This window comes from Mesorhizobium dulcispinae, from assembly GCF_033977345.1.
Lineage (GTDB): Bacteria > Pseudomonadota > Alphaproteobacteria > Rhizobiales > Rhizobiaceae > Mesorhizobium > Mesorhizobium dulcispinae.
Genome location: NZ_JAVIIY010000003.1, coordinates 487,250 through 542,645 on the forward strand (window position 1 = coordinate 487,250; position 55,396 = coordinate 542,645).

56 protein-coding genes (2 of these 56 cut by a window edge) are annotated in these 55,396 nt (G+C 64.2%); 28 read left to right on the top strand and 28 right to left on the bottom strand.

Annotated features, from left to right (window positions below; all coding sequences use genetic code 11):
* The 5 genes from RFN30_RS10285 to RFN30_RS10305 form a co-directional block, all read right to left on the bottom strand.
* Window positions 1-655: the 5' portion of a GntR family transcriptional regulator gene (locus RFN30_RS10285; RefSeq protein ID WP_320261964.1), read on the bottom strand. Its footprint begins 5 nt before the window's first position; only the first 655 of its 660 coding nucleotides appear in the window; the start codon lies at window positions 653-655; the stop codon falls past the left edge of the window.
* Between the two features lie 22 nt (window positions 656-677).
* The gene (locus tag RFN30_RS10290; protein WP_320261965.1) at window positions 678-1,562 is read right to left on the bottom strand and encodes a dihydrodipicolinate synthase family protein; all 885 of its coding nucleotides are present in this window, start codon (window positions 1,560-1,562) and stop codon (window positions 678-680) included.
* Window positions 1,563-1,665: 103 nt separating this feature from the next.
* The gene (gene chrA / locus RFN30_RS10295) at window positions 1,666-3,054 is read right to left on the bottom strand and encodes a chromate efflux transporter (RefSeq protein WP_320261966.1); all 1,389 of its coding nucleotides are present in this window, start codon (window positions 3,052-3,054) and stop codon (window positions 1,666-1,668) included.
* Window positions 3,051-3,869, bottom strand: a complete 819-nt coding sequence (locus RFN30_RS10300) for a chromate resistance protein ChrB domain-containing protein (RefSeq protein ID WP_320261967.1) — start codon at window positions 3,867-3,869, stop codon at window positions 3,051-3,053. The genes chrA and RFN30_RS10300 overlap by 4 nt, the downstream gene beginning before the upstream one ends.
* 175 nt (window positions 3,870-4,044) lie before the next feature.
* Window positions 4,045-4,833, bottom strand: coding sequence for a 3-hydroxybutyrate dehydrogenase (locus RFN30_RS10305; RefSeq protein WP_320261968.1), 789 nt, complete (start codon window positions 4,831-4,833; stop codon window positions 4,045-4,047).
* Window positions 4,834-5,056: 223 nt separating this feature from the next.
* Between RFN30_RS10305 and RFN30_RS10310 the strand changes: the two genes are divergently transcribed.
* The 3 genes from RFN30_RS10310 to RFN30_RS10320 all read left to right on the top strand — a co-directional run bounded on the left by RFN30_RS10310 (window position 5,057) and on the right by RFN30_RS10320 (window position 8,054).
* Window positions 5,057-5,839: an acetoacetate decarboxylase gene (locus tag RFN30_RS10310; protein WP_320261969.1), complete on the top strand. Its 783-nt coding sequence runs from the start codon at window positions 5,057-5,059 to the stop codon at window positions 5,837-5,839.
* Window positions 5,832-6,992 carry a patatin-like phospholipase family protein gene (locus RFN30_RS10315; RefSeq protein WP_320261970.1) on the top strand — a complete coding sequence of 387 codons (1,161 nt, stop codon included), beginning with the start codon at window positions 5,832-5,834 and terminating at the stop codon, window positions 6,990-6,992. The genes RFN30_RS10310 and RFN30_RS10315 overlap by 8 nt, the downstream gene beginning before the upstream one ends.
* A 216-nt stretch (window positions 6,993-7,208) precedes the next feature.
* A complete protein-coding gene (locus tag RFN30_RS10320) occupies window positions 7,209-8,054 on the top strand; it encodes a DUF8737 domain-containing protein (protein WP_320261971.1) in 846 nt (281 codons plus the stop codon).
* An 81-nt stretch (window positions 8,055-8,135) separates the two neighbouring features.
* Here the strand turns inward: RFN30_RS10320 and RFN30_RS10325 are convergent, their stop codons facing one another.
* A complete protein-coding gene (locus tag RFN30_RS10325; protein WP_320261972.1) occupies window positions 8,136-9,737 on the bottom strand; it encodes an inorganic phosphate transporter in 1,602 nt (533 codons plus the stop codon).
* Between the two features lie 80 nt (window positions 9,738-9,817).
* Complete coding sequence (locus tag RFN30_RS10330) at window positions 9,818-10,351, bottom strand: TetR/AcrR family transcriptional regulator (protein ID WP_320261973.1); 534 nt, start codon at window positions 10,349-10,351, stop codon at window positions 9,818-9,820.
* 149 nt (window positions 10,352-10,500) lie between these two features.
* Between RFN30_RS10330 and RFN30_RS10335 the strand changes: the two genes are divergently transcribed.
* Window positions 10,501-11,802 carry an efflux RND transporter periplasmic adaptor subunit gene (locus tag RFN30_RS10335; RefSeq protein ID WP_320261974.1) on the top strand — a complete coding sequence of 434 codons (1,302 nt, stop codon included), beginning with the start codon at window positions 10,501-10,503 and terminating at the stop codon, window positions 11,800-11,802.
* Window positions 11,799-14,882, top strand: coding sequence for an efflux RND transporter permease subunit (locus RFN30_RS10340; protein WP_320261975.1), 3,084 nt, complete (start codon window positions 11,799-11,801; stop codon window positions 14,880-14,882). The genes RFN30_RS10335 and RFN30_RS10340 overlap by 4 nt, the downstream gene beginning before the upstream one ends.
* A 159-nt stretch (window positions 14,883-15,041) precedes the next feature.
* Here RFN30_RS10340 and RFN30_RS10345 read toward each other — a convergent pair whose 3' ends face one another.
* Window positions 15,042-15,494: a L,D-transpeptidase gene (locus RFN30_RS10345; RefSeq protein WP_320261976.1), complete on the bottom strand. Its 453-nt coding sequence runs from the start codon at window positions 15,492-15,494 to the stop codon at window positions 15,042-15,044.
* Between the two features lie 338 nt (window positions 15,495-15,832).
* On the opposite strand from RFN30_RS10345, the gene RFN30_RS10350 reads away from it, so the two are divergent.
* Window positions 15,833-16,165: a hypothetical protein gene (locus RFN30_RS10350; RefSeq protein WP_320261977.1), complete on the top strand. Its 333-nt coding sequence runs from the start codon at window positions 15,833-15,835 to the stop codon at window positions 16,163-16,165.
* A gap of 35 nt (window positions 16,166-16,200) precedes the next feature.
* On the top strand, window positions 16,201-16,365 hold the full coding sequence (locus tag RFN30_RS10355; protein WP_320261978.1) for a hypothetical protein: 165 nt from the start codon (window positions 16,201-16,203) through the stop codon (window positions 16,363-16,365).
* Between the two features lie 139 nt (window positions 16,366-16,504).
* Here RFN30_RS10355 and RFN30_RS10360 read toward each other — a convergent pair whose 3' ends face one another.
* Window positions 16,505-17,185, bottom strand: coding sequence for a winged helix-turn-helix domain-containing protein (locus RFN30_RS10360; RefSeq protein ID WP_320261979.1), 681 nt, complete (start codon window positions 17,183-17,185; stop codon window positions 16,505-16,507).
* 93 nt (window positions 17,186-17,278) lie between these two features.
* Here RFN30_RS10360 and RFN30_RS10365 point away from each other — a divergent pair, with 93 nt between their 5' ends.
* Window positions 17,279-18,007 carry a response regulator gene (locus tag RFN30_RS10365; protein WP_320261980.1) on the top strand — a complete coding sequence of 243 codons (729 nt, stop codon included), beginning with the start codon at window positions 17,279-17,281 and terminating at the stop codon, window positions 18,005-18,007.
* A gap of 143 nt (window positions 18,008-18,150) precedes the next feature.
* The gene (locus tag RFN30_RS10370) at window positions 18,151-20,238 is read left to right on the top strand and encodes an ATP-binding protein (RefSeq protein WP_320261981.1); all 2,088 of its coding nucleotides are present in this window, start codon (window positions 18,151-18,153) and stop codon (window positions 20,236-20,238) included.
* A gap of 140 nt (window positions 20,239-20,378) precedes the next feature.
* Here RFN30_RS10370 and RFN30_RS10375 read toward each other — a convergent pair whose 3' ends face one another.
* Complete coding sequence (locus RFN30_RS10375; RefSeq protein WP_320261982.1) at window positions 20,379-20,789, bottom strand: hypothetical protein; 411 nt, start codon at window positions 20,787-20,789, stop codon at window positions 20,379-20,381.
* A gap of 67 nt (window positions 20,790-20,856) precedes the next feature.
* Here RFN30_RS10375 and RFN30_RS10380 point away from each other — a divergent pair, with 67 nt between their 5' ends.
* Complete coding sequence (locus tag RFN30_RS10380) at window positions 20,857-21,285, top strand: hypothetical protein (RefSeq protein WP_320261983.1); 429 nt, start codon at window positions 20,857-20,859, stop codon at window positions 21,283-21,285.
* Window positions 21,266-22,468: an aromatic ring-hydroxylating oxygenase subunit alpha gene (locus tag RFN30_RS10385; RefSeq protein WP_320261984.1), complete on the top strand. Its 1,203-nt coding sequence runs from the start codon at window positions 21,266-21,268 to the stop codon at window positions 22,466-22,468. Before RFN30_RS10380 ends, RFN30_RS10385 begins: the two co-directional genes overlap by 20 nt.
* Window positions 22,469-22,675: 207 nt before the next feature.
* On the opposite strand, the gene RFN30_RS10390 is transcribed toward RFN30_RS10385, so the two are convergent.
* A complete protein-coding gene (locus RFN30_RS10390) occupies window positions 22,676-24,094 on the bottom strand; it encodes an aminotransferase (protein WP_320261985.1) in 1,419 nt (472 codons plus the stop codon).
* A 290-nt stretch (window positions 24,095-24,384) separates the two neighbouring features.
* Here RFN30_RS10390 and RFN30_RS10395 point away from each other — a divergent pair, with 290 nt between their 5' ends.
* From RFN30_RS10395 to RFN30_RS10405, 3 genes are read left to right on the top strand one after another with little or no spacing between them, the layout of a single operon-like run.
* The gene (locus RFN30_RS10395) at window positions 24,385-25,302 is read left to right on the top strand and encodes an ABC transporter permease (RefSeq protein WP_320261986.1); all 918 of its coding nucleotides are present in this window, start codon (window positions 24,385-24,387) and stop codon (window positions 25,300-25,302) included.
* Window positions 25,299-26,120 (top strand): ABC transporter permease, encoded by an 822-nt coding sequence (locus tag RFN30_RS10400; protein WP_320261987.1) that lies wholly within the window; start codon window positions 25,299-25,301, stop codon window positions 26,118-26,120. The genes RFN30_RS10395 and RFN30_RS10400 overlap by 4 nt, the downstream gene beginning before the upstream one ends.
* 37 nt (window positions 26,121-26,157) lie before the next feature.
* Complete coding sequence (locus tag RFN30_RS10405; protein WP_320262084.1) at window positions 26,158-27,231, top strand: ABC transporter ATP-binding protein; 1,074 nt, start codon at window positions 26,158-26,160, stop codon at window positions 27,229-27,231.
* Here the strand turns inward: RFN30_RS10405 and RFN30_RS10410 are convergent.
* From RFN30_RS10410 to RFN30_RS10430, 5 genes are all read right to left on the bottom strand, one after another.
* Window positions 27,195-28,493: a flavin monoamine oxidase family protein gene (locus tag RFN30_RS10410; RefSeq protein ID WP_320261988.1), complete on the bottom strand. Its 1,299-nt coding sequence runs from the start codon at window positions 28,491-28,493 to the stop codon at window positions 27,195-27,197. The genes RFN30_RS10405 and RFN30_RS10410 overlap by 37 nt on opposite strands.
* A complete protein-coding gene (locus tag RFN30_RS10415; RefSeq protein WP_320261989.1) occupies window positions 28,490-29,563 on the bottom strand; it encodes an extracellular solute-binding protein in 1,074 nt (357 codons plus the stop codon). The genes RFN30_RS10410 and RFN30_RS10415 overlap by 4 nt, the downstream gene beginning before the upstream one ends.
* Window positions 29,564-29,677: 114 nt before the next feature.
* Window positions 29,678-30,760 (bottom strand): ABC transporter substrate-binding protein, encoded by a 1,083-nt coding sequence (locus RFN30_RS10420; protein ID WP_320261990.1) that lies wholly within the window; start codon window positions 30,758-30,760, stop codon window positions 29,678-29,680.
* Window positions 30,761-30,791: 31 nt separating this feature from the next.
* Entirely contained in the window at window positions 30,792-31,496 is a 705-nt protein-coding gene (gene betI / locus RFN30_RS10425; protein ID WP_320261991.1) for a transcriptional regulator BetI, read from the bottom strand.
* Between the two features lie 6 nt (window positions 31,497-31,502).
* On the bottom strand, window positions 31,503-32,297 hold the full coding sequence (locus RFN30_RS10430; RefSeq protein WP_320261992.1) for a class I SAM-dependent methyltransferase: 795 nt from the start codon (window positions 32,295-32,297) through the stop codon (window positions 31,503-31,505).
* A gap of 214 nt (window positions 32,298-32,511) precedes the next feature.
* Here RFN30_RS10430 and RFN30_RS10435 point away from each other — a divergent pair, with 214 nt between their 5' ends.
* The 4 genes from RFN30_RS10435 (at window position 32,512) to RFN30_RS10450 (ending at window position 37,407) form a co-directional block, all read left to right on the top strand.
* Window positions 32,512-34,131: a phytoene desaturase family protein gene (locus RFN30_RS10435; protein WP_320261993.1), complete on the top strand. Its 1,620-nt coding sequence runs from the start codon at window positions 32,512-32,514 to the stop codon at window positions 34,129-34,131.
* Complete coding sequence (locus RFN30_RS10440; RefSeq protein ID WP_320261994.1) at window positions 34,118-35,692, top strand: phytoene desaturase family protein; 1,575 nt, start codon at window positions 34,118-34,120, stop codon at window positions 35,690-35,692. The genes RFN30_RS10435 and RFN30_RS10440 overlap by 14 nt, the downstream gene beginning before the upstream one ends.
* A gap of 211 nt (window positions 35,693-35,903) precedes the next feature.
* Entirely contained in the window at window positions 35,904-37,142 is a 1,239-nt protein-coding gene (locus RFN30_RS10445) for an aminomethyl transferase family protein (protein WP_320261995.1), read from the top strand.
* Between the two features lies 1 nt (window position 37,143).
* Window positions 37,144-37,407: a hypothetical protein gene (locus RFN30_RS10450; RefSeq protein ID WP_320261996.1), complete on the top strand. Its 264-nt coding sequence runs from the start codon at window positions 37,144-37,146 to the stop codon at window positions 37,405-37,407.
* 7 nt (window positions 37,408-37,414) lie between these two features.
* Here RFN30_RS10450 and RFN30_RS10455 read toward each other — a convergent pair whose 3' ends face one another.
* The 4 genes from RFN30_RS10455 to RFN30_RS10470 all read right to left on the bottom strand — a co-directional run bounded on the left by RFN30_RS10455 (window position 37,415) and on the right by RFN30_RS10470 (window position 40,633).
* Window positions 37,415-38,473: a dipeptidase gene (locus RFN30_RS10455; protein WP_320261997.1), complete on the bottom strand. Its 1,059-nt coding sequence runs from the start codon at window positions 38,471-38,473 to the stop codon at window positions 37,415-37,417.
* Window positions 38,474-38,766: 293 nt separating this feature from the next.
* Window positions 38,767-39,066, bottom strand: a complete 300-nt coding sequence (locus RFN30_RS10460; RefSeq protein WP_320261998.1) for a GNAT family N-acetyltransferase — start codon at window positions 39,064-39,066, stop codon at window positions 38,767-38,769.
* Window positions 39,059-39,697 (bottom strand): alpha/beta hydrolase, encoded by a 639-nt coding sequence (locus tag RFN30_RS10465; RefSeq protein ID WP_320261999.1) that lies wholly within the window; start codon window positions 39,695-39,697, stop codon window positions 39,059-39,061. The genes RFN30_RS10460 and RFN30_RS10465 overlap by 8 nt, the downstream gene beginning before the upstream one ends.
* A 3-nt stretch (window positions 39,698-39,700) precedes the next feature.
* Entirely contained in the window at window positions 39,701-40,633 is a 933-nt protein-coding gene (locus RFN30_RS10470) for a VOC family protein (protein ID WP_320262000.1), read from the bottom strand.
* Between the two features lie 216 nt (window positions 40,634-40,849).
* Here RFN30_RS10470 and RFN30_RS10475 point away from each other — a divergent pair, with 216 nt between their 5' ends.
* Window positions 40,850-42,424 (top strand): alkaline phosphatase family protein, encoded by a 1,575-nt coding sequence (locus RFN30_RS10475; protein ID WP_320262001.1) that lies wholly within the window; start codon window positions 40,850-40,852, stop codon window positions 42,422-42,424.
* Window positions 42,425-42,491: 67 nt separating this feature from the next.
* On the opposite strand, the gene RFN30_RS10480 is transcribed toward RFN30_RS10475, so the two are convergent.
* Window positions 42,492-43,865: a PRC-barrel domain-containing protein gene (locus RFN30_RS10480; protein ID WP_320262002.1), complete on the bottom strand. Its 1,374-nt coding sequence runs from the start codon at window positions 43,863-43,865 to the stop codon at window positions 42,492-42,494.
* Window positions 43,866-44,107: 242 nt separating this feature from the next.
* Between RFN30_RS10480 and RFN30_RS10485 the strand changes: the two genes are divergently transcribed.
* Window positions 44,108-45,028, top strand: coding sequence for a diacylglycerol/lipid kinase family protein (locus tag RFN30_RS10485; protein ID WP_320262003.1), 921 nt, complete (start codon window positions 44,108-44,110; stop codon window positions 45,026-45,028).
* Between the two features lie 11 nt (window positions 45,029-45,039).
* On the opposite strand, the gene RFN30_RS10490 is transcribed toward RFN30_RS10485, so the two are convergent.
* Window positions 45,040-45,243, bottom strand: coding sequence for a hypothetical protein (locus RFN30_RS10490; protein ID WP_320262004.1), 204 nt, complete (start codon window positions 45,241-45,243; stop codon window positions 45,040-45,042).
* A 142-nt stretch (window positions 45,244-45,385) separates the two neighbouring features.
* Here RFN30_RS10490 and RFN30_RS10495 point away from each other — a divergent pair, with 142 nt between their 5' ends.
* Complete coding sequence (locus tag RFN30_RS10495) at window positions 45,386-46,909, top strand: sensor histidine kinase (protein ID WP_320262005.1); 1,524 nt, start codon at window positions 45,386-45,388, stop codon at window positions 46,907-46,909.
* A 105-nt stretch (window positions 46,910-47,014) separates the two neighbouring features.
* Here RFN30_RS10495 and RFN30_RS10500 read toward each other — a convergent pair whose 3' ends face one another.
* From RFN30_RS10500 to RFN30_RS10510, 3 genes are all read right to left on the bottom strand, one after another.
* Window positions 47,015-47,479, bottom strand: a complete 465-nt coding sequence (locus tag RFN30_RS10500) for a phage holin family protein (protein ID WP_320262006.1) — start codon at window positions 47,477-47,479, stop codon at window positions 47,015-47,017.
* Window positions 47,480-47,486: 7 nt separating this feature from the next.
* Entirely contained in the window at window positions 47,487-47,813 is a 327-nt protein-coding gene (locus RFN30_RS10505; protein ID WP_320262007.1) for an ElaB/YgaM/YqjD family protein, read from the bottom strand.
* Window positions 47,814-47,889: 76 nt separating this feature from the next.
* Window positions 47,890-48,645 (bottom strand): Crp/Fnr family transcriptional regulator, encoded by a 756-nt coding sequence (locus RFN30_RS10510; RefSeq protein WP_320262008.1) that lies wholly within the window; start codon window positions 48,643-48,645, stop codon window positions 47,890-47,892.
* A gap of 163 nt (window positions 48,646-48,808) precedes the next feature.
* On the opposite strand from RFN30_RS10510, the gene RFN30_RS10515 reads away from it, so the two are divergent.
* The gene (locus tag RFN30_RS10515; RefSeq protein WP_320262009.1) at window positions 48,809-49,189 is read left to right on the top strand and encodes a response regulator; all 381 of its coding nucleotides are present in this window, start codon (window positions 48,809-48,811) and stop codon (window positions 49,187-49,189) included.
* 43 nt (window positions 49,190-49,232) lie between these two features.
* On the opposite strand, the gene RFN30_RS10520 is transcribed toward RFN30_RS10515, so the two are convergent.
* Complete coding sequence (locus RFN30_RS10520) at window positions 49,233-49,784, bottom strand: RNA polymerase sigma factor (protein ID WP_040973662.1); 552 nt, start codon at window positions 49,782-49,784, stop codon at window positions 49,233-49,235.
* Between the two features lie 3 nt (window positions 49,785-49,787).
* A complete protein-coding gene (locus tag RFN30_RS10525; RefSeq protein ID WP_320262010.1) occupies window positions 49,788-49,991 on the bottom strand; it encodes a NepR family anti-sigma factor in 204 nt (67 codons plus the stop codon).
* A gap of 221 nt (window positions 49,992-50,212) precedes the next feature.
* Here RFN30_RS10525 and RFN30_RS10530 point away from each other — a divergent pair, with 221 nt between their 5' ends.
* The 6 genes from RFN30_RS10530 to RFN30_RS10555 all read left to right on the top strand — a co-directional run bounded on the left by RFN30_RS10530 (window position 50,213) and on the right by RFN30_RS10555 (window position 53,674).
* The gene (locus tag RFN30_RS10530; RefSeq protein ID WP_320262011.1) at window positions 50,213-51,007 is read left to right on the top strand and encodes a response regulator; all 795 of its coding nucleotides are present in this window, start codon (window positions 50,213-50,215) and stop codon (window positions 51,005-51,007) included.
* 162 nt (window positions 51,008-51,169) lie between these two features.
* Complete coding sequence (locus RFN30_RS10535) at window positions 51,170-51,334, top strand: DUF1328 domain-containing protein (protein WP_108606680.1); 165 nt, start codon at window positions 51,170-51,172, stop codon at window positions 51,332-51,334.
* Between the two features lie 180 nt (window positions 51,335-51,514).
* Entirely contained in the window at window positions 51,515-52,552 is a 1,038-nt protein-coding gene (locus RFN30_RS10540) for a sensor histidine kinase (RefSeq protein WP_320262012.1), read from the top strand.
* Between the two features lie 194 nt (window positions 52,553-52,746).
* Window positions 52,747-52,917 carry a hypothetical protein gene (locus RFN30_RS10545; RefSeq protein WP_320262013.1) on the top strand — a complete coding sequence of 57 codons (171 nt, stop codon included), beginning with the start codon at window positions 52,747-52,749 and terminating at the stop codon, window positions 52,915-52,917.
* Window positions 52,918-53,018: 101 nt separating this feature from the next.
* Window positions 53,019-53,345, top strand: a complete 327-nt coding sequence (locus tag RFN30_RS10550) for a hypothetical protein (protein ID WP_320262014.1) — start codon at window positions 53,019-53,021, stop codon at window positions 53,343-53,345.
* A gap of 83 nt (window positions 53,346-53,428) precedes the next feature.
* The gene (locus RFN30_RS10555) at window positions 53,429-53,674 is read left to right on the top strand and encodes a YMGG-like glycine zipper-containing protein (protein ID WP_027166589.1); all 246 of its coding nucleotides are present in this window, start codon (window positions 53,429-53,431) and stop codon (window positions 53,672-53,674) included.
* A gap of 85 nt (window positions 53,675-53,759) precedes the next feature.
* On the opposite strand, the gene RFN30_RS10560 is transcribed toward RFN30_RS10555, so the two are convergent.
* Window positions 53,760-55,396: the 3' portion of a CHASE domain-containing protein gene (locus RFN30_RS10560; protein ID WP_320262015.1), read on the bottom strand. 7 nt of this gene lie beyond the right edge of the window; 1,637 of the gene's 1,644 nt are visible here — the last part of the coding sequence; its start codon lies beyond the right edge, outside the window; the stop codon is at window positions 53,760-53,762.

Consider the following 55,396-nt stretch of genomic DNA (forward strand, 5'->3'; position numbering starts at 1 on the left):
TCTGGAGCGCCAGCCGGCGCGCATTGTCGATGTGCTGGCTGATAGCCTCGACCGCCTTCTGCGGATCGCGTTTCTCCAGCGCGTCGATCACCGCCAGATGCTCGCGCATGACCGGCACGACGCGACCGTCGATGCGAAACCGCTCCTGGTGGATCAGCCTGATCTTCACCGAATTGACCAGATAGGCCTTGGCGATGATCTCGTTGCCCAGCGCGCTGATGAATGTGTCATGCATGGCCCAATCGATGCTCTGCGCCTTGGCTTCCATTTCCGGCGTCGGGGTCTGCGCCAGCGCCTGCGCGAGCATGTCCTCGTGTTCGCGCCGCAGCCGGGCAATCTCGGCGTCGGAAGCGTTGACGGCAAACAGCGCGACCGCCTCGCGCTCCATGAACAGGCGGAACTGGAAGGCCTCGCGGATCAGGCTGATGTCGATATGCGCGATCTGCATGCCGCGCTGCGGTATAGTGGTCAGCAGCCCCTCCGCCTCGAGCCGCGGTACGATCTCGCGGATGGCGCCGAGCGGCAGGCCGGTGAAGGCGACCAGCTCGCGCTGCGACACGAACTGGCCGGGCCTCAGGTCACGGGCCAGCAGATGCCGCGTGAAGCTGGCATAGGCCTTTTCCCTCAGGGTTGCCGGTTCGCTCGTGTCTTCCATGCCGATCAGCGTCCTCCGCCGCTCATGCCGCTTGTGTCGCGAACAACCGGTTGTAAGCGGCGCCAAGCTGCTGCCGCTCCGGCAGCGCGACCGGCTCGAGCGGCGGCCGAACCGTCAGCCAGCGCTCGTCGCCGGTCTGGCGCGCCACCATCGCCTTCACCGCCGGAATGACCGGGTGCCTGAGCAGTTCGAGAACGAAGCACTCCACGCGGGAATCGTCGCGTCCGCTCTCCACAATGGCGCGAAGTTCGCCGGCGGCGAAATTCGCCATGCCGGAAATCGCGCCCTGGCCGCCGATCCGCACCGCCGGCGCCAGATGCCGTTCATCGCCGATCAGAATGATCAGGTCGCCATGCGCCTTGAGCAGCGCTTCGCTATAGGCCCAGTCGCCGCCCGAATCCTTCACCCCGGCGACCACGCCCGGATACGCCTTGCGCAGCCGGCCGATCAGGTCGAGCGACAGCCGCACTGTCGTGACCGAAGGGATATTGTAGAGCAGCACGCCGCGGGCGAGCGGACCGAGCGCGGCGAACACGGCCGCAAACCAGCCGAACAGCCCGTCGTCGCCGACATTCTTGAAGTAGCTCGGCGGCGCCAGCAGGATGTTGCGGGCGCCGCGCTGCAAGGCCTGCCGGCTCTGCTCCGCGGCGTCTTCCGCCGCATCGACAAGCACGCCGGCGACAAGCTGATCGGCAGCTATGCCCGCCGCAAGCATGGCGCCGATGACCGCCGGCCGCTCCGCCGTGCCGACGGAGGCGCCTTCGCCGGTCGTGCCGAACAGCGTCACGCTGCTGCAGCCGGCATCGAGGCAGGCCCGAGCATGCGCGGTCATCAGCGGGACAGCAATCCGCCCGGATGCATCAAAGGGCGTTGTGAGCGCAACCGACAGACCAAAGCGCGAAGCCACCTGCAAAGTCTCCAATTCATCAATCTGCAGGCAGCAATATCATGCTAACATGTTAGTTGTAAACAGAGTCCCTCGATCACGCTTGGCTGCGGCCTGAAACAGTTCACAGTGCTTGCAAGGCCAGTCCCGCCAGCGCCGATGCCGCGAGCGTCGGCAGCATGCCGGCTTTCAGCCTGAGCATGGCGACCATCGCCGCCGCCGACAGCAGCGCCGCGCGCCAGTCGAGCGACGAGAAGACCGGGGCCTCCACGCCCCAGCCGATACTCGCGACCTTGCCGAAGACGACATGCAGCGCGAACCACAGCGCAAGGTTCATCACCACGCCGACGACCGCCGCCGTGATCGCGCTGAGAGCCGCCGACAATGCCTTGTTCTGCCGCAGCTGCTCGATGTAGGGCGCGCCGAGGAATATCCAGAAGAAGCAAGGCACGAAGGTAGCCCAGAGCGTCAGCGCCGCTCCCAGCGATCCTGCAAGCAACGGGCTGATCGCGCCGGCATGACGGTAGGCGGCGGCGAAGCCGACGAATTGCAGCACCAGGATCAGCGGCCCGGGCGTCGTTTCGGCAAGCCCTAGCCCGTCGACCATTTCGCCGGGCGCCAGCCAGCCGAACGAGGTCACTGCCGCCTGCGCGACATAGGCCAGAACCGCATAGGCGCCGCCGAAGGTGACGACCGCCATCAGGCTGAAGAAGCCGCCTATCTGCGTCCACACGCTTGCCGGGCCTGCCAGCACGGCAATCAGCGCCACCGGCCCCAGCCAGAGCGGCAGCCAGATGGCTGCGGTGCGGGCCGCATGCCATCTGGTCGGAACGGTGTGGCCGAGCTCGCCGCGCTCGAACATCAGATCGACCACGCCGCTCCTGTCAGCGGCGGCGCTGCCCTTGCCGTGCGCCGTGCCCGAAAACAGGCTCGGCGCGAAGCGACTGCCGATCCAGCCGATCAGGCCCGCCGCAAGCACGATCAGCGGGAATGGCAGCTTGACGACATAGATGGCGAGGAAGGCCGCCACCGCGATCGCCACCATGACCCGGTTCTTCAGCGCTCGCCTGCCGATGCGGATCACCGCCTCGACGACGACCGCCAGCACTGCGGCCTTGATGCCGAAGAACAGCGCTTCGATGACCGGCGCGTCGTTGTAAAGCATGTAGAAGCTGCTCAGGGCGAGCATGACAAACGCGCCGGGCAGCACGAACAGGGTGCCGGCGACGAGGCCGCCGGCCGTCCGGTGCAGCAGCCAGCCGACATAGACCGCAAGCTGCTGCGCCTCGGGACCCGGCAGGAGCATGCAGTAGTTGAGCGCGTGCAGGAACCGCTCCTCGCCGATCCAGCGGCGCTCCTCGACCAGTTCCTTGTGCATCAGAGCGATCTGCCCGGCCGGCCCGCCGAAGGAGAGCAGGCCGATCTTTGCCCACAGCCGCGTCGCTTCGCTGAAGGTCGGCATGGCAGGCACGTCGGCCGGCCGCTCAGTGCCGTCCTTGGCAAGGACGGTCATTGCGCCTTGCCTCCGACCGGCCAGTTATGCGTCTCGTCAGTGGCGTCCCGGCACCAGCGGAAGAAGGCGTCGTAGAGGAGCATTCCGGCTTCGAGCTGCTCGAGGTCGTCGCGGAACATGCGCGACAGGCCGAGCGAGGCGGCGAGGAACCCGGCCGCCTGCGGCACGAGGTCGAGCCGCGCCGTGTCCGCTCCGCGCACGATCAGCGCCAGACGATCGAGCGCTTCGATGCGCAGGCCGAATTCCTCGATCATCGTGTCGAAGGTGCAGCGATCGCCGCGATGACTCCAGAACACGCCTTCGATGTCGAAGGGGACTGCGGCGAAGCGCTCGGCCACCAGAGGCACTTCGGCCGGGTCGACGAACAGGAACACAGCCTTGGGATCGACGAAGCGCCGGATCAGCCAGGGGCAGGCGATGCGATCGACCTTCGGCCGGGAACGGGTGACCCACACAGTGCGGCCCCTCTCGTCGCGGGGCGGGACCGCGCTGGCTTTGACCACCGGCGCCTTGGCCTCGGCCCAGGCCTCGAAGCCGCCTTCAAGCGATTCGGCCGCAATGCCTTCATGGCGCAGCCATGCCGCCACGCCCTGCGAGAGCTTCTGCCCTCTCTGGCAGATGACGACGACCTTGGACCCGGAGAATTCGGCCGCCCAGCTCGAAACGGCTTTGAAATCGCGCCGGTACGAAGCCGGCAACAGCCGCGGATCGGCTTGATAGTCGTCATCGATGCGTACGTCGACAAGAACCGGTGCGTCGGGCAGGCCGACGAGGCGAGAGAGTTGAGGAACCGTGATTGCTGTTGTTGACGGCATGGCGTCCACCTCCAGAACGAAGAGAGTTTGGACGCGATCATTGGGCTGACGCCTCACGGGGTCGTCGCGGGGAACCCCTTGTTGGGGATGCTGGATCGCTCCCCCGCGATTGTCAAGAATCGAATTGCCAGAAACACGGGGCCGTGTCCGCCTTCCTATGCGAAGGCAGTTGTGCTTACTGCGCCGTCCAGCCGCCATCCATCGGCAGGGTCGTGCCGGTCATCTGCTTGGCGGCGTCCGAGCACAGGAAAAGGGTCAGTGCCGCGAGCTCCTCGACGGTGACGAATTCCTTGGTCGGCTGCGCGGCTAAAAGCACGTCGTGCTTGACCTGCTCCTCGGTCATGCCGCGCGCCTTCATCGTGTCGGGGATCTGCTTCTCGACCAGCGGCGTCCAGACATAGCCGGGGGCGATCGCGTTGACGGTGATGCCGTCCTGCGCCACCTCCAGCGCCACCGTCTTGGTCAGGCCGGCAATGCCGTGCTTGGCCGAGACATAGGCCGACTTGAACGGCGAGGCGACCAGCGCATGCGCCGAGGCCGTGTTGATGATGCGGCCCCATTTGCGGCTCTTCATGCCGGGCACCGCCGCCTTGATGGCATAGAAGGCGGCAAGCAGGTTGATGCGAATGATGGCTTCCCACTTGTCGTCGGGAAACTCGTCGATCGGCGCGACATGCTGGATGCCGGCATTGTTGACCAGGATGTCGAGGCTGCCGAACGCCTCTTCGGCCTCGTGGATCATGGCGGTCACCGCCGCGCCGTCCATCATGTTGGCGCCCGAGTAGCGGCACTTGACGCCGAAATCCGTCTCGATGCCGGCACGCTCCCTTTCGATCGCCGCGGCGTCGCCCAGGCCGTTGATGGTGACGTTGGCGCCCTCCGCGGCAAAGGCGCGGGCGATTGCCAGGCCGATGCCGCTGGTCGAGCCGGTGACGAGCGCATTCTTCGAAGACAGGGAACCCATGAAAAATCTCGCAAGAGGTGGAGGGGACCTAAGGCACATAGTTTGTGCGCCGCAGCATGACAATGCCACGGCCATATGTCGTTGCGATTACAATGTTGTGATGCTGTCCGAGAGCCATGAAACTGGCGCCCGAGGACAATGACATGGCACTGTCATGGTGCCGTGCAACATACTTCCCCTGCGCGTTTCGCGTGTGTCATTCCTGACCCGATGGGTGAATAGCTTGGATATCGCCGATGTCGTGAAGCGCGCCTATGCGATGCCGCTCACCAATCCTTCGTTCCCGCCCGGTCCCTACCGTTTCTTCGACCGCGAGTACATCATCATCACCTACCGCACGACGCGCGAAGCGCTTGAAGCCGTCGTGCCGAAGCCGCTCGAGATCGACGAGCCGCTGGTCAAATACGAATTCATCCGCATGCCGGATTCGACCGGCTTCGGCGACTATACCGAGACCGGCCAGGTCATCCCCGTGCGCTTCGGCGGCCAGCATGGCGGCTATGTCCATTCCATGTATCTCGACGATGACGCGCCGATCGCCGGCGGCCGCGAGCTCTGGGGCTTCCCGAAGAAGCTCGCCAGCCCCAAGATCGTGCATGAGGGCGAAGTGGTGGTCGGCACACTGCACTATGGCAGCGTTCTGTGCGCCACCGGCACGATGGGCTACAAGCACCGCGAGGCCGACCACGATTCCGTGCTCGCCTCGCTCGCTGCGCCCAACTTCCTGATCAAGATCATCCCGCATGTCGACGGCAGCCCGCGCATTTGCGAGCTGGTGCGCTACTACCTCACCGAGGTGACGCTGAAGGAAGCCTGGACGGCGCCGGCCGCGCTCGACCTTCGGCCGCATGTCATGGCCGATGTGGCGAAACTGCCGGTGCTCGAGGTGGTCTCGGCCGTCCACTTCACCGCCGATCTGACGCTTGGGCTGGGCGAAGTCGTTCATGACTACCTCGCCGAACGGTCGACAGCCAGCGCAACCCTGCCGGAGAAGGCTCGTGCTTGAACGCACCCGAAACAAGGCTATCGCCGCCACCATCCAGGAAATCTCACAGCAATATGACCGTGTCGCCCTGGTGTTCCAGGGTGGCGGCGCGCTGGGCGCCTATCAGGCCGGCGTCTACCAGGCGCTTTCCGATGCCGGCTGTGAGCCGACCTGGCTCTCCGGCGTGTCGATCGGCGCGATCAACGCCTCGATCATCGCCGGCAACGAGCCGAGCCGTCGCCTGCAGCGGCTGGAGCAGTTCTGGCAGACGGTCTCGGGCCGTAAGATCTGGGCCTATACGCCCGAGGGCGACATCTATCGCGACATCCGCAACCGCACCTCGTCGTGGATGACGATGACCATGGGCCAGCCCGGCTTCTTCAAGCCGCGCAATCCCAACCCGTGGTTCCAGCCGCCGGGCGCGGATGGCGCTACCAGCTTCTACGACACCGCCGAGCTGAAGGACACGCTGGAGAGTCTGATCGACTTCGACGTGCTGAACGACGGCAGGAAGCGGCTGAGCGTCGGCGCGGTCAATGTCAGGACCGGCAACTTCGTCTATTTCGACACCGACAAGGTGCGCATCGGGCCGGAGCATATCATGGCGAGCGGCGCGCTGCCGCCGGCCTTCCCCTCGATCCGCATCGAGGGCGAGTATTACTGGGACGGCGGCATCGTCTCCAACACGCCGCTGCAATATCTGCTCGACCAGGAAGAGGACCGCTCCTCGCTGGTCTTCCAGGTCGATCTGTTCAGCGCCCGCGGCGCGCTGCCGCGCGGCATGGCCGACGTGCTGTCGCGCCACAAGGACATCATGTATTCGAGCCGCACGCGCCAGAACACCGACAATTTCCAGCGCATACATGCGCTCAAGATGAAGCTGCTCGACGCGCTCAAGCGCGTTCCGCCGGAGCAGCTGAAGGACGGCGAGAGGGAGCTGATCGCCGACTACTCAGACGCCGGCGTGGTGAACATTGTCCACCTGATCTACCAGCACAAAGGCTATGAGGGTCACGCCAAGGACTATGAATTCTCGGGCACCTCGATGCGCGAGCACTGGGACATGGGCCTCGAGGACACCGAGCGCACGCTGCGCCACAAGCAGTGGCTGATGCTGCCGACCAATATCGAAGGCGTCGCCATCCACGACCTGCATCGCGAAGACCCGACCTGATATTTGCGTCCAGCACAGGCGGAGCAATCTCAGGAAAGGCGGCGAAAATTGCGGTGCAGCGCGCTAGAAACGCCTCCACGCCGTCGAGCAAACTCTGCCTGACTGTGAAGCTCTTCTTCATAGACTGTCAACATTGTCGCGAATAGCCGCTCCCGGAAAGCAGGCGTACATCTGAGCATCAGCGCAAAAGCGCCCAGGCTCGATGGAGTGCCGCCGATGACCGCCGAAGCTGTTCCCTCTGCTGTCGTTCCGTCGCGTGATACCTGGCGGGGCCCGCTCTGGCTTGCGCCGCTCACGGCGCTGTGGCTGCTGCTGATCTATAGTTGGCCGGCGATCCCGGCCAGCGGCGTTCCGACCACGGCCCACCAGCTCGCAGCCCACGGGCTTATCGCGCTGGGATTGTGGCTCGGCCTCGAACACACGAGCCTGACGCCGGGTCAACGCCGCGCGACCTGGCTGGCAATCATGATCCCGGACACGCTGTGGCTCACCGTCGCCTGGAGCGCCGCGATCAACGGCGCCTTCCACCCGGACACCGCGTCTTTTCCGGTGTTGCCATCAGCGATCTTCCTGCCGGTGATCATCGGCGCGCCGCTGTTGCTGTTCTCGAAGCGGATTGGGCAGGTGCTCGATGCGATACCTGCGAGCTGGCTCGTCACACTTCAGCTCTACCGCATATTCGGCAGCTGGGCGATCGCGGCCTGGCTGCATGGTGCGCTGCCCGGCGTATTCGCAGTGCCGGCAGGCATCGGCGATATGCTGACCGGACTGCTCGCGTTGCCGGCGGCGATCGCAGTGGCGACCGGCACAGCCGAGGGCCGGAGGGCGGCAACTTTCTGGAATTTCCTCGGCCTTGCCGACTTCGCAGTCGCGATCACCATGGGCATGATTACCTCGCCCGGCCCCTGGCAGCTGATCGTTCCGGATGTGCAGAGCATCGGTGCTGGCGATTACCCGGGTGTACTGACCCCTGCTTTCGTGGTGCCAAGCTCAATCCTGCTGCATGTATTGTCGCTGCGCCAACTGCGCCGCCGTAGCAGGGCGGACATCGCGAGGCGATAGGCTGGCCACCAAAAAGAAACGGCGCCGTAAGCGGAGCCGGCGCCGTAAGCGGCGCCGTTCCTTTTGAGGGTCTTCCACCACCTAGAACACCTGGCGGAAGATGACGAACAGCACGAACGACAGCGCGATCGAACAGGGCAGGGTGAGCACCCAGGCAAGCAAGAGGTTGCGCACGGTGGCCCACTGCAGTCCGGAGCCGTTCGCCGCCATCGTGCCGGCAACGCCGGACGACAGGACGTGGGTGGTCGATACCGGCAGGCCAAGACGGTCGGCCGCGCCGATCGTGATCATGGCGACCAGCTCGGCGGCGGCGCCCTGGCCATAGGTCAGGTGGCTCTTGCCGATCTTCTCGCCGACAGTGACGACGATACGCTTCCAGCCGACCATCGTGCCTAGCCCAAGCGCCAGCGCCACGGCGATCTTCACCCACAACGGGATGAACTTCGTCGCGTTGTCGACCGCCTTGTGATAGTCGGTCACCGCCTTCAGGTCGGCGTCCTGCATCGGCAGCAGCTTCTTCTTGTCGATCAGCTTCAGCGCTTCACCAATCAGATAGATGTCGTTGCGGGCGTTGCTGACCAGGTCGGTCGGTACCTTGTCGACGGTAGCGTAAGGCTGCAGCTCAGCGGTCGTGTTATGAATGTAGGTCTGCAGCGCCACGGTCGTCTGATCGTTCCACGACTTGCTGCGCACGGCCTCCTGAACCGCGGCCTTGGCGGCGGCGACGGTGACGCCCGGCTTGACGTATTTGCCCAGCGCCTGCTCGACCGACACGGAAGCCGATTTGTAGGCCTCGAGATAGTTGATGTCGGGCGTGCGGTTGAGCGCGTAGGCGGTCGGCACCACGCCGATCAGGATCAGCATGATCAGGCCCATGCCCTTCTGGCCGTCGTTCGAGCCATGCGCGAAGCTGACGCCGGTGCAGGTGAAGATGAGCAAGGCGCGGATCCACCACGGCGGCGGCGTGTTGCCCTTCGGCGCCTCATAGAGCGCCGGATTGCGCACCAGAAACTTCATCGCATAGAGCAGGATAGCGGCGGCGAAGAAGCCGACCAGGGGCGAGACAAGCAGCGACATGCCGACATTGGTCGCCTGCCCCCATTCGACGCCGCTGGTAGCGCTTCCGGCCGGCGCCATGAACTGGTTGGCGAGGCCGACGCCGATGATCGAGCCGACCATGGTGTGCGAGCTGGACGCCGGCAGGCCGAGGAACCAGGTGCCCAGGTTCCACAGGATCGCCGCCACCAGCAGGGCGAACACCATGGCGAAACCGGACGACGAGCCGACCTGCAGGATGAGCTCGACCGGCAGCAGCGACAGGATGCCGAACGCCACCGCGCCGCTTGAGGTGAGCACGCCAAGGAAGTTGAACACGCCAGACCACATGACGGCGAATTCGGCCGGGAGCGATCGGGTGTAGATGACGGTGGCCACGGCGTTGGCGGTGTCGTGGAAGCCGTTGACGAATTCGAAGCCGAGCGCGATCAGCAAGGCGATGCCGAGCAGAATCCAGGGCACCGTCTTGGCGATCGCCAGGTCCTGGCTCAGCGCATAGCCGACATAGATGAGGCCGGCCAGAACCAGCACGCCGAAGGCCGGCAGGAACCATTTGGCACCGTTCGATTGTTCTAATGGGTGATCCGGTCTCGGAATCCCCGCCTCACTGGAAACAACGTCCACCATGTCCCACTCCTTTTGCATTGCAGCAAAGAACCGGGAAGAACGCTATGTCCCGAGGATGAAGCTGGTGTGACGCCTGCAACCTATCCGGCTATCTCGAGGAGCGATGCCACCAGCAGCTTGCGCTCGTCCTCCGAAAGCACGTCGGAATCGAACAGGTTCATGCTGCGCAAGCCTTCGATGGCGAGGAAGCAGACCAGCAGCGAGCCGAGATCGTCCGTTTCCCCTTTCAGCCGCTCGAACAGCTGCCGCTTGAACGCCTTTATCGGCGTCAGGAATTCCGGATCCTCGGCGATCGCCGAAAAGATCCACGACGCCGAGGGCTGCGGCTCCTCGCATTCATCGGCCGAAAGCTGGATATAGGCCGAGAGCGCGCTTTCGTGACCGCCTTCCGCGATACGCGTTTCGAGCGCCTGCTCGAACTCCTTGAGGTAGTTCTCGACCAGCCCCTGCATCAGCCCGGCCTTGGTCGGGAAATTGTAGAGCAGACCGCCCTTGGAGACGCCGGCGCGGCTGGCGACGGCGTCGAGCGACAGGCTTCCCGGACCCGCCTCGCGCGCCACGTCGGCGGCGGCGGCCAATATTCTGTCGCGCGAATTTGCCCTGCGAGCCTTCATCACCCCCACCCCTTACATTAGGTTGTGCGGAATTGACAAGACCGTCCAGACGGTACAGTAAGGCGCCCGAAATTTGAATCGGGGCCCATCGTCGATATGTGTCCCGGCATTTGATCGTCTTGCCGGCTACCGGCTTGGGGGACTTGTCCGTGAAGCGCTTCTTCATCATTACCGGAATTCTGCTGCTGCTCATTTTGGTGTGCGTCGGTATCGTCGGCTTCAACATCCTGCGCGACAACGGCATCAAGCAGTTTTTCGCCACCATGAAGCCGCCGGCCGCGACAGTGTCGACCGTTGTCGCGAAGCCCGCGAACTGGACGCCCGGCGTCGAGGCGATCGGCACCGTCAACGCCGTGCGCGGCGTCGACCTGACCGTCGAGACGGCCGGCATCGTCAAGGACATTCTCTTCCACGCCAACCAGAAGATTGCGGCTGACGCCGTGCTTCTGCAGCTCGACGACGCCGTCGAGAAGGCCGACCTGGTGGCGCAGAAGGCACAGGCCGCGTCCGACCAGGCGGCGCTCACCCGCGCGCTGGAATTGCAGCGGCGCGGCGTCGGCACCGACGCCACGCTTGACGCGGCGCGCGCGGCGGCAACCGCTTCCGCCGCGCAGGTCAACAAGCTGCAGGCCGTGCTCGACCAGAAGCGCCTGGCGGCGCCCTTCACCGGTACGGTCGGCATTCCGAGGATCGACATCGGCCAGTATCTGGCGCCGGGCAACTCGGTGGTGACGCTCCAGGATCTCGAAACGATGCGGGTCGACTTCACGGTGCCGGAGCAGCAGCTGCCGCTGCTGAAGATCGGCCAAACGGTGCGGATCGGCGGCAGCGTGGCCGACATGCCCTTTGCCGGCTCCATCCGCGGCATCGACCCCAAGATCGACCCGGCGAGCCGGCTGGTGTCGATCCGCGGCGAGGTCGCCAATCCGGAGGGCAAGCTGACCCCGGGCCAGTTCGTGCAGATCCGCGTCGAGTTGCCGGAGGAAAGCAACATCATCTCGGTGCCGCAGACGGCGGTGACGTCGAGCCTCTACGGCGACTTCGTTTTTGTGGTCGTGCCGGCCAAGCCCACTGATGCCGGCGCTGCTGTGCCGGCGAAATCGGAAGAGCAAAAAGCCGGCGCGGAAAAGCCGGCCGGTGACGCCGCCAAGCCGCAAGTCGACGCCTCGAAGCCGGCCTCCGACACGGCAAAGCCTGCCGACAACGCCGCAAAGCCGGCTGACAATGCTCAGAAGCCGGCCGAGGCCGGGCAGCAGCCGGCGCTCGTTCTGTCGCAGGTGTTCGTCAAGCTCGGCCGCCGCAACAACGGCATGGTCGAGATCGTCGAGGGCCTGAAGGCCGGCGACGAGGTCGTCACCGCCGGCCAGAATCGCCTCTTCAACGGCATGTCGGTTGCCGTCGACAACACCATCGACCCCAGCAAATCGGCGAATAAGCAGGTTCAGCAATGAGCTTCTCCGATATCTTCATTCGCCGTCCCGTCCTCTCGACGGTGCTGGCCTGCATGATCCTGCTCCTGGGCTTCCAAGCCATCTTCAACCTGTCGATCCGCCAGTATCCGAAAGTGGACGAGACGGCGATCACCATCACCACGGCCTATCCGGGCGCCAGCGCCGACCTGATCCAGGGCTTCATCTCCGCCCCGATCGCGCGCGCCGTCGCCTCGACGGAGAACATCGACTACGTCACCTCTTCGAGCCGTCCGTCATCGAGCACGGTGACGGTGCAGATGAAGCTCGGCTCCAATCCCGACGTCGCGCTCGCCGAAGTGCTGTCCAAGGTCCAGGGCGTGCGCGGCACCTTGCCGGACGCGTCCAAGGACCCGGTGATCGTCAAGGGCACCGGCCAGCAGTTCGCGATGATGTATATCTCGATGCAGAATCCGAACATGACGAAGGAGCAGCTCACCGAGTACATCGAGCGCGTCATTCGGCCCCGCATCTCGACGGTGGAAGGCGTCGCCGATGTTCAAATCTTCGGCGCCGAGGAATATTCCATGCGCGTCTGGATCGATCCGGTCAGGCTTGCCGCCCGCGGCGCCACCGCCGCCGACGTGCTGACCGCGATCAACAATTCCAACTTTCTCTCGGCGCCCGGCAACACCCAGAACGAGTATGTGGTCTCCTCGATCACGGTTCACTCGACCTTGCAGACGCCGGAGGCTTTCTCCCAACTGCCGATCCGCTCGACGGACGGCCAGGTGGTGCGCCTGCGCGACGTGGCGCGCGTCGAGCTTGGCGCCGCCAGCACCGACACCAGGGTGAGCTTCAACGGCAAGCCCGGCACCTTCCTCGCCATCTTCCCGACGCCCGCGGCCAACCCGCTGACGACCGCGGCGGCGGTCACCAAGCTCGTGCCGGTGATTCAGGAGACACTCCCGAAAGGCATGACCATCGAGGTCGTCTACGACGCCACCGGGCAGATCAGCGCCTCGATCGAAGAGGTGTTCAAGACCATCGGCGAGGCGGTTGCCATCGTCATCGTGGTGATCCTGTTGTTCCTTGGCTCGTTCCGCTCGGTCATGATGCCGATCGTGACCATCCCGCTATCGCTGATCGGCGTCTGCTTCATCCTGTTTTCGGTCGGCTACTCGATCAACCTTCTGTCGTTGCTGGCCATGGTGCTGGCGATCGGCCTTGTCGTCGACGACGCCATCGTGGTGGTGGAAAACATCCATCGCCACATGGAGGAAGACCACATGTCGCCGATGCAGGCGGCCTTCAACGGCATGCGTGAGATCTTCTCGGCCATCGTCGCCATGACCATCACGCTGGCCGCCGTGTTCGCGCCGCTTGCCTTCACCGGCGGACTGACCGGCGCTTTGTTCCGCGAATTCGCGGTCACGCTTGCCGGCTCGGTGGTGCTGTCCGGTCTGATCGCGGTGACCATCACGCCGATGATGTCGGCGCGCCTCCTGAAGGCCGGCGCGCACGGCCGCTTCCAGCGCATCGTCGACGGCATTTTCGGCCGCGTCGAGCGTGTCTACGAGCGTGCCGTCACCGCTTCGCTCAGAAACCGGCCGGTGACGCTGATCATCGTCGTTGCGCTGGTGGCACTTACCGGCTTCATGTTCACCAAGACCTCCACCGAGTTGGCCCCGGAAGAGGATCAGGGCTTCCTGCTCTCGATCGTGACCGCGCCGCGTTATGCGACGTCAGATTATACCGAGACCTACGTCAACCAGATGCTCGGCCTGGTGAAGGACATCCCGGAAACCAGGGCGCAGTTCTCGGCCGTCGCCTTCGGCGGCGCGACCAACGGCGCCTTCGTCGGCTTCGCCTTCAAGGACTGGGCGGACCGCAAACGCAACTCCAAGGAGCTTCAGGCAGACATCCAGGGCCGCCTCGCCAAGGTGGCGGGCGTCGAGGCCTTCGTCTTTGCGCCGCCCACACTGCCCGGTTCCGGCGGCGGCCTGCCGATCTCCATGGTGGTTCGCTCCACCGGCGCCCCATCCGAGGTCTTTGACGAAGCCGAGAAGATCAAGAACAAGGCGCAGGCTTCCGGCCGCTTCATCGTCGTTCAGAACTCGATGTCCTATGACGCGCCGCAGGTTACCGTCACCATCGACCGCGAACGCGCGGCGGCGCTGAACCTGCCGATCGCCGATATCGGCAACACGCTGACGCTGCTGGTCGGCGGCGCCGAAGTGGCGCAGTTCGACCGCGACTCCAACAGCTACGACATCATCCCGCAGGTGCCGCAGGAATTCCGCGACAATCCCGAGAAGCTCGGTGAGTATTTCGTGCGCAGCGTCGATGGCAAGATGGTGCCGCTGTCGGCGGTGGTGAAGATCTCCACCAACGCCTCTCCGGCGGCGATCGAGCAGTTCAACCAGCTGAATTCCGCTACGATCACTGCCCTGCCGCTGCCCGGCGTGACCACCGGCGACGGGCTGAAAGTGCTGGAAGACCTCGCCAGGGAGACGCTGCCCGACACATTCTTCATCGACTATTCCGGTCAGTCGCGGCAGGAAAAGGAGCAGGGCAACACCATCCTGATCGCCTTCGCGGCCGCCGTGATCGTCATCTATCTGGTGCTGGCCGCGCAGTTCGAGAGCTTCCGCGATCCGCTGATCATCATGATGGCGGTGCCGCTCTCGATCTTCGGCGCCATCGTGCCGCTCAACATCGGCCTCGGCACGCTCAACATCTACACCCAGGTGGGACTGATCACGCTGATCGGCCTGATCACCAAGCACGGCATCCTTCTTGTGGAATTCGCCAATCAGCAGCGCGAGATCCACGGCATGCGGCGGCGCGATGCGATCATCGCCTCGGCCAAAGTACGCCTGCGGCCGATCCTGATGACCACGGCGGCGATGGCGCTCGGCGTCGTGCCGCTGATCATCTCCAGCGGCGCCGGCGCCGCGGCGCGCTACTCGATGGGCCTCGTCATCTTCACCGGCATCCTGGTCGGCACCATGTTCACGCTGTTCGTCGTGCCGATGTTCTACACCTTCATCGCCAGCAGGGATCTGCCGCAGTTCGCCGAAAAGCCGGATCCGAAGCTGATGCCGGCGCTGCCGACGTAGCAATTCCGATTTTCCGTTTTTCCGTCCGGAATTGCGTAGACAAGAAGGAGCGGCGAACAAGCCCGCTCCAAATGAAAAGAGGCCGGAAAATTCCGGCCTCTTTTTTTGGCGGTCGCCCCACTGCTTCGACATGATCCGCCGAAGGCGGCGACCAGCCTGCTACTTGGCGATGACGATGCTGGTATTGGCCGGGCCGAAGGCCTCGACAAGCTGGTAGAAGTCGGCCGCGGCATCGGGATGCAGGCGCACGCAGCCATGCGAGGCCGGCCGGCCGAGGCGATTGATGACGTAGGTCGCGTGCACGGCGTAGCCGCCGCTGAAGAACACCGAATGCGGCATCGGCGCATTGTCGTACTTCTTCGAATACCACATCTCATGCATGCGGGTCGGCTTGAACGATCCCGTCGGCGTGATGTGCCCCCTGTCGCCCGTCGACACTTTCCAGGTGAAAGTCGGCCGTCCGTCGACCGTGACTTCCATGATCTGCTGCGACAGCGAAACCCGGGCGACGACCTGATTGGCGTGAGCGGCATTGCTGCCGAAGAGCAGTGCCGCGCCGGTGAGCGCGGCGGCGGTGATGTTGATGAGCTTGGCGGAAATGGCGGTATGCATGACGATCCCTCTCCTTGTCCGGTCCGGCCGGCTTCAATTTCGATGGGTCGTCTTATCGTGGGCGCCTGTTTCAAGGCTATTTCGCTTGATGCTCGTATCTGTTTCGAATCTGTTTCTCGAAGTTAACGGCGGCGCCTGACAATTTTGCTCGTGAATCCGGTTATTGGCTACCGATAACTGAGGGGAAACCGCCAAACGAAAGCGCATATGGCCTTGATACGAAAGTAATTTCGCTGATCTCGAAACCGAATTGCAACAAAGCGCGGCTCGCGCGGCATGATGCGGATACAGGCCGGCGGCAATGTCGACGCAACGGGAACAGACATCAGCAAACGAAAATGGGCAGGAAATCGAAACCACGCACCTGGCTTCTCGGGATCAGCATCTCGGCGATGATCCTCGGTGGCGCCGGCTCTGTCGCCGGCAACCCCGTGACGACGCTTGGCGCCATGAATTCCGGCGAGGTTTCGACGCTGCACGCTGCACTGTTCATCGCCACGGTCTGGATCGTTTCCAGCCTGCGCGTCAACCGGCTGAGGGCCCTCTGGCGGGTCGGCCTTCGGCTGATGGGGATGCGCGGCCCCTCCGGCTACTTGCTGCCGAGAGGACCGAAGGCCCGCGCCGCAGCGGGGGGCTCCGTCAGCGGCGCGGGTGCTTCGGGAGTTTCCTGAAGCACCGACGACCATCGAATTTGGGGATCAGTGACATGAAAACGAAATTCGCCGCTTCAGTGCTGTCCGCACTGCTCTACGCCCAGGGGCTGCTTGGCTTTGCCGCACTGGCGACGGTGCTGCTCAAGGAGCGCGCCCATGCCTCGATCGCAGCCGACACCGACATGCCGTCCGGCCCGTCGGTCCTCGTGGTGCGTTAGGCACTGGCATCGGCCCCAAAAGTGTGAAGCGGTTTTGGGATGATCCGATGCCAAGCCAGAAACAACATCGGACCCAAAAGTGCAGACGGATTTGGGTGATCCGATGCAAGATCAAGCAAATGACCTGGTCGTGCCCGCCTCAATCGCTGCGCGGCGGATCGAAGCGGTAGCCGGCGCCCCTGATGGTGGTGATGGTCTCCGTATCGAGCTTGCGGCGCAGCCGCACGATGCGCGAATCGATCGAGCGGTCGAAAGCGTCGGCATTCTCGGCGGGCGCGGCGGCAATGATGTCGTCGCGGGTCAGCACCTTTCGCGGGCTCGCCAGAAACAGCCTGAGCAGCGCCACCTGCCCCGGCGACAGCTGATCCTCGGCGCCGGAGCGATGCATGACCATGGCCGACCGCAAGTCGACGGTGGCGTTCTCCAGCACGATCAGTTCCTGGGTGTTGCGGCCGCGCCGCGTCAGCAGGCCGCCGATACGCGCCGCGAGCTCGCGCACATTGAGGGGGCTTTCCACCACGTCGGCGGCGCCGAGCTCCAGCGCCAGCACCTTGTCGACAAGGTCGCGTGGCCGGCAGATCAGGATGAAGTCGGAACCGCCCTCGCCGCCGTAACGCTTGAGCAGCTCGCGCCCATCCGCCTGGGTCACGTCGTCACCGACGACCACGACGTCGATGCCTCCTGCCGAAAGCAGCGATTCGGCCTCCCAGGGCTGGCGTGCCTGACGCACGTCGTGCCCGCGCCGCTCGAGATGGTCGGCAAGATCGCCGGCCACCACTTCGGCAACGGATACAAGCGCGACGACGGATCGTGCTGCCATTTTCTTCACCCCGCCACAGGCAACTCGAGATAAGCGCTGGACATCATGTTTATACCCAATCTACTTTCCGCTGAAAGCGGGAGCGAGACCATTGTGAAGGCGCGCATCATCGTCGTCGAAGACGAGCCGGATCTGAGGGAAGCGGTTGCCGAGTATCTCGGCGCCAGCGGCTATGACGTCGCCACGGCCGAGAATGCCGCGGCGGCGCGCAGCCTGCTCGAGGCGCAGCCCTTCCACCTCGCCATCCTCGACATCGCCATGCCCGGCGAGGACGGCCTGTCGCTCGGCCGCTGGCTGCGCTCCAAGACGCAGATCGGCATCATCTATGCCACCGCCGCCGGCACCGCGCTCGACCGCATCGTCGGCCTGGAGCTCGGCGCCGACGACTACATCGTCAAGCCCTACGAGTTGCGCGAAGTGCTGGCGAGGGTCCGCAGCGTGCTGCGCCGCGTGCCGCAGCCGGTCGCCCCGCAGGCCGCGAAGGCCGAGGGCGGCACGCGCCGCTTCGTGAATTTCGGCGGCTTCCAGGCCGATTTCGACGGCAGGCTGGTGACCGGCGCCAACGGCGCGGTCATCGAGATGGCCAAGAGCGAGTTCGACGTTCTGGAAGTTTTCCTCACCCGCGCCAACCGGCTTTTGACGCGGGCCGCGATCTCGGAGGCGATCGGTTTCGTGGAAGACCCGGAATCGTCGCGCGCCGTCGACATCCGCATCATGCGTCTGAGGAAAAAGATCGAGGCGGACCCCGCCAATCCGAAATTCCTGCGCACGGTGCGCGGCGAAGGCTATATCTTCTCGCTGCCGACCGGCGACGGCAACTGACTCCGGCGCCGCGCATCCTTCCGGATACGCGATCGACGCTGTAGCATTCCGATCCAGCGCACCCGAAAACCGTGATCGATTTTCGGGACTTGTGTGCTGGATTTCATGGTTTACCGATATGGCCCCGGGGATGACGTTGGACGATGACAGCTGAGGCCGCACGGATGGACATGCACGGCTCCCGCCAGGGCGCCGCGATGGCGGCGGTCCATGTCGTTCGCAGGCTTCGCGAGGCCGGCGACTGGCAGCGCGAGATGGACGGCATACTGGAAACGCTATGCCGCTCGATGGATTGCCAGCGCGGCATTCTCTTCCGTCTGCGCGAATTGCCGGGCCAGGGCTTTGCCCAGTCCGTTTCGGCTTACTGGATCGACCCGGGCTTCGGCGGCGAGCTGGCGTCGCCCACCGTGATCGTGCAATCGATCATCAACTCGGATCCGCTGCTGGAACGGCTGCAGGAAGACGAGCGCCAGGGCAAGGTCTTTGCCGGCCACACACGCAACCTCGACGGTTTCCTGCGCGCTGATTTCGAAAAGCAGAACATAAAGTCCTTCATTTCCGTATCGGTCTTCGCCCACGGCCATCTCTGGGGCACGCTGGCCGTCAACGACTGCATGGCCGAGCGCGAATGGACGGACGAGGAAGAGGCGACGCTCCACATCATCGCTTTGGCCATCGGCGACGCCATCGAACACTCCCCTTCCGAGGCGCATGCCAGCGAGGTCATCCGCCGCACCATGCTGCAGGCTTCGCTCGACGCCATCATCGTCATCGACGAAGCAGGCTCGATCATCGAATTCAATCCCGCGGCCGAGAAGATGTTCGGCTTCCCGCGCAGCGACATTCTCGGCAAGGACCTGCTCGACACCATCGTGCCGATCTACTACCGCAAGGGCTACGCCTCGGGCGCCGAATACATGTCGGGCCGCGGCGCGCCGATGGTCGGCCAGCGGATGGAGACCGTCACCCAGAATGCCGCCGGCGAGGTCTTCCCGATCGAACTGACGGCGACCGAGATGCGTGTCGCCGACCGCCGCCTGATCTTCGGCTCGATCCGCGACCTGCGCGAGAAGCTGCACGCCGAAGAAGAGATCAACCGCCAGCGCGAGAAGCTGCACCAGAACGAAAAGATGGCGGCGATGGGCTCGCTACTGGCCGGCGTCTCCCACGAGCTCAACAACCCGCTGGCGGTGGTGGTCGCGCAATCGACCCTGCTGCATGAATTCGCGGCCGACCCGCAGACCAAGGTGCGCGCCGAAAAGGTGCGCGCGGCCGCCGAACGCTGCGGCCGCATCGTCAAGAGCTTCCTGTCGATGGTGCGCCTGCATCCGACCGAGCAGGCCGAAACCGACCTCAACCAGGTGATGCGCTCGGCGCTCGAGGTGACCGCCTATGGCGCGCGCTCCAGCGGCATCATCATCGACACCGACTTCGCCAATGGCCCGCTGCTCGCCATGGCGGATGCAGACCATGTCACGCAGGTCGCGGCCAATTTCCTCATCAACAGCCAGCATGCGCTGGCTGGAATCACTGGCGAGCGGCACATAAAGGTGCGGACCTTCCATAGCGAACGCGGCAATCCCGGCTTCTCCGTCGAGGACAACGGTCCCGGCATTCCCGAAGCGATCCGCTCACGCATCTTCGAATCCTACTTCACCACCAAGCCGGTCGGCGTCGGTACCGGTATCGGCCTGTCGATCTCGAAATCGATCGTCGAGCGCCACAACGGCAACATCTGGTTCGAGGAGGTTGAGCCGCACGGCGCGCGCTTCGTCGTCCAGTTGCCGGCAATTGCCGGCGATGCGGCAAAAGCCGGCGAAGGCCCGGCGCGATCGAGCGGACTTCGCCATGCGCTGATCATCGACGACGAGCCCGACGTCGCCGCTTCGCTCTCCGATATATTGGAGCTGATGGGCGTGAAATCGCGCGTCGTGCCAAGCTGGACGTCCGCCGGCGAGGTGCTGGGCGGGCAGATGCCGCCCGACATCGTCTTTTCCGACCTGCGCATGCCGGGCACCAGCGGCATATCGATCTATCGCGAGTTGCTCGCCGAACAGCCGGAACTGGCGCAGCGTTTCGTGCTGGTCACCGGCGACCTTATCGGCGCCAAGGCGGAGATCGAGGCGCTGCCGCCGCAGCAGCGGCCGCAGATCCTGGAAAAGCCCTTCTCGACCCTCGACGTCCGCGGCGTCCTCTCCGCCATTGCCGATCAGGCGGCTGTGGAGAGCTGAACCCAGCGCCCTCCCAGGGTCTGTTGAGATTGAGGTCAAGCCGGCCTCACCTGAGTGTCGAAAGACCCGAAAAAAGAGGCTCCCGACCGACTTTGCGGCGGGAGCCTGACTGGAGCGCGGAGGGTGCGCTCAGGGGAGCCTTAAAAAACGTTCGGGGTGTTGGTGAGCGGCGCGGCGTTGGCGATCATGCGCACCGCGCGGGCCCGGTGCTGACCGGATTGCTCGGCGATGGCGCGCAGGCATTCGGCGTCCTCGGCGCCCCAGTTCTGCCCCTTGCAGGCAAACTCGACCTGCGGCTGCGGCAGGCGCGCGGTCTTGAGCGTGGTCGGCGCGCCCTCCACAACATTGGCCGGGGGATTGATCGAAGCGAAAGCGGGGCCTGCGGCCGGCGCAAGCACCATGCTGGCAAAGGCCGTGGCGCCCAGCAGCATGAACATCGCCATCGGATGGTCGCTGGCGCGCTGGCGCAGCGCCAGCTTCGGCCGGCGGTCGTTACGCTCGGGGCCCTGCGTGCGGCGGCTGGCGTCGGCGATCCTGACTTTCGTAAACATCGGCTGTTCCCTTCGTTATCTTTCTTTTTCCTTTGAAACGAACATAAGCGCGCCACGTAACAGCCGAATGATCGATCGCGATTGCCCGTGTAACAGGATTGAAACAGCGATTTGGATCGCCACGCTTCTTTCCCTGCTTGCCGCCAGCGGAGTTCACCCCCCGCTGGTTTTGCGAGACAGATGCGCTTGTCGGACGCCGGGGACTGTAAGCAACCTCACACAGACGCCGAATTGGCATGGCCGCCGCGATCGTCCGATGCGAGAAAACGTGCCCGAATGGACGGGTCGGACGCTCGAATCCGCGCCCGAAACCGCTGTTTTACATCCCTGGTTAAGACCCGGATTTTCCGGGATTTTTCAGGCCCAGGCAGGTCAAAAGCTGCCGCCACGAAATTTCCATATTTCTACAAGCCATTGCATTTCAATGCAAAATATGCTTTTATTGAATGAGTATTCAACAAAAAGAAGAGCCTTTTATGAACCCGCACCTCCGTGACGTGGCGATCCCCAACGATTGGGACCGGCGGGGTTTGCCGGGGTGGAGTTATCACTCCAACGCCCTCCTCGAGCTCGAGAAGGAATACGTCTTCCGCAATCACTGGCAGATTGCCGGCCACGTCTCCGACGTGCCGAATCCCGGCGACTACCTGACGATGGACGTCATCGGCGAGCGGGCGCTGATCGTGCGCGGCAAGGACGGCGTCGTGCGCGCCTTCAACAACATGTGCCGCCATCGCGGCAGTCGCGTCGTCGCCGACAGCCAGGGTACCTGCAAGAACGCGCTGGTCTGCCCCTTCCATGGCTGGGTCTATAATCTCGACGGCACGCTCCGGGGCGCGGCCCGCCCCCGCTCCTTCCCCGAGCTCGACAAGACCGAGTTCGGCCTGATGCCGCTCGACCTCGAAATTTGGATGGGCTTCATCTTCATCCGCTTCCGCAAAGGCGGGCCGCAGCCTTCGGTGGCCGAGCTCTTGAAGCCGATCGAGGCCGAGATCGCCCACTACAATGTTGCCGATATGGTGCCCTCCTGGGGCATCTGGACGCAGAAATCGCCGGTCAACTGGAAGTCGGTGCGCGACGTCGACAATGAAGGCTATCACGTCGCCATGGCGCATCCGGCGCTGCAGGACCTCTACGGCGCGACCTATTTCGACGAGCCCTTCGTCAACGGCGTGTCGCGATCCTTCGCCACCTACAACCCGCATGCCGGGCGGCGCTGGAGCGTCGATAAGTACATCAGGATCGCGCCAGAGCCGAAGCATCTGCCGGAGCACCTGCGCAAGGCCTGGATCTATTACGGCATCTTCCCCAACAACGCGCTGTCGATCATGCCGGAATCGGTGCAGTTCTATCAGGAGTTCCCGCTGTCGACCGGCGAGACGCTGCTGCGCGGCGCGATCTACCGCTACAAGGACGAGACGAGGGAGCAGGCAGCCGCGCGCTATCTCGCCTACCGCATCGACCGCGACACCATGAACGAGGACGTGCAGCTCTCCGTCTGGTCGAACGAATCCATGCTGTCGGAGGCGTTCGGGGGCTTCTACCTCTCAGACCTCGAATACGGCGTGCGCACCCACCACGACCACCTGCGCAGGCAGGTTCCCGTGCTGAACCTCGAAACGGCGCCCGAGGAAAAGGACATGTGGGGATTGAACGACGCGCTGCGGTCGAGGGGATGAGCGGGGCGCCGAAGCTGCTGATCTCCCCCCTTGTGGGGGAGATGTCCGGCAGGACAGAGGGGGGCGCGAAGGGACGCGGCCTCCGTTACCTGCGATCAGTCACAAACTGGCGAGAACATACTGTTGCGATAGCAGAGGAGGCGCTGGCGGGACAGCGCCCCCCTCTGCCCTGCCGGGCATCTCCCCCACAAGGGGGGAGATTGGCCATCACCCCCGCCAGACGCCTTCCTTCCTGAGATCATCCATCGTGCGCGAAATGCCCTCGCGCAGGATCGCCACCATGTCGTCGACCTGCTCGCGGCTGATGATCAATGGCGGCGACATCACGCACATGTTGATCAGCGGCCGCACCAAGAGGCCGAGCTCGTGGCAATGCGCGTCGATGCGTTTGCCCACATCCTTGTCGAGCTGCAGCGGATCCTTGCTTTCGCGGTCGGCGACGCATTCGATGCAAGCCATCAAGCCAACGCCGCGCACTTCGCCAACCAGCGGCAATTCCTCGAGCGTCTTCAGCCGCGCCTGGAAATAGGGCGCGATCTCGCGCGCATGCTGAAGCACGCCGCCTTCCAGGAGATCCAGGTTCTTCAGCGCCACGGCGCAGCCGATCGGATGGCTGGTGTAGGTGAGGCCGTGGCCGAACAGCGCGTCGGGATGGTTGGAGCGGCGCAGCTGCTCCAACAGCCGTTCCGAGATGATGACGCCGCCGAGCGGGAAATAGCCCGAGGTGACGCCCTTGGCGAAGGTGATCATGTCCGGGTCGATGCCGAACACATCGCCGGAGGCAAAGACATGGCCGAGCCGCCCGAAGCCGGTCACCACCTCGTCCGAGACATAGAGGATGTCGTTCTCGCGGCAGATCTCGCGGATGCGTTTGAGATACCCGCCCGGCGGCACGATGACGCCGCCCGAAGCCTGCACCGGCTCGCCGACGAAGGCGCCGATCCTGTCGGCGCCGACGCGCGCGACGGTGTCGCGGAACTGGTCGACGAGAAAATCGGTGAAGGCGGCGACGCTCATCTCCTTCGGCCGCCGGAACGGGTCGGGCGAGGAGAGCTTGATCACCAGCTCGTCGGCGCCATCCATCCAGTCGCGGTCGCGCGGACGGCCGTTGAGCGAGGCCGAGAGATAAGTCGAGCCGTGATAGGCGCCGCCGCGGCTGAGGATAAGCTTCTTCTCCGGCCTGCCGCGCACATTGTTGTAGAACTGCACGAAGCGCAGCGCCGTCTCCACAGCCGACGAGCCTCCGGTGGTGAAGAAGGTGTGGCTGAGGTCGCCGGGAGCGGCATCGGCGATGCGCCGGGCAAGCTTCGCCGAGGGCGCGTTCATCGTGTACCAGGGCGTGTTGTAGGACAGCGCCATCGCCTGGTCGTACATCACCCTTGCCAGCTCCTCGCGGCGATGGCCGACATTGATGCACCACATGCCGGCCGGACCGTCGATCAGCCGCTTGCCGGAAGCGTCGGTGATGTAGATGCCGTCGCCCTCGCCGATCAGCGCCCGCACCTCGGCGCCGACCGAGCCGGCGTAGGGCCAGGGCTGGACAAGATGGCGCTTGGCGAGCTCGACCGCGTCGTCGTCCCCGGGCTCGACAACTTCCCTCGCCCTGATCTCACTTGCAGCCGCCATTTTAGCCTCGCATCGTCCGGTTGCGGAATTTCGCTGGACACGAAACGAAGCGGGAAGCCATGGAAAATCCGCCTTTCTTCACTTCATTTTGAATGTCCATTCAATCAATATTGCAGAAATAGCGCTTGATTTCAATCGGCGGATGCGATCATGATGAAAGAAAGCCGGCAAGCCTGGAGCGATCGCTTCAGGCACATAAAACGGGAACAGGCAGCCGGCGCCAATCAATGGGAAGGCCGTATGGCGGGACAGTCCGAGCCGGCAACTGCAATCACGCCCGGGGCGCTGCAATGACGGCGGCTGCGGAAGGGTCGCCCCCGTTTCGCGTCACGGGAGCCAGACGAAGTCCCCTTCTGCAATCGGAAGCCGCCCAGGGCTTTGTGCTGATCAGCCCGACCTTCCTCTACGCGCTTATCCTTCTCGTCCTGCCAATCCTGGTCGTCATCGCCCATTCCTTCTGGACGCAGGACTACCTCACCATCGACCATAACTTCACGCTGGAGAATTACCGGATCGCGCTGACCGAGCCGATCTACCGCGACCTGCTTTGGCGCTCGCTCTATATCTCGCTGACGGTCAGCCTGCTCACCGTAGCCCTCGCCTATCCGATCGCCTATTTCATTTCCTTCCATGGCGGCCGCCACAAGAGCCTCTGGCTCTTCCTCATCACCATCCCGTTCTGGACGAGCTACCTTTTGCGCGTGATGTCGTGGAAGGTGATCCTCGGCTACAATGGCGTGCTCAATTCCGGCCTGATGGGCCTCGGCATCATCGACGAGCCGTCCACCGCACTGCTCTACAATTCCAGCGCCGTCATCATCACGCTGACCCACGCCTGGGCGACCTTCGCCATCCTGCCGATCTTCGTTTCGCTGGAGAAGGTCGACCGCACCCTGGTCGAAGCGGCGACCGACCTCGGCGACGGGCCGGCGCGCTCCTTCCTGCGCGTGACACTGCCGCTGTCGGCGCCCGGCGTCATCTCGGCCGCGCTCATCGTCATGATCCCGACCGTCGGCGACTATGTCACGCCGAAGCTGGTCGGCGGCAAGGACGGCGTCATGATCGCCAACGCCATCCAGGCGCAGTTCGGCAAGGCGTCGAACTGGCCGCTTGGCGCAGCACTTTCCGTCACCACCATGGTCATCGTCTCGTTGATGGCCGGCGCAACCGTGCTGGTCATCCGCGCGTTGCAGAGGCTGGCGCGATGACGGCGATCAGACGTTACCTGCCAAGCTGGCTGTCGAGCTACGCCGCGCTCTACGTCCTTTTCCTCTATTTGCCGGTGATCTTCCTGCCGATCTTCTCGATCAACACGGCGGCGACGCCGAAATTCCCGCTCTCCGGCGTAACACTGCATTGGTATGAGGACCTGCCGCGCACGCCGGCGCTGATCGACGCCACCTGGAACAGTCTGCTGGTCGGCGTCTCGGCCTCGATCCTGTCCACCGTGCTCGGCATCCTCGCCGCCCGCTCGATCACCCGCTACCGCTATCCCGGCCGCCGCACCATCAACGGGCTGATCATGGCGCCGCTGGTGCTGCCAGAGGTGATCGTCGCCATCTCGATGCTGCTGGTCATGCTGCAGCTCGGCCTCAGCCTGTCGCTGTTCACCGTGGTGCTCGGCCATGTGCTGGTCTGCATCCCCTATTCGATGACGGTGCTGACCTCCGGTTTCGAAGGCTTCGACCGCAGCCTCGAGGAAGCCTCCGCCGATCTCGGCGAAAGCGCCTTCGGCACCTTCCGGCGCGTGACGCTGCCGATGGTGGCGCCGGCGATCATCTCCAGCCTGCTCGTCTGCTTCACCATCTCGCTCGACGAGTTCATCATCGCCTTCTTTCTCACCGGCACCGAGGCGACGCTGCCGATCTACATCTGGGGCCAGTTGCGCTTCGCGGCAAAACTCCCGGGTGTGCTGGCGCTTGGCACGTTGCTGCTCTTCGCGTCCTTCGTGCTGATGACCGTTGCCGAAATCCTGCGCCGCCGCGCGGCGAGACGCACCCAGAACGAGGGAGGCCTCTATGCTTGAGCGGGTCCAATCCGAGCGCACCCAATCGGATCGCACGATGATCGACATCCGCGACGTCACCCGCAGCTACGGCGCCTTCAAGGCCTTGGACAATGCCTCCTTGGCCATCCGGGAAGGCGAGTTCTTCTCGCTGCTCGGCCCCTCCGGCTGCGGCAAGACCACGCTCTTGCGCATGATTGCCGGCTTCGACACGCCGACCAGCGGCTCGATCGCCGTCGACGGCCAGCCGATGGACGGCATCCCCGCCAACCGGCGGCCGACCAACATGGTGTTCCAGAGCTACGCCATCTTCCCGCATCTCAATGTCGAGCAGAATGTTGCCTATGGGCTGAAGCGGCTGAGGCTCGAAGCCGGCGAGGAAAGGCGCCGCGTCGAGGAAGCGTTGGCGCAGGTGTCGCTGACGGGCCTCGGCAAGCGGCGCGCCACCGAGCTCTCCGGCGGCCAGCGCCAGCGCGTGGCGCTCGCACGCGCGCTGGTCATGCGGCCGAAGGTTCTGCTGCTCGATGAACCGCTATCGGCGCTCGACAAGAAGCTGCGCGAGCAGATGCAGGTCGAACTGCGCCGTCTGCAGCAGGCGGTCGGCATCACCTTCGTGCTGGTCACGCATGACCAGTACGAGGCTTTGGCCATGTCGGACCGCATCGCCGTGATGTTCGGCGGCCGCATCGCGCAGGTCGCTTCGCCCAAGGAAATCTACCAGCGCCCCGTCAACCGCCAGGTCGCCGACTTCCTTGGCGGCATGAATTTCGTCAAGGCTCAGATCGTCGAGGAGAACGGCGCTTCCTTGGTTGTCGACACGCTTGGCTTCGGCCGCGTCAAGACCGACAAGCCGAAGGCCTTCGTGCGCAATGGCGGTGGCGCGACGCTTGGCATTCGGCCAGAGCGGCTGCGCGTGCTCTGGGACAATGCGACGGCGAAGTTCGAGGTCGCCGGCAAGGTGGTCGAGCGCCATTATTTCGGCGAGATCACGCATCTGATCGTCGAGATACCGGGGCTGGAAAAGCCGCTCTCGGTGACCGAGACCAATGATTTCGGCGCCGACGACATTCCGGTCGGCGCGCCGATCCGCCTTGCCTACGATCCCGAAGCGCTGGTGGCGATGGCCGACTGAATTTTCCTGGCAGCGATACGCCCTGCCACGATCGCGCCTTCGACATAGCCGGGAAAAGACGGCGAGAGTTCCGAAGCCGAGAAATAGACCGGCGGCGCGCCGGCAAGGATGGTGCGCTCGGCGTTCCTCGCCGTCACGTCGACGATGAGATCGCTGTAGGCGCCGCCGCTCCAGCGATCATGCGTCCAGTCGCGTGAGCTGAAATCGACAATGTCGGCAGCATCCGGGCCGAGTGCCTGCTCGAGCCTCGCCGTCAATTCCGCGCGCAACGCCGCATCGCTGAGCCTGTGCCAGCGCAGCGCAAGAGGCCCGCCGATGAAGACGATAAGCGCGGCATGGTCGAGATCCTTGCTGGCGTCGCAGGCAAACAGCCCCGGCTGATCGCGCCACATGACCATGCCGCGCAGATTCCGCTCGCGCCAGAATGGCCTGGCATAGCGCACCAGGATCTTGATCACCGCGCCGCTTTCCCAGACGCCCAGAGCCTTTGCAAGTTCCGCCGGCAAGGCGGGCGCGAATTCGAGCTTCGCCGCCGTCGCCGGCGGCAGAGCAATCAGCGCCTTGCGTGCTTCGATCACACCGCGGGCCGAGACGACACGAACGCCTTGCTGCCCGTTCTCGATCCGTGTGGCCGGTTCGCCCAACCGCAGCCGATCGCCGAGGTCACCCGCTAGATCGTCGGCCAGCGACTGCATTGTATCGCGCAAGAAATACTGCAGTTCGAACACCTCGTTGGTGATGCGGCGATCGTTGTCGATCAGGTACCATAACGGCACCTTGTCCAGCGCCAGGCACCACAGGCCTTCGATCATCGAGCGGAAGGCGGCCTTGGCGTCGGCTGTGTCCTTCTGGCGCTCGAGCCATGTCGCAACGGTCAGCCCGGCGATCGAGGGATCGTCCGGCTCGATTCCGTTCATGCGCTCGCGGATCGCCATCGCGATCTGATAGGTCCGCTCGGCTTCCTTGGCGGGCATCGACGGATGGGTGATGAACTCGCCCTCGACATAGGTCTCGATCAATGTCCTGCCGTGCGCCTTTGCCAGCGCCATAAGCTCCGGCATGTCCTGACACAGGAACTGGCCGCCGCTGTCGATCCGTTCGCCCAGGCCGTTCTGCATGGCCTCCACGCGGCCGCCGACTCGATCGCGCGCTTCCAGGACAAGGAAATCGATGCCGGCGCGCTTCAATTCGAGCGCGGCCGTCAGGCCGGTAAAGCCGGCGCCGACGATTATGACGTCGGTTCTCTCGGTTTTGCTGCTCAATAGCCGGCCTTGATCTTCTCGAACTCGGCGACCATCCGCTGCTTGAGCTCCGGCGCGACCGGCTGCTGGAACAGCGTCTTGTCGAGGAACTTGTCGAGATTGTCGAAGCCGCGCTCGGTGAGCAGCTTCTGGTCCATCGCCGCCATGCCGGCGCTGTTGCCGTGGCCGTAGCCGAAGGTTTTCACCATGTATTCCGAAACGTCGGGAGCGTTGACCGCGTTCAGAAAATCATAGGCCTGGTCCAGCTTGCCGGGCGCGCCCTTCATCAGAACGTAGCCGCACACCCAGGTCGACAGGCCCTCCTTGGTGTTGCGGTTCATCTCGATCGGCAATCCTTGTCCTTTCAGCGTCACATAGGTCTCGTTCCAGCCCCAGACCAGATCGACCTCGTTGCCGGTGAAGGCCTGGTTGAGGTCGGTGTCGTCGGTCCAGTAGAAGCGGACGTTCTTGTGCACGTCGCGCAGGAAGGCGGAAGCTTGGCTGAACTGCTCGTCCGTCATCTTGGTCCAGTCCTTCAGCCCGATGACGAGGCTGGCCAGTGCATAAGCGTCATCGACATTGTCGCCGATGGTGACGCGGCCCTTGAACTTCGGGTCGGCGAAGATTTTCAGCGATTGCGCCTCTTCTGCCGTCACCTTGTCGGTGCGGTAGAGCAGCGAGGTGTTGCCCCAGTCGAAGGGCATGAACCAGGCTTTGCCGTCGGCGGTGGTGGCCAGATCCTTCATCGCCATGATGCCGGGATTGAGGTCCTTCCAGCCGGCGATCCTGGACGTGTCGAGCGGCTGCAGCAGCCCGGCCTCGCGCCATTTCACCACGCTCTGCGAACAGGGATGCGCGATGTCGGCCTTGAAGCCGGCGCGCATCTTCTCGAAGGCTTCGTCCTCGTCGCCGAAGAAGGAGAAGCTCGGCTCGGCGCCGTATTTGGCGGTATAGGCCGGATGCAGCAGCGGATCCTCAAAGCCGGACCAGTCGAAGACGACGAGATCGCCCCCGCCCTCGGCAAGCGCAGCGGCGCCTATGCCAATAGTGAAGACGGCAGCCGAGGCAAGGCGGGCAAGCATGGATTTCATGGCGCGAGAATTCCCCCATCGCGAACGCATGAAGCGACGTTAGGAGAATTCCGGGCCTTTGGCGAGCCTACCTGCTCCGCTGTGCAAGCGGAGCAGGCAGCGACCGCACAGGGCTCAATAGCCAGCTTTGATCTTCTCGAACTCGGCGATCATCTTGAGCTTGAGCTCGGAAGGCAGCGGCTGCTGGAACAGTGTCTTGTCGACCCACTTTTCCACGTTGTCGTAGCCCTTCTCCTTCAGCACCGCCTGGTCGACGCCGGCCATGCCCTTGGCGTTGGCCTGGCCGTAGCCCCAGTCCTTGACCAGCACCTTGGCGACTTCCGGATCGTTGACGGCGTTGAGATAATCATAGGCCTTGTCGACATTGCCGGGCGCGTCCTTGAACAGCACATAGCCGCACACCCAAGTGGAGATGCCTTCGTCGGTGTCCTTCTTGGACTTGATCGGCACGCCGGCCGCGACCGACTGCACCGTGGCGTCGTTCCAGGCCCAGGCGAGGTCGACCTCGCCGCCGCTCAACAGCTGCACGATATCGGTGGTGTCGGTCCAGTAGGAGCGGACGTTCTTGTGTACCTGGCGCAGGAAGTCCGACGCCTGTTTGAACTGCTCGTCCGTCATCTTGGTCCAGTCCTTCAGCCCGATGGCGAGGCTGGCCAGCGCATAGGCGTCGTCGACATTGTCGCCGATCGAGACGCGGCCCTTGTACTTCGGATCGGCGAACGCCTTCAGCGACTGCACGTCCTTCTCGGCGATCTTGTCGGAGTTGAAGGTGAGCTGCGTGTCACCCCAGTCCCAGGGCATGAACCAGGCCTTGCCGTCGGGGGTGGTGGCCAGGTCCTTCATCGCCATGATGCCAGGATTGAGGTCCTTCCAGCCGGCGATCTTCGAAGTGTCGAGCGGCTGCAGCAGCCCCGCCTCGCGCCATTTCACCACACTCTGCGAGCAGGGATGGCCGAGGTCGGCCTTGAAGCCGGAGCGGATCTTTTCGAACGCCTCGTCCTCGTCGCCGAAGAAGGCGAAGGTCGGCGAGTCGCCGTTCTTGTCGACATATTTTCCGTGGAAGCCCGGATCCTCATAGCCGGACCAGTCGAACACGATCAGATCCTTGTCGGCGGCAACGGCGAACGCCGCCGCCGAAGCCGCCAGGGCGCCGCTGAGCGCCAATGTCAGTGTCAGGCGTCGGCTGAGTTTCTTCATGCTGTTCCATCCTCTTTTGGTCTTGCCGGTCTTATTGGCCGGCTGTTGCTAACCCGTAATGTTTCGGGAAGGCGGCGGCCAAGAAGGCGTTGGCCGCCTGCAGCGCGGTCTCGCGCGTGGTGTCCTGCGTTCCCATCATCAGCCGCAGCCACAGGCCTTCCAGCATCGCCGAAAGCGCCAGAGCCATGACCTGCGGCTCGTAGGCGTAACCGCCGCTTTGCTTCAGCGTCGCGCAGAGATCGATGAAGACCTGTTGGTAATAGGCATCGCGCGAGCTGCTCAGCGCCTGGTAGGTCGGCCGCGACTTCGCTTCGCCCCAGAAGGCGCACCAGGCGGCGAGCTTGCGCTTGTTGCAGATCGAGCGGTCGAAATCGGCCCACACCAGCGCCTGCAGCTGTCTCGCCGGATCGTCGCCGGCCTTTTGCAGCGCGGTGCGCCAATGCGCCGAATACTCGTCATACATATGCTGCAGCGTGGCGACGAGCAGCTTCTCCTTGCTCTCGAAATGGAAGTTAACGATGCCGCGCGAGAGCCCCGCGCCGTCGGCGACATCGGCCATCGTCGTTTCCGCATAACCGCGCTTGGCCAGTGAATCGATCGTCGCCTCGATCAACTGGAGCCGCCGGACCTCCTTTGAGGCCTTGCGGCCGCGCTTCTCAGCGTCGCCTTTTCGTGCCGGTTCAGGCAAGGCTTCCCTGGCCTCTGCGTTCTTCATGAGCGTGACGGTCTCCAGCATTGCCGGCTACCCAACCGGCTTCCAACCGCGCAGATGAGTGGGACGGTGCTCCCCACTGTCAAGCACCTTCTGCATCGCCTCCCAGGTCCGGATGTTCTTGTCGACATAGGCCGCGCCGACCGCGGCGGCGACGGGTTGATAAAGCGGTCCCTTGAGGCGAGCCAGTTCCTCCCGCGCGACCTCGCGGTACCACGGATTGCGGTCGCGGACGGCGATATCGCAGAAGCCCGCACGGCGCATCGCTTCGGTGTAGCGCGCCGGCGAGGCCATGGCGAAGGACAGGCCTTCCGCCGCGACATAGGCCTTCATGTCCGCAGACGGCTCGCCGTCATGCGAGATCATCCAGTTCGACGCGGCGAAGACACCGCCGGGTTTCAGCACGCGAAAAATCTCCGCGAAAAGCGCGTCCTTGTCCCGCACATGCAGCAGCGCATCCTTGGAGAAGACGACGTCGAAGGAGGCGTCGGCGAACGGCAGTGGCCCCGGCGGCGCCTGGACGAAACGGACGTGGTCTTGGAGACGCAGCTTCGCTGCCTTCCGCCTCGCCGCCTCGATCACCGGCCGCTCGACGTCGAAGCCCGTTGCATGCGCAGCGCCGTGCCGCTCGACCAGATGCAGCGTGATGCCGCCGGCGCCGCAGCCGATATCGAGGATGGTCTTGCCCTTTAGCGATAAGCCCTCGACCACGCGGTCGACTTCTTCAGGACCGCCCGGCGACAGGTAACCATCACCCCAGAGCGCTTCGAGGAAGCGGATGGCGGTGTCGTCATATTCCGGCTCGGCGTCAGCCGTTTCGATCATCGGACTCCAGTCCCAAAATGCCGATGTGGGCCCATTCAGTGATTCAGAGCCCGAAATTTGTGCAAAGCCTAGCGCATCAACGGAAAAACGCAATATCATTTGTTGAACATTCATTCAGAATGGCTGGACAAAAAGCCGCGATCCGTGCCAAATTCCGCGCATCGGGGAACAAATAGCCCAGAAAAGAGGGCAGCCGGACGGAGGGTGAGCGCACATGAAGGCGTGGGACGCGATCGTCATCGGCGGCGGCCACAACGGGCTGGTCAACGCCTGCTATCTGCAGCGCGCCGGGCTGGACGTGCTGGTGGTCGAGAAGAACGACTGGGTCGGCGGCGCCGCGACCAGCCGCGAGCTGACGCCGGGCTTTCTCTACTCCAACTGCTCCTATGTCTGCTCGCTGTTCCGGCCCGAGATCATGCGCGACCTGGAGCTGCCTCGCTTCGGCCTGCAGGTGATCTCCTACGAGGGCGGCGCCGTGTTCACGCGCGACGGCGACTATCTCGCCAACTACCGCGACCACGATGCCCATCGCCGCGAGTTCGCCCGCTTCTCCAGGCGCGACGCCGAGGCCTATGACCGCTATTCGCGCGACGTCACCCGGCAATGCCGTTTCATCCAGCCGCTGCTGATGCGCACCGCGCCCGATCCGACCAGTCTCAGGCCGCGCGACATTGGCGAATTACTCTATCTCGGCAAGAAATTCGCCGGTCTCACCGCCGAGGAGATGGCGCTGACCTTGCGCTTCTGGACGATGTCGATCTCCGACTTCCTCGACGAGTATTTCGAGACCGACGTCATCAAGGCGAACTTCGCGCTTTCCGGCATCATCGGCACCGCGCTCGGGCCGATGTCGCCGGGCACCGCCTATGTGCTACTCCACCACTACATGGGCGAGGTCGACGGCTCGGTCGGCGCCTGGGGCTATGCGCGCGGCGGCATGGGCGCCGTCACCAAGGCGCTGGCCGCCTCCTTCAAGGCTAGCGGAGGCACTATCCGGACCGGCGCCGAGGTCGATCATGTGCTGATCAGGAATGGCAAGGCCAACGGCGTCGTGCTCGCCGGCGGCGAGGAGATCTACGGCAAGCTCGTCATCTCCAACGCCGACGTCAAGCGCACCTTCCTCAAGCTGGTCGAGGAGAAGGAACTGCCCGACATCTTCCTGAGGCGCGTCAGGAACTTCAAAATCCGCGGCTCGTCCGGCAAGGTCAACATCGCGCTGGATTCGCTGCCTGAATTCCCGGCTTTGCCGAAGGACTCGCCGGTCTATCGCGCCGACATGCACTTCACCGATTCCATCGAGCGCATGGAGCGCGCCTATGACGACTGGAAGGCCGGGCGCTGGTCGGCCGACCCCTTCCTCGACATGATGATCCCGACCACGCTCGACCCGACCATGGCGCCGCCGGGAAAACATTTCATGAGCTGCTTCGTGCAATACGCGCCGCCCAAGATCGACGGACGCGACTGGACCGACGCCGACCGCGACGGCTTCGCCGAAAGCGTGATTGCGCAGATCGCCGAATATTCGCCCGGATTCCGCGACCGCATCGTCCATATGGAGGTGCGCACGCCGCGCGAGATCGAGGCCGAAGTCGGCCTGACCGAAGGTAACATTTTTCAGGGCGAGCTCACCTTCGACCAGCTGCTCTTCAACCGCCCGGTGCCGGGCTACGCGCAATACCGCTCCCCCGTTGGCGGGCTCTACATGTGCGGCTCCTCCACTCATCCGGGCGGCGGCGTCATGGGCGCTCCCGGACGCAACGCCGCCGCCGAGATCTTGCGCGATCTCGCCAAGCCAACCCTGCACATGAGCCCGGCCCATGACGTCATCTGAAGTGAACTGGGATGCCATCGTCATCGGCGGCGGCCACAACGGCCTTGTCGCCGCTGCCACGCTTTCGAAATCGGGCCGCAAGGTGCTGCTGCTCGAAGCCGGCAACGAGGTCGGCGGCGCCGCCCGCACCGAGGAATTCGCGCCCGGCTTCCGCGTCTCCAAGGTCGCCCATCTGCTCAATCGCCTGCATCCCGATGTGGTGAAGACGCTTGAACTGGAGCGCCATGGGCTGAAGGTCGAGCGCGGCGACTTCGTCCCGTCGGTCGCGCTGTCGAAGGACGGCCCGCTGGTGCTGCACGGCGCCTATGGTGAGGTGCTGACGGGCGCGAGCCCTTCGGAGCAATCCGCCTGGAAGGAGCTGCGCGCGCAGTTGCTGCGCTATGCCGGCGTCCTGAAACCTTTCCTGTCGCGTCGGCCGCCGGACCTTGCCGGCATGTCGTTTGCCGAAATGACCGGGCTCGGCCAGACCGCGCTGGCGCTGAAGAAGCTCGGCAAGGAAGACATGCGCGACTTCTTGCGCGTGCTTTTGATGAACGTCTACGATCTGCTCGACGAGCAGCTTTCGGATGCCAGGCTGAAAGGCCTGCTTGCTTTCGACGCGACACTCGGCTCGCACCTCGGCCCGCGCTCGCCGACCTCGCTGCTCGGCCTCTATTATAGGCTGGCCGGCGAGATCGGCGGCCTTGCCGGCGCGCAGATGCAGCCGAAAGGCGGCATGGGCGCTGTCGTCGCCGCCATCCGCTCGGCCGCGGAAAAGGCCGGGGTCTCGATCCGCCCGGCATCGCCGGTCGCCAAGGTCATCGTCGAGAAAGGCCGCGCCATCGGCGTCGTCACGCAAAGCGGCGAAACACTGCGGGCCAAGACCGTCGTCTCCGCGATCAATCCGGCGACCACCATTCTCGATCTCGTCGGGCCGCGCGAGGTCGATACCGGCTTCTTGCGCAAGGTGAAGAACATCCGCATGAAGGGCGATGCGGCGAAGCTCCATCTGGCGCTCGACCGGCCACCGCAATTCGTGGGCGTCGATACCGCCGGCCACAAGGGGCGGCTGGTCATCGCGCCTTCGCCCGACCATGTCGAGCGTGCCTTCAACCCGTCGAAATATGGCGAATTCTCGCCGGAGCCGGTGATGGAGATCACGCTGCCCAGCCTGGTCGATTCTTCGCTGGCGCCGTCCGGCGCCTGCGTGCTCTCGGCCGTGGTGCAATATGCGCCCTATGCGCTGAGAGAGGGCTGGACCGCCGGCAAGCCGCAATTCCTCAAGGCGATCATGGCGCAGCTCGAAGCCTATGCGCCGGGCATCGGCGCGACGGTGCGCCATGCCGAGCTGCTCACGCCCGCCGACATCGAAGCCCGTTACCGCATGCCCGGCGGCCACTGGCACCATGGCGAGCTGCAGGCCGACCAGATGCTGATGTCGCGGCCGGTCTCCGGCTGGTCGGGCTACGACACGCCGCTCGATGGACTGTTCCTCGCCGGCGCCGGCTCACATCCGGGCGGCGGCGTCTCCGGCGCGCCCGGCCTCAACGCCGCGCGCCGCATCATCGCGATGAGGGCCTAGGGATGTTTTTGCAAATCGCCAAAGCTGCGCTCTACGGCGCCCCCCTCTGTCCTGCCGGACATCTCCTCCTCAAGGGGGGAGATCAGCAGCTCGATTTGTCGGCGCCTTTCTTGCGATGTCGGACATTGGCGAAATCGCCGGCGACAGCCAATCTCCCCCCTTGTGGGGGAGATGTCCGGCAGGACAGAGGGGGGCGCGAAGGAACGCCGTCATGAATCAGCATCCCACTATCAAGCCGTCGCTCGACGCTCGCACCATTGCGCAATCGCACTTCCGCACGCTCCGGCTTGGCACTCCCTTCCAGCCGCGCATCGACGCGCTGGGGCTGAAGCAGGATTGGTATAACTGGGCCGGCTACCGCGCGCCGCATTCGCTGTGGGACGAGGAGCTCGAATATTTCGCCATCCGCAGCCAGGCGGCTCTCTTCGACATCTCGCCGATGACGAAATACCGGATCGAGGGACCGGACGCCGAAGCCTATTTGGACCGAGTAACGCTGCGCGATGTGACAAAGCTGAAGCCCGGCCGCGTCCACTACACCGCGTGGTGCGACGACGAGGGCTTTGTCCTCGATGACGGCACGCTGTTCCGGCTCTCGCCGACGCGCTTTCGGCTGTGCTCGCAGGAGCGGCATCTGCCCTGGCTGCTCGACAGCGCACTAGGCTACGACGTCATCGTCGAGGAAGAGACCGAAGCGGTAGCCGGGCTTGCGCTGCAAGGCCCGACCTCCTTCGCCGTCCTGCGCGATGCGGGCTTCGTCGGCGTCGAGCAGCTCAAGGTGTTCGACCTCGCCGAGTTTGCACATGACGGCGCCACCCTTACGATTTCGCGCACCGGCTTCACCGGTGATCTCGGCTATGAGCTGTTCGTGCCGGCGGAGAAGGCACTAAGCGTCTGGGACCGGCTGATGGCGGCGGGCGAAAAGCGCGGCATCCGCGCTATCGGCTACATCGCGCTGAACCGCGCCCGGCTCGAAGCGGGCCTCATCGTCGCCAATGCCGACTTCACCACCGCCGAGCACGCCATCCGAGCCGACCGCCTGCGCATGCCGGACGAGATCGGCCTCGGCTTCATGGTCGATCCGGAGAAGGGCCACTTCAACGGCCGCCGCGCCATCCTGGAAGCGCGCGCAAAGAAGAAGCTGCGGCACGTGCTGGTCGGGCTGGAGATCGAAGGCAACATCCCGGCAGAGCACGCGATCGTCTATTATCGCAAAAGCCAGGAAGTGGGTCTGGTGAGTGCCGCCATGTGGTCGCCGATGGCCAAGGGCAACATCGCCATCGCCTCATTGCAGCGGCCCTATGGCGACACGATCGTCGACGACCTCTGGGTCGAGATTTACGCCATGCGCGAGTTGCAATACCAGAAGCTGATGAAGCGGGCGAAAGTGGTGCCGCGGCCGTTTATCAAGCTCGACCGCCGCACCGCCAATCCGCCGGCGGATTTTTGATATGGCAAGCGAAGCGGACGACCTGGAAGCGGACGCGGACGCCGCCGAGCAGTGGCAGCTGGTCAACACGCCGCTCGGCGAGATGTGGTCCGGCCGCACCCGCTACGCGGCGGCCATGTATTTCTTCAAGCGCAGCGAGATGAACGCCGAAACGCTCGAGGTCTACCGCATCTGCGCCCGGCTCGACCATGAGGATCCCTTGCCGATCATCCGCGACCGCGGTGTTGGCAAGGAATGGCTGAAGCGTATGGGCTACGCGCCGTAAGCACGCTTCAACCTATCGTGCGTTCAAGCACACTCAGCCAATTGCGATAGGCGATCTTCTCGATCAGCGCGCGCCCAAAACCGCGCGCGGCGAGCGCATCGGTGAGCTTGGGCAGGCCGGCGACGTCGCCGATCACTGCCGGGATCATCGCGCCGTCGAAGTCCGAGCCGAGGCCGACACCATCCTCACCCAGCGCCTGCAGCAGCGAATCGATGTGGCGCACCATGATGTCGAGGCCGGTGTCGGCATTCATACGGCCGTCCTCGCGCAGGAAGCCGGTGGCGAAGTTCAGGCCTACCATGCCGCCCGTTTCGCGGATCGCGCCGAGCTGCCAGTCGGTCAAGTTGCGCGAATGGCCGCAGATCGCATGGACGTTGGAATGGGTCGCGACCAGCGGCGCATCGCTAAGCGCCGCGACGTCGCGAAAACCCTTCTCGTTGAGATGCGACAGGTCGATCATGATCCTGAGTTGGTTGCAGGCCTTGACCAGCGCCTTGCCGGCATCGGTGAGGCCGGGCCCGGTATCCGGCGAGGACGGAAAGCGGAACGGCACGCCGTTGCCGAAGGCGTTGGGCCGGCTCCAGACGATGCCCAGCGAACGCAGGCCGGCGGCGTGCAGCACGCCGAGCATGGCAAGCTCGGGATCGATCGCCTCGACGCCCTCGATGTGGAACACTGCCGCGATCGAGCCCTTCGCCATCGCCTCGCGCACGTCGCCGGCGCTGCGGCAGACGGTCAGCGCGCCGGCGCGCTCCAGCCTGAACAGGATCGAGGCCATGCCGATGGTCGACGTGATCGCCTCGGCGCGCGGCAGCTCCGGCGGCAGAGGTTCGTTGTCGCTCGGCGCCGGCGGCACGGCGCTGCGCTTGGTCTTTTCGATCGGCGGCGGGAAGATCGCGAACATGCCGCCGGCAAAGCCGCCCTTTTTGGCGCGCGGCAGGTCGATATGACCGCCCGGCGTGCCCTCGATGAACAGCTTTTCGACATCCGTTTCCTTCGACTGGTAGAGCCGAAGCAGCGTGTCGTTGTGGCCGTCGAACACGGGGATGAGGTCGGTTTCGGTCATCAAGGAAGCCATTCAATTCGGTGACAGAGCGAGGCGGGGCGAAGATTGCGTCCGAGCGAACTGTCTACTTAGGCAAGATGGCCGAACTGCGCAAATGCCAGACGCGTGTTCGCATTTATGGCTGGGTGGCTGGATATCCCTTCTCCTTGCGGGAGAAGGTGGCCGAGCAAAGCTCGGTCGGATGAGGGGTACTCCAGCTTGGCCAAGGCGGCGATCCGTCACCCACCCCTCAACCGTCTCGGCGCTGCGCGCCGATCCACCTTCTCCCACAGGGGGAGAAGGGGAAGACGGTGCTACTGCTTCAGCACGTCAGCCCATTCCGGGTGGCGGCGGAATTGGGCGTTGGCGAAGGGGCAAAGCGGGATGATTTTCTTGCCCGCCGCACGCGCGTCCTCGACGGCGCGGGTAACGAGGCGCAGCCCGGCGCCCTGGCCGCGAAAGACGTCCGGCACCTCTGTGTGATCGATGATGAGCTGATGCTCGCCGATCTTGGTGACGGTCATCTCGGCCTCGGCGCCGCCGGGACCGCGCAGCACGTAGCGACCCTTGGAGCCGTGGTCTTCCAGTTCGATCTCGGGCAGCTGGTCAGCCATTGTTCTTGCCTCCTTCGGCGGCGGGCGCGGAGGCGAAGAGCTGCCGCGCCGCTTCGATTTCATTCGGCCGCACCTCGTGCCCGCCGTCGTGCCATTCCACTGTGACATCGGCCCCGTCGGCACGCAAATAGGCCTCGAGCCGCGCCGTCAGGTTCGGCGGGCAGATCGGATCGCGCCTGCCGGCCGTGATCAGGATATGGCGGCCGGCAAGGCTGCCCTTCACTTCCGGCTCGAACGGGATCAGCGGATGCATGAGCGCCGCGGCATCGAACAAGGTCGGCTCCGCGAACACCACCGAGGCCAGGATGTTGGCGCCGTTGGAATAGCCGAGGCCGAACACCGCCGAAGGCTTTGCCGCCTCGACCTGCGCCTTGACGAAGCCGGCCATCTTGGCCGTCGCCCGCGCGAGGTCGTCCATGTCGTAGACGCCCTCTCCGGTGCGGCGGAAGAAGCGAGCAGCGCCATGCTCGGACACGTCGCCGCGCGGCGAGACTATCGTCGCCGAAGGTGCAAGCTCGCGGCCGAACGACAGGAGCTGGTTCTCATCCGCCCCGGTGCCATGGAAGACGAAGAGCAGCGGGCTGCCCGGCGTACCGGGCAGCAGCTTGTGGATGTAGGCGTCCTTGCTCATGGCTTAGTCTTCCAGCTTCTGCAGGTGCTGTTCGAGATAGGGCCTCAGATGCTGATGCTGCGTCGGCAGCTTCAGCGCCTCGCCGAGATGCGCGGTGTCCTCGTCGCGATTGAAGCCCGGCTCGTTGGTGGACACCTCGAACAGCACGCCGCCCGGGGTGCGGAAATAGATCGCCCAGAAGTAATCGCGATCAATGACCGGCGTCACGCCGTAGCCCGTGTCGACCAGCGCCTTGCGCACTTCGAGCTGTCTGGCGCGATCCTCGACCGCGAAGGCGACGTGGTGCACCGAGCCGGCGCCGAGATTGGCAAAGCCCGCGCCGGGCAGCGATTCGATGTCGACGATGTCGGCGCCGTTGCCGTTCTTGATCGCCATCCGGCGGATGTTGCCGGACTTGTCGACCTCCTCATAGCCCATGAACTTCAAGAGCTCCTCGGTGGCGCCGCCGTCCTTCAGCCTCAGCGCGACCGAGTGGAAGCCGCGGATCGCCTCGTCGCCGGGAACCCCGCCCTTCACCCAGGGCGCTCTGCTGTCGGCCTTGTCCTCGACCAGCGCAAAACTGTCGCCGTCCGGACCGGTGAAGGAGAGCCGCTTCTCGCCGAAGCTTGTCGAGCGGGCAACGCCGCTCACGCCTTCATCGGCGAAGCGCTTTTCCCAATAGCCGAGCGTGCCTTCCGGCACCGAGAAGACCGTGGTGCCGACCTCGCCGACCCCGTGCCGACCCTTGCCGATATCCGGGAACGGGAAATAGGTCATCACCGAGCCCGGCGTGCCGACCTCGTCGGCATAGTAGAGGTGATAGACGTCCGGCGCGTCGAAGTTGACGGTCTTCTTGACCCGGCGCAGGCCGAGCTTCTTGGTGAAGAATTCGTTGTTCCGGCGCGCATCGCTCGCCATCGAGGTGACGTGATGCAGGCCCTTGATCTGATTGAGCATGATGCTGCTCCTTCCCTGTCCTTGCTGCGGCCCTCGCCGCTGTCCACGCCAATATGAGGATAGCGCCGACGATGGCAAAGCAGGCAAACACAGAATGGACTGTCTCATAAAAGTGAACGAACATATAGTTATGTTCACCGAACGATGAACTGCCTCGGCTTGCAACGCACGGAAATTTCGGCTCCATGAGCGGCGCGCCGTCTTGAGGAGAAGATCTTGGACAACCGAGTGAGCCGCCCGAATGTTCTGCTCATCACTTGCGACCAGTGGCGTGGCGATTGCCTGTCGGCCGCGGGCCATCCGGTGGTCAGGACGCCCAACGCCGACGCGCTTGCCGCCGAGGGCGTGCTCTTTCGGCGCCACTACGGCGGAGCGGCGCCCTGCTCGCCGGCGCGCGCCTGCCTCTATACCGGCCTCTACCAGATGAACAACCGCGTCTGCCGCAACGGTTCGCCGCTCGACGCCCGCCACGGCAACATCGCGCTTTCGGCGCGCGCGGCGGGTTATGACCCGACGCTGTTCGGCTATACCGATGTTGCGCCGGACCCACGCCAGCTCTCAGCCGAAGATCCACGGTTGAGGAGTTATGAAGGCGTGTTGCCCGGCTTCAGCGTCCGGCAGGCCCTGCCCGAACATCAGAAGCAATGGCTGTCCTGGCTGAGAATGCAAGGCATCGACGCCAGCGCCGGCAGCCCTGGCATCCATCGTCCGGCGGGCGAGCAGGGCAAGACCGGCGGCGATGTGAGCAACGCGCCGCCCATTTATTCGAAGGACCAGACGCCGACCGCCTTCCTGGCCGGCGAATTCATCCGCTGGCTTGGCGAGCAGGAGCGAGGCGCGCCCTGGTTCGCGCACATCTCCTTCATCAGCCCGCATCCGCCATTCATCGTGCCGGAGCCCTACAACACCATGTACGATCCGGCCGACGGCGCCGCTTTCAGGCGCGCGGCGACCTGGCAGGCCGAGGCCGAAACCCATCCCTATCTCGCTTACGATCTTGGCCGGCAGAAGCGGACGAAATTTGTTCCCAGTATCGACGGTAAGGTGCCGGACTGGAGCGAGGAAAATTTTCGCCGCATCCGCGCGATCTATTACGGCATGATCTCCGAGCTCGACGCACAGCTCGGCCGCATCTGGCAGGCTGTGAAGACGGCCGGCGCCTGGGACGACACTGTCATCGTTCTTACCTCCGACCACGCCGAGATGATGGGCGACCATTTCATGCTGGGCAAAGGCGGCTTCTTCGACGCCAGCTACCACATTCCGTTGATCATCCGCGATCCGGGCCGAAGAGCGGCAGCCGGCGCATCCATCGACCGCTTCACCGAGGCCGTCGACATCTTTCCGACCTTGCTCGACCTGATCGGCGCAGCACCCGAAGCGCATCTCGACGGCAGGTCGCTGGTGCCGTGGCTCGACGGCAAGGAGCCGGCCGACTGGCAGGACGCCGCGCATTGGGAGTTCGACTTCCGCTCGGTCGCCGACGGCGAGGCCGAGCATCATTTCGGCATCGGCTCACGCGACTGCAACCTGGCTGTCCTGCGCACCGACGACTTCAAATATGTCCATTTCGGCGGCGGCCTGCCCCCGCTTCTGTTCGATCTAACGAAGGATCCCGGCGAGCTGAGCAACGTCGCGAACGACCCCACCTATCTGCCGGTGCGTCTGGAGTTCGCCGAAAAGATGCTCGCCTGGCGTGCCAGGCACCTCGACCAGTCGCTGGCGCTGGCGGAGCTGACGGAGGGTGGAGTGGTTGGACATGTGGGTTGGGCCGTAGGCAGTAGGGAATAGGCAATAGGGGAAGCGGTTGAGAGCGCGACCCCTACTGCCTACTGCCTACTGCCTATTCCCTACTGCCTCACTTCAGCATCATCCTCTGCTGGTCGCGCTTCGTGGCATAGGTGCTCTTGTCATAGGCCGTCTGCGCCTGCAGCTGCTCCTTGGTGAAGTTGGTGTAGAGATATTTCTTGCCGCTCTTGTCGGTCATGAATTTGAGCTTGTCCATGCCGACCGCCACTTCCTTGGCGCCGATGCCGAGGAAGCCGCCGACGTCGACGATCACCGCATCCGGCTTATTGTCAGGAGTCAGCACGACATCACCGATGGTGCCGATCTTGGCGTCGTTCATGCCATAGACGGTCGCGCCCTTCAGGTCGTCACCGCGGATATTGTCCATCGGCATTTCGGTCAGCGTCGACTTGTCGATCGAGGCCGTCTTGGTCTCGTCGGTAGCGGACGTGCCAGTGTCCGCCGGTTTGTTTTCGGCTGTGGCTGGAGCCGGCGCCGCCGGCTTGTTCTCGGCGGTCTGAGCCGGCTGCGCGGGCTTGTTCCCCTTGTCGGCCGTGGTATCCGACGACGCAACGGCAGGTGTGGTGGTAGGCGGCGTTTCACTCGAAGAAGCCGTGCTTGTCGAGGCCGGCGCCGGATCGTAGGCCTTGCGGTTGAATTCCGGCTGCGCCTGCAGCTCCTCCTTCGTCGTCTCGGCAACCAGCCAGCGGTCCCCGTTCTTCTCCGCCCATTTTGCCTTGGCGAAGTCGAAGGTGACGTTCTTCGTACCGATGCCGAGGAAGCCGCCGACGCCGATGACGAGCGACTCGGCCTTGCCGTCCTTGGCGAGCACGATGTCCTTCACGTCGCCGATCTTCTGGGCGTCGTCGGCAGTGCCGTTGTAGACCGTTTCGCCCATGATGTTGGTGGCGAGATTGCCTTCCGCCTTCTTCACCGGTTCAGCTGGCTTGACGTTGAGATCCGCCGGCTTCTGAGCTCCGCCCGTATCGGTGGTTGAAGGCTGCGTGGCATCAGCCGACTGCGCGGGCGCCGGATCGTAAGGCTTGCGGTCGAATGCAGGCTGGGCATTGAGCTCATCCTTGCTCGTCTTGGCCACCAGCCACCGGTCACCGTTCTTCTCGGCCCATTCCAGCTTGTCGTAATCAAAGGCCACATCCTTGGCGCCGACGCCAAGGAAGCCGCCGACGCCGATGATGGCGGACTTGGCTTTGCCGCTTGCGTCGAAGACGATGTCGTCGACCTTGCCGATGTTCTGGGCGTCCTTGCCGGTACCGTCATAGACGGACTCGCCGATGATATTGGTCATGAGGGCGCCTTCCGAGCGGATTACGGGAGCCGGATTCTCGGCGGCGGGCGGCTGCGCCGGCGTTGGTGTTGTCTGCGCAAGCGCGCCGCTTGCGAGCAACGTCGCAAGCGCGGTCGTCGCAAAAAGGGTGCGGATCATGATGGTTCCTCCTCGTGCCTGGTTGGTGCACGCCGCACCGCAGGCCTTTGGCTACGCCGGCCCGATGCGGCACTGTTCCACGATTTCACAACGTCGTGAGCGGGGGCTTGTTCCAAAACAGCGGCGGCACTCCTCTGCGGGGGATTCCTGGCCTGCAAGGAACCTTTCGGCGGCCGTTTTCGTTTCAGCCTGCGGCTGAGGGGTCGTTTTCAGCCGGGGAATTGCAAGGAACGGAGCGGGGCATGCGGTTTGCTGCGGTGCTGAACCAGGACGGCGGCACGCTGCGCACGCTCGATATCTCGGCCTTTGCCGAACGTCTGCGCCAGACGCTCGAAGCCGCTGGCCATTCGGTTCAGGTCGACATCGTTGCCGGTCGCGAAATCGCCACGGCATTGGAAACGGCCATTGCGGAACGGAATATCGACGTCGTGATCGCTGGAGGCGGCGACGGCACGATTTCGACGGCGGCGTCCCTTCTCATGAACAAGAAGAAGGCCTTGGCCATATTGCCCGCCGGCACGATGAATCTCTTCGCGCGCGGCCTCGGCATCCCGCAGACGCTGGATGCGGCGCTGGAATCCTTCGCCGAGGGCGAGGTGGTGGCCGTCGACATGGCAAGCGCCAACGGCCAGCCTTTCGTGCATCAGTTTTCGATCGGCATGCATGCCAGGATGGTGCAGCTTCGGGCGAATATGGACTTTGGTTCGCGGCTGGGAAAGATGCAGGCTTCCGTTCGCGCGGCATGGGCAACGATCAAGAACCCGCGCACCCTCAAGGTGACCTTGAGCATCGGCAAGTCCGAGATCGTCACCCGCACAACCGGCATCGGCATCACCAACAATCTGTTCGGCGAAGGCCATCTGCCTTATGCGGACAATCCGGCGGGTGGCGTGCTGGGCATCTATGTCAGCGTCGCGCACAGACGCCACCATTTGGCGAAACTGCTCCTCGACATGCTGCGCGGCCGGTTGCGTGACAGCGAGCATGTCGAGATCCATCAGGCCGACAAGGCCGTTCTCAGGATCCATTCGCCGACGAAAAAGTTCAGCGCGGTCATGGATGGGGAACTGGTCAGGCTGGAACGCGAGACGGTGATCGAGATCCATCCCCGCGCCTTGAACGTGTTGGTTCCGGCAAGCAATGCGCAGGCCAAGGCGGCGTGATGACAAAGCGATCAGCCGCCTTGCGGGGGTTTCTGCCCGGCCGCCGGCGCCCCAGGCACACTCTGGTCGCTCGTCGGGCTCCTGATCATCTCGCCGTAGATCTCGACCGCGCCCCAGGCGATAAAGGCCAGCAACAACCCGACGACGAGGATTCTCAGCGCATGCCAGCCCCAATGCCCCTGGCGGGCTTTGTCTTCAGGAACGATCTTGGTCATTATCAGCCTCCATGTTGCGTGGCGGCGGGCGCTTCGGCATGGTCGGGTAACGGGCCCCTTCAGCGAAGGTTCCGAAGCCCAAGGCGAGGTTCTGCAGCGATCGGGCCGCCGCTTGTCGCCGGGCGTGGCGCATGGGGGATTGGTGGGTAGCAATGCAGCCAGCTTGCCGGCCGATGTCGGCCGCTTCGTCGAGGATGCGGGCCGGCTTGCCGTGCTCCGCGGCCTCAAGGCCATGGACGCGGCCAACGATCCCGACTTCGACCGCATCGGCGCTCTCGCCGCCGCGATGCTGGAAACGCCGGTCGCGCTGGTGACGCTGGTCGACACCGATCGCCAGTGGTTCAAGTCGCGGCTGGGCTTCGACGAGAAGGAGACGCCGACCGGCATCTCCTTCTGCGCCCATGCCATTGCGGCCGGCGACGATCCCATGGTGGTCACCGACGCCACGCTCGATCCGCGCTTTGCCGGCAATCCGCTGGTCACCGGCAAAGAGCATATCCGTTTCTACGCCGGCGCGCCGGTGATCGTTGCCGGCGTCAGGGTCGGCACGCTCTGCGTGCTCGACCGGAAGCCGAGGGCGTTTCCGGCCGATGCGAAGATCGCGCAGTTGAAAACGCTGGCCGAGCTTGCCGCCACCCTGTTCGTGCTCAAGGATGCCACGCGCAACGGCGCCATCGCCCAGGCGGAGCTGGCACGCGAGGAGAAGCGCCGCGCGATCGCGCTCGACGCCGCCTCGTTGGCGAGCTGGGCCTGGGACATCCGCACCGACATGATCGAGTGCGACACGCTTCTGGCGGAGCTTTTCAACCTGCCGCCGTCAAACCGGTTGAAGGCAAAGGACATCCTGCGCGCCATCGATCCCCGCGATGTCTATCAGACCGAGACGCGCTTCCGCGACGCGCTGAGTGGCAGCGACGACTGTTTTGGCGAATATCGGGTGAAGGGGCTTCATCCGGTCCGCTGGATCGCGACGCGCGGACGCGTCATCGAGCGCGACAGCGACGGCAGGCCGACGCTTATCTTCGGCGTCAACTACGACATCACCGAGCGCAAGTTCGGCGACGAGCGCCAGCGCCTGCTGCTTCGCGAGCTGAACCATCGCGTCAAGAACACGCTGGCGACGGTGCAGGCCCTGGCGACGCAGAGCGTGCGCCACGCCCGCCAGCCGAGCGAGTTTCTCGAAGCCTTCAGCGCCAGGCTGCAGGCGCTTGGCGCCGCCCACAGCCTGCTGTCGGACCGCGAATGGCGCGGCATCGGGATCGCCGAGCTGGCAAGGATCGAGGCGAGAGCCTTCGACGCCGGCGGCCGGTCCCGCATAAGGATTTCCGGCCCCGATCTCCTGCTCTCGCCGGATCAGGCCGTTGGGCTCGGCTTGATCCTGCATGAGCTCGCCAGCAACGCGCTGAGATACGGATCGCTCTCGGTTCCGTCCGGAAAAGTCGATCTGGAGTGGAAAACACAGGGTCGAAAGGGCGCGAGACGGCTGGTGCTGACCTGGCGCGAGAGCGGCGGACCCGAGGTCGAGCCTCCCGGCCGCCATGGCTTCGGCTCCATCCTGATCCGGCGCAGCCTGGCCAAGGTCATCGACAGCGAGGTGACCCACGTATACCGCCCCGATGGCGTCTTTGCCGAGATAGCGATGCCGCTCGAGCCGCTGCTGAAGTGACGAGATCGGAGCAATTCCAGGGACTGCGTAACGGTTTCCGTCTGGAATTGCGTAAGCACAAACAGTTAGACCAGGTCAGCGTTCCTGCCTGACGCTGAAACTGGTCTAAGAGGCACTGCCGGAATCCGGATCGTCCGGCCCAGGCTTCACATTCTCGCGGTAGATGGCGTAGGCGGCGAGCGCGATCGCGGGCGCGAGAAGCGCGCCCAGGCCACCCCTGCTCTTCGCAAACGCCGGAAGCAGCGCCAGCGCCGCGGTGATGCCGACCGCCGTCATGTCGGCCTTTCGCCTTCGCGCACGCTGCCGCGCCCGCGTGCCGGTGGTCAGCTTGTGGATCACGAGAATGAGCGCCGCCAACACCAGGAACCCCGCGCCAAAGCCCAGCGAAGTCGCTAGCGGCCCGTAGCGTGCGGCAAGCCAGATATAGGCGGCACCGACGAGGAAGCCGACGCCGCACAGGACGAAAATACCGGCAAGCCCGTAGAGGATTGCCGTCACGCGCGCTCTTTGCAAAGCGGCTGTCGCCTCGCCGGAGGCAAGGGCCGAAATCAGCGAAACCAGCGTCCCCATATGTGGGCTAGCGGCGCGAGAGCAGCGCGAACAGGAAGCCTATTCCCGCGGCGATCGCCAGCGATGTTACCGGCTTTTCGCGAACGCTGGCTATCAGCTGCGCCTCCAGATCCTGGGCACTTCCGCGCACGCTTTCGAACGCCGCCTCGCCTTGCGCGCGCAACTGCTCGACGCCCTCAGTGGCCGCGCGCCGCGCCGCGCCGTAGCTGTCGTCCCTGGTCTTGGCCAATTGCCTGGTGAGTTCTTCGATATCGGCCTTCAACTGCCGGATGTCGGCTTCGAGGTCGGTGTTGGAGGGAGCATCTGTTGCGGATCTGCCTGCGGCGGTCGCCATTGCTTAACTCCTTAAGTTCGCTTCGATTTCAACGCCCGGTCGGCGCCGGGGTTCCGTTCCTCGCGGTCCAAATCCTTCAGATCAACGGCCTGCGCTCCTCACCCAGGCCATCCCAGCCGGCGAGGTCCTTCAACCCATCCTGGTCGATGATCTCGCAACCGCCATCGCGCCACGCAATCAGCTTGCGATCGATCAGCTTGCGGATCGTCTTGTTGGTATGCACCAGCGAAAGGCCGAGCGTATCGGCGATGTGCTGTTGCGTGATCGGGATCTGCACCGGCCTCTTGCCGTCCAGGCCTGCGCCCCGGGCGCGGCTGGAGATGAAGGCGACGAGATAGGCCGTCCGCTCCAGCGCCGAGCGCCGACCGATGCTCAGCAGGTTTTCATCGAGCATGCGTTCCTCGCGCGATGCCATCCAGGTGATGTCATAGGCCAGACCCGGGTAGTTGCGGTAAAGCTCGTGCAACTGGTCGCGCTCGAAGACGCACAGCAGCATCGGCGACAAGGCCTCGACGGAATGCTGCATCTGGCCCATCAGGCTGCCTTGCAGGCCGATGAGATCGCCGGGCATCGAATAGTTGAGGATTTGCCGCCGCCCGTCGGACAGCAGCTTGTAGCGGAATGCCCAGCCTGAAAGCACGGTGTAGAGATGCGCGCTGTGGCTACCTTCGACCAGCACCGTCGCACCCTTGTCGACTGCAAGCTCTCCTTTCTTGAAGCTGCTGACGAACGACAGCTCCTGGCTTTCGAACTCGCGAAAGGCCGGCAGCGGCCTCAGCGGACACTTCTCGCAAGAATATTGGCGGGCGGACTGTGGATGCTGGCTGGACATTTCGACCCCTCCTCGAAATCCCGGTCCATGACGCGGATAGCAAACGCTCCACACCGACCGAGGTTCCGCCGATCACGGCAATGCATCGCCGGTCATGTCTTTTTTAAATGACAGAGAGCCAAATACCGCGCATGACTGCGGCCCTCATAGGAGTCGCCGACACGTGCCCCCATTGCTGGACGGATTGCGTATCCTGATTGTAGAGGACGAATTCCTGATCGCGATGGATGTCGAGCAGTTGTGCCGCGACCATGGTGCAGCCGATGTCGCCATCGTCCGCGGATTGACCGAGATCGACGAGCACGATCTGCCGTCCCACTTCGATGCGGCCGTCGTCGACCTGATGCTGGACGGCGTTTCGACCCTCGATTTTGCCGCACGACTGCGCAACACGGGCGTTCCGTTCGTCTTTGCCACCGGCTACTCGGACTCGGATGACCTCAGGGACGCTTTTCCCGAGATACGGCTGGTCGGCAAACCCTTTTCGGGTGATGACCTCGTCGCGGCCCTGGCTGCCGCCTGCGGGCGTGCGGCCGCCGCCTGAACGGGCCCCATTCGCACAAGGGACGGTATTCGAGACGCAGTAGTCAGGCGGCGTTTGAGCCTGTCACCTGTGCCGAGATCGCATCGGGGCCGTATTCGTCCTCGCCCGAAATCTTCAGAATATCCTGTAGCCGGGCGCGCGCCCGGCTGACCCGGCTCTTGATCGTGCCGACCGCGCAGCCGCAGATCTCGGCCGCCTCTTCGTAGGAGAAGCCGGACGCGCCGATCAGGATGATGGCTTCGCGCTGATCCTCCGGCAGCTGCTCCAGCGCGCCGCGAAAATCCTTGAGGTCGAGCTGGCCATGCTGGGCCGGGTGGACGGCAAGCCTGGCTGTCATGATGCCGTCGCTGTCCTGCACCTCGCGGCCGCGCTTGCGCATCTGCGAATAGAATTCGTTGCGTAGGATGGTGAACAGCCAGGCCTTGAGGTTGGTACCCGGCTGGAAGCTCTCATGCTTGTCCCATGCCTTGACCAGGGTTTCCTGGACGAGGTCGTCCGCCTTGTCGGCATTCTGCGTCAGCGACACCGCAAAGGCGCGCAGGCTCGGGATCGCGCCGAGTAGCTCGGTCTTGAAGCTCTGGGAGACCGCCGCCATGCCTCAGTCCTTTTTCTCGGCGGGTTCGGCCTTTTCCAGCTGGCTGAGCAACTGAGCGAATCGATCCGGCACCTGATCGGAGACCAGCTCGTCGTAATATTGTTTGAGTTTGCGGGCGATTTCGGAGTTCGGTCCAAGCGGGTTGCCGCCCCCATTCCGGTGCCTGCCCATGGCGCCAGTCGTTGAATTCTTTGACATTTCTTTCATATTCGCCCTAATTCCCAGCACCCGAACCGCTCTAGAACCACAGACCACAACGCAAGCGGCACCCTAGTCTGGTTGCCCATCCCGAAACCCCGAAACGTCCGCTTGCTAATTTAGTTCCACGCCCGGCGGAACTTTTTCAGAAAGCCGACGTTGGTTTGCCGGGGTTTGCGACCCGTCTATCCTAATGAAATGTAACAACGTCATCTGAGGGAGACGTCAATATGAGCCTATCTGCAACCATCGCTCCTCACCTGCCGTTCCTTCGTCGATTCTCGCGCGCCGTCTCGGGATCGCAGGAAAGCGGTGACGCGTTGGTCGCCGCGATGCTGGAGGCCATCATCGCCGACACCGAAGTCTTCCCCAAAGCATCGAGCGACCGCATCGCTTTGTACAAGGTCTTTGCCAGACTATTCACCTCGATTGCCATCCGCGTACCGCAAGAGCATGCGCAGACCGCCTGGGAGCAGCGGGCGGCCGCCAATCTGAACGCGATCGCGCCGCGGCCGCGGCAGGCCTTCCTGCTGGTCGCCGTAGAGGGTTTCAGCGAGGACGAGGCGGCAGAAATCCTTGATGCCGACGAACAGGAGTTCTCCGAATTGCTTGCCCAGGCAAGCAGCGAGATCTCCCGCCAGGTCGCAACCGACGTGCTGATCATCGAGGATGAGCCGCTGATCGCCATGGATATCGAGGAGATGGTCGAAAGCCTGGGCCATCGCGTTGTCGGCACCGCGCGCACGCATGCCGAGGCGGTGGCCATTTTCGGCAAGACGCGTCCGAAAATGGTCCTGGCCGACATCCAGCTCGCCGACGGCAGCTCGGGCATCGAGGCGGTGAACGAGATCTTGTCCTCCTCGCCTGTGCCGGTGATCTTCATCACCGCTTTCCCCGAACGCCTGTTGACCGGCGAGCGTCCCGAACCGGCGTTTCTGGTGACCAAGCCGTTCAATCCCGACATGGTCAAGGCCCTGATCAGCCAGGCGCTTTTCTTCGACCGCCAGGCAAAAGCCGCGGCCTGACCTCACCCAGAACCGACGGTCGAGATCTCATGCGAGCGTCCCGCTCGCATGAGGCACGGCGGTGCCCGACCGGTAACTGCTTCCAGGGGTCGTCTTTTTCCGCAAATGGTGGAACAAACGATATCCAGCCACGTTTTTCAGGACATCAGAAGGAGATGTATCATGCTGTACTGGGCGCTCGTTTTTCTTGTGGTCGCGATTATCGCCGGCGCGCTTGGGTTCGGCGGCATTGCCGGCACGTCGGCTGGCATCGCACAGATCTTGTTCTTCGTCTTCCTTGCCTTCCTGGTGATTTCGCTCATCGCCGGCCTGTTCAGACGGGCTTGACGCGGGAGCGCCGAACACTGGAAGCCGCACCCCTCAAACGGTTTCCAGCTACCGCCGGGCGGTGCCTCCAAAGGGCATCGTCCGGCGGACCGCTTTTGGGGCTGCGCGCAGCCTAGGCTTGTCAAAGCTGGGGCGCAAACTTGTCGTAAGCCGTTCAAGCCTGCATGCGGGAAATATCGGATGCGTTCCAAAGTCTCGGAGAAGGACGGTACGGAAAAACGCAGCGGCAGCGACGAAGTGATCGCGATGCATCCGGCGGAGAGCGGGATGCAGGTGGGGCGCGCGCTGCTCCATGCGCTTCACAATGCCGGAATTTCGGTCCTCTATCAGGATCGTGAAATGAAGACCGTCTGGGCCCGCAACATGCGAGCGCCGTGGGCATCTGAGACGGCCGACGGCAAGGATTTGCTCTCCTCCGCACAGGCCGAACGCATAAGCGCAGCCAAACGCAAGGTGGTTGAAACCGGCAACGCGGACCGCCTCGAGCTCGGCATTCCCGACAGTGACGGCGTGCGCTGGTTCCATATCTGGATCGATGCCGATCGCAGCGACTCCGGCGAGGTCCAGGGCGTCGTCACCACCATGGTCGAGACGACGGAGCAGAAACGCCGCGAGCAGACGCTGAAGACGCTGCTGCGGGAGGTCAGCCATCGCTCGAAGAACCTTCTGGCCATCATCCAGAGCATAGCCACCCAGACCGGGCGCTACTCCGAGACGCTTGGCGACTTCCTGACGCGCTTTCGCGGCCGCCTTCAGTCGCTCGCCTCGTCTCAGGATCTGGTGACATCCTCCAACTGGCGGGGAGCAGCGCTTCGGGAGCTCGTATCCGGCCAGGTCGGCCGCTATAGCGCGGATCCAGGTCGCAGCTTGCGTTTCGTTGGCGAGAACCCTTACCTCAACCCGAACGCCGCCCTGCATATCGGGCTGGCCATGCATGAGCTGGCCGTGAATTCGGTAAGCTATGGCGCCCTGTCGCAGCCCGACGGTCGGGTCGAGGTAAGCGCCAGGATCGCGGCCGGCGGCGAGACTTCGCCCGGCCTTTTGCTGATATGGACGGAAGCGATCGGCGCCGGCCGGCGCAACGAAAAACGCTTTGGCAGCGTCGCTCTCGAACGCGTCGTGCCGACCTCGCTGAATGGCTCGGCCACCCTCGATATCGACGAGGATCGTCTCGAATATCGCCTCACGATCCCGCGCGGCAATTTCGAGATAGAATGAGGCGCCGCGTCGCCGCCGGCATTCGTCGTAAGCCCTTAACCGGCTGTTCACCATAAAGTCCGATTCTGTTCCCGGCTAAAAGCAGCTCCAGGAAAAGCGCGCAACGGATTTTCGTCTGAAGTTGCGCAAGAACAAGTATTTGGAGCGGATCGGCGACCGCTCCAAACGCTGAACCGCTCGGATGCGAGGACTGAATGATGGTTGCCGATATGAACAGGTTGGAGCAGGCCGCCCGCGTCTCGATGAGCGGCTTCCAGGACGCTGAGGCACCGCCATTGCCCCGTTCCTCTCATCTTTCGCTTCGCCTCGGCGCCGTCGCGCTCGTTGCTGTCCTGGCACTGGCCGCAGCGTGGCAGATGACCTGATTCCCGATCGCGCAACCGCATAGCCACCAAGGGCTCGCGGCATCGTGGGCCAGGAACTTTTGAGCGGCGAGAATCGTTCTTTGCGGCGGGAGGATTCACCCGTGGAACACATCGCCGCTTTGCTCCTCGTCATCGGCTGCTCGGACACCATGACCGATTGCCGCGAGCTGTCGGTGCCGGTCGGCGTTTTCGAGACCTTCGAGGCTTGCATCGCCGAACGACCCTTTGCGCTGGGCGACCTGTGCGGCGTGACGCCACATATCGTGGGCGAGTGCCTTGCCGTCGATCCGGCGCTTGAGGACGACTACGATCAGCTTCTCTGGTCCGTGCGTCCCGACGGCACGCTCGTCGCGTCGCTGGAAGTCTCCGGCGCGCTTGTCGCATCGAACGGCGCGCGCCCGGAAAAAGACTATCTTCAGCAACAATAAGATCAGGCAAGCAAAGCCCGTTTTTTCGTGCTAAATGGCGGCTGGCACTGCCAAAAGTGAGGACAAAAGTGAGGAGCTATTTTATGCGGAAGATGATCATTGCCATGGTTGCCGTGGTCGCTGTCAGCGGCTGCACCACGACCGAGCAGGATGTCGTCGGCGGCGGCCTGATCGGCGCCGGCGTGGGCGGCTTGGTCGGCGGCGGCAAGGGTGCCCTGATCGGCGCGGCTGTCGGCGCCGGGTCCGGCCTCTTGGTCCGCAACCTGCGCAACGGTTATTGCCAGTATCGCGACCATCGCGGCCGGATCTACACCGCCCGCTGCAACTGATCCCGCGACAAAGCAGTTAATGGAGGCCGGCCTGCCGGCCTCCATTTCTTTGCCCGCTCGTCGCCCTCTGCCGAACCGGCGCCGCTCACTCTGTCAGCGGAAGCCTTATTTCGACTTTCAGTCCGTCGGCCTGAAAATCGCGCTTGATCGTGCCGCGCAGCTCGCGCGTGACATTGAGATCGATCAGCTTGGTGCCGAAGCCGGTCTTTGCCGGCGCTTCCAGCTTTTCCTGCCCCGTCTCGCGCCAGTTGAGCACCAGCGTCCGCTCGCGGCCGCGTCGTTCCACCATCCAGTCGACTTTCAGCCCCCAGTCTCCCTTGAGAGCATTGGCCGAGCCGCCGGCTTCGCCATATTTGAGCGCATTGGTGGCGAGCTCGTGGAAGGTCAGACCGAGCGCCTGTGTGGTCGTCTCGTCAAGCAGCACCTCCGGCCCCGACAATATCCCTTCGGGAAGTTCCTTGCCGAACACCTGACCGAGCTCGATGCGCAGGAGGTCGCCGAGGTCCGCCTTCTGCCAGCGCGAGCGTGTCAGCATGTCCTGCGACGCGGCCATCGCCTGCAGCCGCGCCGAGAACGATGTGGAGAACTCCTTCACGTCGGTGGCCTGGGAGGCCGTCTGCCGCGCGATCGCCAGCACCCGGGTGATCGAATTTTTGATGCGGTGCTTCATCTCCTGCAGGATCAGGTCCTTTTCCAGCAGGCTCTTCTCCGTCGCCTCATGCAGCAGCGACTTCGCCTCATAGGCGCGCTCCTGATAGCGGGCCACCAGCGCGATCGCCCCGGCAAGCAGCAGGCCGAACAGCCCGAGCATCACGGGAATGGCGCGCGAGGAAGGCAGCGAAAAAGCGCTCGTCGGCCGAAACAGGACAGTCCAGGGTCGGCCGGCCACGACGATATCCCGGCGCGCCACAAGCTTTCCGCCGAGCGATTCGGCCGGCGGCGCCTCCGACCGGAACAGGAGATTGTCGGCTCCCGGCTTGCCGTCATAGATCTCGACATTGACCGGCAGCAGCGGAGCCTTGCTGAGCGCCACCTGGAACAAGTCGCGCGCGCGGAAAGCGGCGTAGAGAAAGCCCGCGGTCGAGGAACGGCTGGCATTGATGACGTCCGGAGCCGTTTCCACGTTCAGCCGCACGAAAACCAGGAATCCGGGGAAGGTCTGCTCCAGACCTTGTCCCTGGCCAAGTTGCACAAGCCCGCTGGCATGCTGCTGGTCGTCGGCCATGGCCTTCTCGATCGCCGTTCGCCGCACCGCCTCGCTGAACATGTCGAAGCCGATGATCGACTGGTTGGACGTATCGATCGGCTCGAACAGCACGATGGGCGTTCGCCACGGCTGCTGCGTGGTGGCGGGGTAGATCGGATGCGCCGAACCGCGATCGTGCAGGATGTCCCGCTCGACCGCGGCCTCGTCGCCGGTCTTGGCCAGCCTGAGGAATCCGACGCCGCGCAGGCCGGCGAAATTGTCGTTGATGTCGAGCGCGGTGAAGAAGGCGTTGAACTCGCCGCGCGTGATATCGCCGTTGCGGGCATCGAACAGCGCCCGGGTCGAGCGCAGTAGCGACAGATGCAGGTCGATGCGGCTCTCGATGCGGTTGAGCGCATCGTCGGCCGTCCCCTCGAACTTGATGCGCGCGCCCTCCTGAGTCGCGAAATAGGCGAACCCCGCCATCGTCAGGCTAATCAGCGCGACGGCGATGAAAGCGACGATCGGAAAGAGCT

Bases quoted from the DNA above. Each gene is read 5' to 3' on its own strand.
- RFN30_RS10370 (WP_320261981.1), top strand. From the start codon at position 18,151: ATGACAGCTGAGGCCGCACGGATGGACATGCACGGCTCCCGCCAGGGC.
- RFN30_RS10325 (WP_320261972.1), bottom strand. From the start codon at position 9,737: ATGGTGGACGTTGTTTCCAGTGAGGCGGGGATTCCGAGACCGGATCAC.
- RFN30_RS10330 (WP_320261973.1), bottom strand. From the start codon at position 10,351: ATGAAGGCTCGCAGGGCAAATTCGCGCGACAGAATATTGGCCGCCGCC.
- RFN30_RS10345 (WP_320261976.1), bottom strand. From the start codon at position 15,494: ATGCATACCGCCATTTCCGCCAAGCTCATCAACATCACCGCCGCCGCG.
- RFN30_RS10530 (WP_320262011.1), top strand. From the start codon at position 50,213: ATGAGCCTATCTGCAACCATCGCTCCTCACCTGCCGTTCCTTCGTCGA.
- RFN30_RS10415 (WP_320261989.1), bottom strand. From the start codon at position 29,563: ATGAAATCCATGCTTGCCCGCCTTGCCTCGGCTGCCGTCTTCACTATT.
- RFN30_RS10440 (WP_320261994.1), top strand. From the start codon at position 34,118: ATGACGTCATCTGAAGTGAACTGGGATGCCATCGTCATCGGCGGCGGC.
- RFN30_RS10305 (WP_320261968.1), bottom strand. From the start codon at position 4,833: ATGGGTTCCCTGTCTTCGAAGAATGCGCTCGTCACCGGCTCGACCAGC.
- RFN30_RS10430 (WP_320261992.1), bottom strand. From the start codon at position 32,297: ATGATCGAAACGGCTGACGCCGAGCCGGAATATGACGACACCGCCATC.
- RFN30_RS10300 (WP_320261967.1), bottom strand. From the start codon at position 3,869: ATGCCGTCAACAACAGCAATCACGGTTCCTCAACTCTCTCGCCTCGTC.
- RFN30_RS10490 (WP_320262004.1), bottom strand. From the start codon at position 45,243: ATGACCAAGATCGTTCCTGAAGACAAAGCCCGCCAGGGGCATTGGGGC.
- RFN30_RS10435 (WP_320261993.1), top strand. From the start codon at position 32,512: ATGAAGGCGTGGGACGCGATCGTCATCGGCGGCGGCCACAACGGGCTG.
- RFN30_RS10450 (WP_320261996.1), top strand. From the start codon at position 37,144: ATGGCAAGCGAAGCGGACGACCTGGAAGCGGACGCGGACGCCGCCGAG.
- RFN30_RS10520 (WP_040973662.1), bottom strand. From the start codon at position 49,784: ATGGCGGCGGTCTCCCAGAGCTTCAAGACCGAGCTACTCGGCGCGATC.
- RFN30_RS10460 (WP_320261998.1), bottom strand. From the start codon at position 39,066: ATGGCTGACCAGCTGCCCGAGATCGAACTGGAAGACCACGGCTCCAAG.
- RFN30_RS10510 (WP_320262008.1), bottom strand. From the start codon at position 48,645: ATGTCCAGCCAGCATCCACAGTCCGCCCGCCAATATTCTTGCGAGAAG.
- RFN30_RS10405 (WP_320262084.1), top strand. From the start codon at position 26,158: ATGATCGACATCCGCGACGTCACCCGCAGCTACGGCGCCTTCAAGGCC.
- RFN30_RS10340 (WP_320261975.1), top strand. From the start codon at position 11,799: ATGAGCTTCTCCGATATCTTCATTCGCCGTCCCGTCCTCTCGACGGTG.
- RFN30_RS10455 (WP_320261997.1), bottom strand. From the start codon at position 38,473: ATGACCGAAACCGACCTCATCCCCGTGTTCGACGGCCACAACGACACG.
- RFN30_RS10385 (WP_320261984.1), top strand. From the start codon at position 21,266: ATGAACCCGCACCTCCGTGACGTGGCGATCCCCAACGATTGGGACCGG.
- RFN30_RS10540 (WP_320262012.1), top strand. From the start codon at position 51,515: ATGCGTTCCAAAGTCTCGGAGAAGGACGGTACGGAAAAACGCAGCGGC.
- RFN30_RS10505 (WP_320262007.1), bottom strand. From the start codon at position 47,813: ATGGCGACCGCCGCAGGCAGATCCGCAACAGATGCTCCCTCCAACACC.
- betI (WP_320261991.1), bottom strand. From the start codon at position 31,496: ATGCTGGAGACCGTCACGCTCATGAAGAACGCAGAGGCCAGGGAAGCC.
- RFN30_RS10470 (WP_320262000.1), bottom strand. From the start codon at position 40,633: ATGCTCAATCAGATCAAGGGCCTGCATCACGTCACCTCGATGGCGAGC.
- RFN30_RS10500 (WP_320262006.1), bottom strand. From the start codon at position 47,479: ATGGGGACGCTGGTTTCGCTGATTTCGGCCCTTGCCTCCGGCGAGGCG.
- chrA (WP_320261966.1), bottom strand. From the start codon at position 3,054: ATGACCGTCCTTGCCAAGGACGGCACTGAGCGGCCGGCCGACGTGCCT.
- RFN30_RS10375 (WP_320261982.1), bottom strand. From the start codon at position 20,789: ATGTTTACGAAAGTCAGGATCGCCGACGCCAGCCGCCGCACGCAGGGC.
- RFN30_RS10555 (WP_027166589.1), top strand. From the start codon at position 53,429: ATGCGGAAGATGATCATTGCCATGGTTGCCGTGGTCGCTGTCAGCGGC.
- RFN30_RS10395 (WP_320261986.1), top strand. From the start codon at position 24,385: ATGACGGCGGCTGCGGAAGGGTCGCCCCCGTTTCGCGTCACGGGAGCC.
- RFN30_RS10380 (WP_320261983.1), top strand. From the start codon at position 20,857: ATGATCGATCGCGATTGCCCGTGTAACAGGATTGAAACAGCGATTTGG.
- RFN30_RS10420 (WP_320261990.1), bottom strand. From the start codon at position 30,760: ATGAAGAAACTCAGCCGACGCCTGACACTGACATTGGCGCTCAGCGGC.
- RFN30_RS10525 (WP_320262010.1), bottom strand. From the start codon at position 49,991: ATGAAAGAAATGTCAAAGAATTCAACGACTGGCGCCATGGGCAGGCAC.
- RFN30_RS10545 (WP_320262013.1), top strand. From the start codon at position 52,747: ATGATGGTTGCCGATATGAACAGGTTGGAGCAGGCCGCCCGCGTCTCG.
- RFN30_RS10350 (WP_320261977.1), top strand. From the start codon at position 15,833: ATGGGCAGGAAATCGAAACCACGCACCTGGCTTCTCGGGATCAGCATC.
- RFN30_RS10320 (WP_320261971.1), top strand. From the start codon at position 7,209: ATGACCGCCGAAGCTGTTCCCTCTGCTGTCGTTCCGTCGCGTGATACC.
- RFN30_RS10355 (WP_320261978.1), top strand. From the start codon at position 16,201: ATGAAAACGAAATTCGCCGCTTCAGTGCTGTCCGCACTGCTCTACGCC.
- RFN30_RS10445 (WP_320261995.1), top strand. From the start codon at position 35,904: ATGAATCAGCATCCCACTATCAAGCCGTCGCTCGACGCTCGCACCATT.
- RFN30_RS10360 (WP_320261979.1), bottom strand. From the start codon at position 17,185: ATGGCAGCACGATCCGTCGTCGCGCTTGTATCCGTTGCCGAAGTGGTG.
- RFN30_RS10485 (WP_320262003.1), top strand. From the start codon at position 44,108: ATGCGGTTTGCTGCGGTGCTGAACCAGGACGGCGGCACGCTGCGCACG.
- RFN30_RS10465 (WP_320261999.1), bottom strand. From the start codon at position 39,697: ATGAGCAAGGACGCCTACATCCACAAGCTGCTGCCCGGTACGCCGGGC.
- RFN30_RS10535 (WP_108606680.1), top strand. From the start codon at position 51,170: ATGCTGTACTGGGCGCTCGTTTTTCTTGTGGTCGCGATTATCGCCGGC.
- RFN30_RS10390 (WP_320261985.1), bottom strand. From the start codon at position 24,094: ATGGCGGCTGCAAGTGAGATCAGGGCGAGGGAAGTTGTCGAGCCCGGG.
- RFN30_RS10480 (WP_320262002.1), bottom strand. From the start codon at position 43,865: ATGATCCGCACCCTTTTTGCGACGACCGCGCTTGCGACGTTGCTCGCA.
- RFN30_RS10400 (WP_320261987.1), top strand. From the start codon at position 25,299: ATGACGGCGATCAGACGTTACCTGCCAAGCTGGCTGTCGAGCTACGCC.